Consider the following 48,744-nt stretch of genomic DNA (forward strand, 5'->3'; position numbering starts at 1 on the left):
GAGCATCGATTGATGAAGAATGTGGGTTACCATTGTAGTCACTAGATACTAGTGGCTCTTCGCTGTAGTTAAGGATTCCTTTTAATGGACCTTCAGCAGCTTCACGAAGTGCATTGTTTACATCTTCAGCTGTAACGTCTTGGTTTAACTCAGCTACTAAGTCAACTAAAGAAACGTTAGGAGTTGGTACACGCATTGCTCCACCGTTTAATTTACCTTTAAGCTCAGGAAGTACAAGAGCAACCGCTTTTGCAGCACCTGTAGATGTTGGGATAATGTTTTCAGCAGCTGCACGCGCACGACGGTAATCCTTATGTGGAAGATCAAGGATTTGTTGGTCATTTGTGTACGAGTGAACAGTTGTCATCATACCGCGCTTGATTCCGAATTTGTCGTTAAGAACTTTTGCAAATGGTGCAAGACAGTTTGTTGTACAAGATGCGTTTGAGATAACGTGGTGGCTGCCAGCATCGTACTTGTCTTCGTTAACACCCATTACGATTGTGATATCTTCATCAGATGCAGGAGCAGAGATGATTACTTTCTTCGCACCAGCTTCGATGTGTTTTGCAGCATCTTCACGCTTTGTGAAGAAACCTGTAGATTCTACTACAACTTCTACTCCACGGTTAGCCCACTCAAGTTTAGCTGGGTCACGCTCAGCAGAAATGTTAATTTCTTTACCGTTAACCACTAAAGAGTTGCCATTTACTGTGATCTCTTCTTTAAGGTTCCCGTGTACAGTGTCATATTTAAGTAAGTGTGCTAGCATGTTCGCATCTGTTAAGTCGTTGATTGCTACTACCTCAACGTTAGGGTTGTTTAATGCTGCACGAAATACGTTACGTCCAATACGTCCAAAACCGTTAATACCAATCTTTGTTGCCATGTTCAATCTCCTCCTAGTAACTTATAAAGAATTTATCAAAAAGAGCAATGCCCTTTTATCTACGTAATTGTAATAATGCTTCAGCGGCAGCTTCATCTGTAATCAACACATCACTTGGCTGATACTTCATATAGGCAGCAATCGCTTCTCCCTTTGAAGCTCCCCCAGCAACGGAAATCACATACTTATGCTCCCCAAGGTCATCAAGCTGTAAACCAATCGTTCGCTGCTTATGGATTGGTTCGCCGCGACGGTTGAAATAGTATCCAAACGCCTCTGCTACAGCCTCTTCCCGATTAAGCTTGTCAATAAACGAATTTACTGAATCACGTCTGAGAGCCATCGTGCTTGCATCTCCAATCCCATGAATGACAGTACAAGCTGATTTAATCAGCCTTAGGATGTCCTTAACAGAAGGTTCTAATACAAGAGATGAGTAAGCTTCTTCACTAATTTGGTCTGGGACGTGCAACAAACGATATTGTGCCCCTGCTCGACTTGCAAGCTCTGCACTAATCGTATTTGCTTGGTTCTCAACCTGCTCCCCAAGTCCGCCACGTGCGGGAACAAACACAACTTCCCTTGTTTTAGCATCAGGCTTCATCATTTCCGCAACAGCTGCAAGGGTTGTACCCCCCATCACTGCAACAACGTCTTTTGGTTTAATGATTGCCTTGAGCTCACTAATACAAGCTCTCCCCATTTCTCTTTTAACCCATTCATCCTTATCACTATTTCCAGCAACAACTATGACTTGCCCTACACCGAGTTCCTTTTCTAACTTTGCTTCTAATTCCCGCAGTCCAAGGAGCTCCTTCATCATCTCTTCCAACTTTTCAAACAACTTCTCGCCTTCTTCGGTAATGCTCATACCTGATGTAGCAAAATGAACAAGACCTTGGTCCTTTAAAAAAGTAACCTCGCCTCGTAACACACGTTCGGAAAGCTGTAAATTTGCCGACAAGCTTCTTCGACCAATCGGTTGCATTAACTTAATGTAGTGAAGGATTCGGTAACGCTTGACCATGACGTCAAGTAAATCGGGTAATAATTTTTTTTGTATGTCTAATAATGAATTCATAGAGCCAAACTCCTTTAAGTCAGGACTGGACTCATTATGTCCCGCATAGACATTTTTAGTCCCGTTATTCGCAAAAAAAAGACCAAAATCCTCATCCACAACTACATATTACCAAGGATAGGGTCCTTTCACAAGTTATATTTGCCTATTTATTTCAAGTAAACGCTTTCTTACCTTTTCTTTCGATATTTGACCAAAATCAACCTCTTCCCCATTGACTAGAATGACCGGAATCATAATTTGATATTTTTCAAGCAACGCATCATCTTTGTAAATATCAGTAATTGTCATGGTAAAAGGAACTTCTTCAGCTAATGGTCTAATAAGGTCGATTGCTTTGTCACAAAGTGGGCAATCCATTTTTGACATAATGGTTACTTCTAACATTTCTATTATCACTCTCTTTTATTCGTAGTATGTAGGATTTAGCTTTACCATTGATGGGCAAGGGCTTCTCTCGCTGCGCGCCTTAAGGAGAAAATCGTTCCTTAAGGCTTTAGAACATGGCAGCGGCTCCGCTCCTTGCTTCGATACTGAACCAAAAGGGAAGACCGCCCTTTTGGTTTGATATATGTTTTTAGCTTATTCGACGATGGGCAAGGGCTTCTCTCGCTGCGCGCCTTAAGGAGAAAATCGTTCCTTAAGGCTTTAGAACATGGCAGCGGCTCCGCTCCTTGCTTCGATACTGAACCAAAAGGGAAGACCGCCCTTTTGGTTCAGTATCTTTTCCTTTTTGAGGAGGAGGGGATTCCTAGTTCATCTCGGTATTTTGCGATCGCTCTTCTTGAGACGGTTGTTCCTTTTTCGGTTTGGAGCCAGCTGACAATTTTTGCATCTGAAAGCGGCTTTTGCTTATTCTCTGTTGCAATTAGCTCTTTCATCCACTCTTTAATCGAACGACTTGAAGTGGATTCTCCTAGTCCATTTTGAACAGCTGATGAGAATAAAGATTTTAGTTCAATGATGCCTCTAGGTGTATCCGCAAATTTATTCGTTGTTGCACGGCTGACGGTCGATTCATGAACCTCAATCTCCTCAGCAATCTCTTTTAACGTAAGAGGCTTAAGCACACCATCTTTTTTTAAGAAATAATCCTTTTGGTGTCTAGCAATCGCTTCTCCCACTTTAACAATCGTTTGTTTTCTTTGCTGAATACTTCTCATCAACCATTGGACTTGCTGTATTTTTTGTTTCGCGTATTGACTTGCTTCCGCATCATCTGCGTGACGCAGTAATTCTTCATAATGATGATTAAGTCCCACACTTGGAATTAAATCATCTTCTAGGTGAACAAGCAAATCCCCTTCATATGGAACAATTCGAATTTCAGGACTGACGAATTGAACCGGCTCTGACATATACTGAGTGCCTGGGCGTGGGTCTAACTTTTTGATCAGATCATTTACTTCCTGAACTTCGGCTAGTGGAATATTTAATTGCTGAGAAATCTCCTTCCACTTTCTTGTAGTGAATTCTTCCATATGAAACATTATGATTTGCTCTGCAATATAATGAGGGTCATCCATTTGTTGCAATTGCAGCAATAGGCACTCTTGTAAGTTCCTAGCACCTACTCCTGCTGGGTCAAAGTGCTGCAATATGCCTAGTAAATGTTCTCCTTCTGTTTGAGAAATTTGTAGGTCTTCGCATATTTCCTCAAACGGCCTAGAGACATACCCATCCTCTCTCAAGCTATAAATCAAATATGTTAAGTTTTTCCTCTCTTTTTTTGTGAGGCGAAGTTCCTGTAATTGTTTGAGTAGAAAATCACTTAAACTCGTTCGCTCAATATGGGCATAATCTATTGGAGAGGGTTGATCTGAAACATTGCGATAGGATGAATAAGCTTGCTCTTCAAGCTTTCGAGTTTCCTTCACTTCTATTAATGGGTTCTCAAGTGCTTGCTCATGAATAAAAGATGACAGCTCTGTTGCTGAATACTGTAAGAGATGAATCGCCTGACGCAATTCTTGAGTCATAACCAAACTCTGTGTCTGCTGTTGAAACAATCCAAACTGCACGGTACTACCCCTCCCTTCACTTAGCTAAAACCAGTTTCTTGCTCCTAATCATTGTAAGCGCTTTCTGATACTTATGCCTTTTATAGTTCATTTCATTCCTATCTTTAATTATATAGGAATTATGTTATCAAAACTATGTTAATGGTAGGTAATCTCGTTTAGATTATAAAAAAACGGATATTATGAAAAGAGGGTTTAATTAGCTTGATATTGAATAGTATGTAGTAAGAGGAAAGGAATGTTGTCCAAATTGATTGACTTGAAGCAGCGTTCCCGTTTTAATGATGAAGTGTGTTGCGAGATCCACACTAGCTTTTTGCCCCTTTTGTTTTAGAAGTGTTTTTATTTGACCTTCTTTGACCATTTGGGTATGATGTACATAACCTAGTAATACAACAAAAGGTTTACTAATACCAAGAAGGAGGAATTTTTCGATGAATTTAATCCCTACAGTTATTGAGCAAACAAACCGAGGCGAGCGAGCATACGACATTTATTCTCGTCTATTGAAAGATCGTATTATTATGTTAGGAAGTGCGATTGACGATAATGTTGCCAACTCCATTGTGGCACAGCTTTTATTCTTACAAGCAGAAGACCCTGAAAAAGATATTTCGATTTACATTAATAGCCCTGGTGGGTCCATCACTGCAGGTATGGCCATCTATGATACGATGAATTACATAAAGCCAAAAGTATCAACGATTTGTATCGGTATGGCTGCTTCTATGGGTGCTTTCCTACTAGCTGCTGGTGAAAAAGGCAAGCGTTTTGCCCTTCCAAACAGTGAAGTCATGATTCACCAACCACTTGGTGGAACTCAAGGTCAAGCTTCTGACATTCAAATTCACGCTAAGCGAATTATTGAAATGCGTGAGAGCTTAAACAAAATTTTAGCTGAACGTACTGGTCAACCTTTAGAAGTGATTGAGCGCGATACGGATCGTGATAACTTCATGATTGCTGCAAAAGCACAAGAGTATGGCTTAATCGACAAGGTTATTCCGGCAACAAAAGCATAAGTCTAAAAATGGTCCCACCTTTGATCTATATAGATTAGCTTTCTCGCGCTGGGATCAGATTGAATCAACTTATTCAAAAATAGAAAGACACCGTTTGCTTGTGGCTAGCGGTGTCTTTTCTTTTATTCAGATTCAATGAACTGGCTTAATGTTTCAAGCGCTTCTGCTTCGTCATTTCCATCTGTAATGAGTGTAAACGTTGTGCCATGCCCCATGGCTAAGCTCATTAGACCCATGATGCTTTTAGCGTTGACCTTTTTTTCCCCTTTTTCAATAAAAACCTCAGCTGAAAAGCGACTTGCTTCTTGAACGAATAATGCTGCAGGTCTTGCTTGTAATCCTGTTTTCCTTTGAACTGTTACTTCTTTTTTTAACATGATTTGTTCCTCCTCAGTCATTATATTTTTTCTGTTTGAACTTCTTGACCATTTCGTAATTTATCTGCGATTTGATCAATTTTTCGTAAGCGATGGTTCACACCAGATTTACTAACGGTCCCTCCATCTACCATCTCGCCAAGTTCTTTGAGCGTGACGTCTTGGTGCAACACACGTAATTCGGCAATTTCGCGCAGCTTCGCTGGGAGTTGATCTAAGCCAATCATTCGATCGACAAGGCGAATGTTTTCTACTTGTCGTAAGGCAGCTCCCACGGTTTTATTTAAATTAGCTGTTTCACAATTGACAAGACGATTAACCGAGTTACGCATATCTTTCATGATTCGAACATCTTCAAAATACAACAGTGCCTGATGTGCGCCAATGATATTTAGAAATTCAGTAATTTTTTCGCTCTCTTTCATATACGTGATGAAACCCTTTTTACGTTCCAATGTTTTTGCATTTAATTCATATTCGTTCATTAATTCACATAACGAATCATTATGTTCCTCGTAAATCGAGAAAATTTCTAAATGATAAGATGATGTCTCAGGGTGATTAATGGATCCTCCCGCTAAGAACGCACCTCGTAAATAAGCACGCTTGCAGCAGTTTGATTTTGTTAATTGTTTTGAGATGGTTCTAAGAAAAACAAATCCCTCACCTAAAATACCAAGTTGCTCTAACAATTCTTTTGCCTCGTGCTGCATACGAACGAGATAGACATTGTTCTTTTTCAGTCTCATCTTTTTTCGAACAAGCAGTTCCACAAACATGGAAGGATAGACTCGCTTAATCAGCGTATAAATTCGTCTTGCAATCGCCGCATTCTCTGTCGTAACATCTAAACCAAGTTTCATTTGACTGAACGAAAGGGATCCGTTCATCCGGATAAGTGCAGCAAGTTCTGCTGTTGCACAGCAGTCTTCTTGTTCAAATTGAGTTAATTCTTTTTTGGTTTTGGCTGCAAAGGACAATGTCCTCACACTCCTTTCAGCCGTGTAGCTCTTTAATGCCCTTTCCCTACACGAACAGTAGTCATTCTTACATGCGTAAAATAGCCTTTGATACTTTTAAGGCATCATGACGCAACATATTTTCACGTTCAATTACATAATGATCGAGTACAACAGATACCCCCATCGAATTGATACGATTGACATCAACAACAACTGGTACGGCTCCTTCACTTGCATAACGCTCTCGCACTTTGGCAGAGACCGGTGCTCCATGAACGACAATCTCATCAACCAATGTACTTCCACAGTGATCAGAAATCGCTTGTATATGATCTCCTGCCGTGTAACCATCCGTCTCTCCACTCTGTGTCATCACGTTGCAAATATATACTTTTCTTGCCTCTGATTGTTCAATCGCCAAAGCGACTCCAGGAACAAGAAGATTTGGGATGACACTAGTGTAAAGGCTTCCGGGTCCTAATACAATGATATCGGCTTCTTCAATTGCTCGAATAGCCGATTGCAATGGAGAAATATCTTCTGGCGTTAAAAAAACACGCTTAATTTTTTTTTGCTCAAGAGGGATCAAGGATTCTCCTGTTACAATAGTTCCATCTTCCATTTCAGCATGCAGTACAATGCTTGAATTCGCTGCAGGATAAACGTTTCCACGGACATTTAACACTTTGCTTAATTCCGTAATGCCTCTTGAAAAGTCCCCTGTAATGGATGTCATGCCCGCAAGCAGAAGATTTCCTAATGAGTGGCCTGATAAGCCATTTCCATTTGAAAACCTGTGCTGGAAAAGCTCCTCTACTAAAGGTTCAACCTCTGATAATGCAATTAACACGTTCCTCACGTCACCTGGAGGAGGGATATCTAGCTCTTTCCGAAGTCGTCCCGAGCTTCCACCGTCATCAGCCACGGTTACAATAGCCGAAATATCAACTGGGAACGTTTTTAAACCTCGAAGTAAAACGGATAAGCCGGTTCCCCCTCCAATCACTACAACCTTTTTCTTTTTCACTTATTTAGTACCTGTTCCTTTATCTTTTTCAATGTCTCGATGACTCACATGCAAAACATACTCATCAGCAAACGCTTCACCAAAGTGTTCAGCAAGTGTCACAGAACGATGCTTTCCACCCGTGCACCCAATTCCTATGACAACTTGACTCTTTCCTTCACGTTTGTATTGCGGTAGCATGAACTTCAACAAATCAGTTAATTTCTCAATGAATTGCTGTGTTTCTGTCCATTTCAATACATAGGAGGAAACCTCGTCATCTAGGCCTGTTTTGGGTCTCATGTGGTCAATATAGTGTGGATTCGGAAGAAAACGAACGTCAAAAACGAGATCGGCGTCAATTGGCATTCCATATTTAAATCCAAACGACATCATGTTGACAGTAAACGGATGCTTTTCGTTGCCTGTAAACCTTTGAATAATCTTCTCACGCAGCTGAATTGGCTTCATGTCCGTCGTATCTATGATTTGCTGCGCTCTCCCCTTCATATCCTCAAGCATTTCGCGTTCCAATTGAATTCCTTCAAGTGGTAAGCCGTTTGGCGCAAGCGGATGCGAGCGTCTCGTTTCTTTATAGCGCTGCACAAGCTTCGCATCCTTTGCATCTAAGAAAATAATCTGTAACTTAAATTGCAAATGAGGAGCATGACTAATCGTATCAATCGCTTCAAATAAGTGATCAAAAAATTTGCGGCCACGTAAATCGATAACGAGCGCTACTTTATTCATTTTTCCATTTGAACCTTCAATCAGTTCTATGAATTTCGGAATGAGAGCTGGGGGTAAATTATCGACGCAAAAATAGCCAAGGTCCTCAAAACTTTGGACCGCCACTGTTTTCCCCGCTCCAGACATTCCTGTAATTATCACAATTTGTATTTCTTCGTGCTCGATACTCACCCTCATCACCCCTTTATATCTATTCTGAAGTTAATCTGTATGACACTAAATCAAACTCTTTTGTGTAATAAAACGTCCCGTGCAGAACCCCTTGATCGTGTAATACATGTTCAAACATATACTTATCGCCGGCCGCCATTGGCAGACCCTGAACATCCTTTATGCTTTTCCATTCAAGCTTGCCTTCTGGAGATTGTTCAAACATTTCACCTTTAAAACTTGTTGCATGAAACGTGAACATCATCCACTCATTGACCGGCTGATCATTCTCAAGTATTACGATGGTAAAAACAGCACGTAGCTTCGCATCTTCTACATGAAGTCCTGTTTCTTCACGAAATTCACGCTCAGCTGATTCTTTTATCGTTTCACCAAGTTCCATTTTGCCACCAGGAGCAACCCACCAGCCTCGACTTGGTTTTTGCAGTAGCAATGCATGCTCACCATTCGTTAATACACAGTTAGTAATCCGTTGCAACAGCTTCACCTCACGTTCTATTACTTTATTATACAATTAATTGAAAGGTCTAACAATTGCTAGAATAAGGGAACTTTTTGAACGGAGAACTTTTGTAGATAAAAAAAAGGGCACGGACCTAATCGTCCGTGCAAATGTATATAAAAAAGGGGGTCAATTACTTATTTATATCTTACCCAATTAATGTTTCATCCGTGTTACAACAGGATTAACGTTTTATATCAAAAAGGGTGAATTTTCCTTTTATTATGAAACAGTTTGAAAAAGTTGTGGGAAGCGTTGAAAAACTAGAGAAGGTGAGTCTGTTCGGGTGCCAGCGAGGCCTTTGGCTACCGTTCTTCCCACTTCCTTCTTTTTTCAGGAGTCATCTCATCCCTTTGACTCCCGTTCTTCCCACGTTCTCCGTTTTTCGGTAGCCAACATATCCCCTTGACTCCCGTTCTTCCCCGCTCACCCGCTGTTCGGGTGCCAGCGAGGCCCTTTGGCTACCGTTCTTTCCACTTCCCTCTTTTTTCGGGAGTCAGCAAACCTCTTTGACTTCCGTTCTTTCCACGTTCTCCGTTTTTCGGTAGCCAACACATCCCTTTGACTTCCGTTCTTTCCACGTTCTCCGTTTTTCGGTAGCCAACACATCCCTTTGACTTCCGTTCTTCCCATGTTCTCTGTTTTTCGGTAGCCAGCGAACCTCTTTGACTTCCGTTCTTCTCACGTTCTCTGTTTTTCGGTAGCCAACACATCCCTTTGACTTCCGTTCTTCCCACGTTCTCCGTTTTTCGGTAGCCAACACATCCCTTTGACTTCCGTTCTTTCCCGCTCACTCGCTTTTCGAGAGTCAGTGAACCTCTTTGACTACCGTTCTTCCCTAATCCCACGGGAGTCATCATTATGCTTAGGCTAAAAACGAGGATCTCACCTACCCCTACCTCTTCCACACAGAAAAAAATCAAGTGCAAACCTGTTCTAGGTTTCACACTTGATCTCGTCTCAATATGTTCTTACGCTTTTGATTTCTCTGCAAGCGTTTCGATATAATGCTGGACATTTTGAGCTGCCAAGCTTCCATCGCCTGTTGCTGTCACGATTTGACGAAGGGATTTCTCACGGATATCGCCCGCAGCAAAGATTCCCGGAACCTTTGTCTCCATTTCTTCGTTCGTTTCAACATAGCCCTCGGCATTTGTGATGCCTAAGTTTTTCACACTTTCATTTAATGGCAACATACCAATGTAAATAAACACACCATCTGTTTTAAATTCTTTTTCCTCGCCATTTTCGGTACTTACGAGTGTGACGCTACCGACTTTGCCGTTTTCATCATTGATTTGTTTTACCGTATGATTCCAGATGAAATCAATTTTATCATTGTCAAACGCACGTTTTTGTAAGATCTTTTGAGCGCGTAATTCATCACGACGGTGAACGACCGTTACTTTTGTTGCAAAGCGCGTTAAATACACCGCTTCTTCAACAGCAGAGTCTCCGCCACCGACAACAACAAGCTCTTTCCCTTTGAAAAAGGCACCATCACATACTGCGCAATAAGAAACACCGCGTCCACTTAACTCTTTTTCACCAGGAACACCAATCTTTTTGTATTCTGCACCCGTTGCCACAATGACCGCACGAGCCTTAAATTCCTTGCTCCCAGCTTTGATAATTTTAAAATCACCTTCGTCGATGATTTCTTTCACATCGCCATATCCATATTCAGCACCAAACTTTTTGGCATGCTCGAACATTTTAGTTGATAACTCTGGCCCAAGGATATGGTCAAATCCGGGGTAGTTTTCCACGTCTTCTGTATTAGCCATCTGTCCACCTGGAATCCCGCGTTCAACCATGATTGTTGAAAGACCTGCACGAGATGTGTAAACAGCCGCTGTCATACCTGCAGGACCTGCTCCAGCTATAACAACATCATAAATTTTTTCCTCACTCATTCTGGTCCACTCCTTTTCAAACTTATCTTTTATCACTTAGCTTCCTCTACGTCTTTACACTCATATCGTAGCGAAATGGCCTCTGAATGTCTATTTTTCTGCTCAGCTATTCAACCCAAATATCATACTCGATTTCAGCGAGGTTTTCTTGACCACTTTTCACCATTTCAAGTACAAATTGGGCTTGTTTTGAACCAAGCTCGCCTGCCCGCTTGATTACCTTCATGGCCTTATGGTGATCACCTGTATGATACATCGCAACCGCAAAACCATACAGCAACTCTGAGCGTTGTTCCAATTCCCACCTACTTAATTCCTTTAGCCTTTCATAAGCTGCTTGGAATTCTCCAACCGTACATAAGGTTTCCGCCACCTTAACATAATGATCGCCATCAATCGGATAAACACGACGCAATGAACGAATATAGGGTTCAGCACGTTTAGCATCCCCATTTTTTGTGTAAAACAAAGCTAAGTTACACAATGTAAAAAGATTTCCTGGATCTTTTTCAAGGATGTTTTGACAGATGTCAAAAGCAGACTCATCCCCTATTCGGAATAGTGCTTCTGCTAATTGGTTATGTGCTGTCCAATACGTCGGATGCTCATCTATTATGGTTTGCAAAACAGGTAGAGCCGCAGGGATATTGTCTTGTCTAATTAAATAGCGCGCCCGTTCAAACTGAGCAATCAATTCATCTTCGTCTTCTTCAAGATCCTCCCATTCCTCGTCTTCTTCTCGTTCAAAACGCAGCAATTCTAGGAGATCTTTTGCATCCTCGGTAAAACGTTCGTCTGGACATAGCTCTAAGTAGCGCAATGTCATTCTTTCTGCGCGCTCAAAATGACCAAGATACGCATAATTATTCGCCATAAAAAAATAGCATTCGGCTACATCTTCTTTTTCTGCCAACACACTTTCTAATATTTCATTAGACCGTTCATATTCCCCAATTTCAGATAGCACTGCTGCCAATTGAACGTGAAAAACAGGCTCGGTGTTCGTTAGCTTAACCGCTCGCTCTAACAATTTGATCGCACGTTGTAAGTGGTTCTTTCGATATGCTTCAATTCCCCTGTGAAAGAAATAGTCTCCACTTTGAAACAAAGGAACAACTTTGCCCTTTTCCAGTTCGTCTTTTGGTTTTAATCCCATGAAGTTTAGTTACCTCCAGCTTCTCAATCATAACAAATAGTATACATGATTTTAGACTGTGTGGGAACGAAAAAAGGGTACAGAAAAAAGGCATGTCCATTGCCAATTTCTGTACCCCTATGGGTAAGGGTCAGCCCCCAACTTTTTCAACTACTTTTTATGTCTTTCTTCTAATACTGATAACACGTCATCTAACGGTAATTTTTGTTCACGGAGGAGCACTAAAAGATGGTACAACAAATCAGACACTTCCCACTTTAACTCTTCTGGGTCACGATTTTTCGCTGCAATGATGACTTCTCCCGCTTCTTCTCCGACTTTTTTCAAGATTTTATCGACGCCTTTTTCGAACAAGTATGTCGTGTAAGCTCCTTCTGGCATCTCTGCTTCACGCTCAGCTATAACCCTCTCTAATTCATCAATGATTGCAAAGCGAGTTGGGTTCGTGCGAACAGCTTGATCTTCAAATAATGAATCTGAAAAACAAGTATAGTCCCCTTTATGACATGCTGGCCCCGCAGGAACAACAAGTACCACAATCGCATCGCTGTCACAGTCAAAACGCATATCAACAATTTGCTGCGTGTTGCCTGATGTTGCTCCTTTATGCCAAAGCTCTTGACGAGAACGAGAATAAAACCACGTTTCTCTCGTCTCAAGTGACTTCGCTAACGACTCTTTATTCATATAGGCTAATGTCAAAACTTCCTTGCTTCCTGCATCTTGCACAATCGTTGGCACAAGTCCATTTTGATCAAACTTAATCTGTTCAATGCTCATCGTACGGTCACACCCTCTTCTTTTAAATACGATTTCACTTCTGCAACCGACGTTTCCTTATAATGAAAAATCGATGCCGCTAACGCAGCATCTGCTTTAGCATCCCGAAACACATCAGCAAAGTCTTCTTTCTTTCCTGCACCACCTGAGGCGATGACCGGGACCGTAACAGCAGCATTTACCGCTTTTGTCAAAGCCAAATCAAATCCCGTCTTCGCCCCGTCCTGATCCATACTTGTTAATAAAATCTCACCGGCACCAAGACGAACGGCTTCCTTCGCCCAATCGGTTACTTCCCAATCGGTTGATTCACGTCCACCATGTGTATAAATCCGCCATGAACCAAGCTCTTCATCATATTTGGCGTCAATCGCCACAACGATGCACTGCGAGCCAAAAAAATCCGCACCTTCTTTAATCAGCTCTGGACGCTTTACCGCTGCCGTATTGAGCGATACCTTGTCCGCACCAGCACGTAGCACACGCTTCATATCTTCAAGCGAGTTAATTCCGCCCCCTACGGTAAAAGGAATGGCAAGTGTACCGGCAACTTGCTCCACGACTTCGACCATCGTTTCACGACCTTCATGTGAAGCAGAGATATCCAAGAATACGAGTTCATCCGCACCTTGCTCATCATAAAAAGCAGCAAGCTCTACCGGGTCTCCTGCATCACGTAAATCGACGAACTGAACGCCTTTGACAACACGGCCATCTTTCACATCTAGACAAGGAACGATCCGTTTTGTTAACAACCTATTCGCCCCCTTTTAATGCTTCTTCTAATGTGAATTGGTTCGTGTAAAGTGCTTTTCCGACAATTGCACCACTTACTCCACGATTTTTACGCTCACGAAGCTCAGTTAAATCCGCTAACGAGCTCACACCACCTGAGGCAATCACTTGCTTGCCTGTTGCTTCTGCTAGATTTGTGATCGCTTCTGTATTTGGTCCTGAAAGCATTCCGTCACGAGAAATATCAGTAAATATAAACACTTCTGCCCCGTGACGAGCAAGCTCCTGCGCTAGGGTTTCAGCTTTTACTGATGACGTTTCAAGCCAGCCCTCTGTTGCCACATAACCATCACGCGCATCTAGCCCAATCGCAATTCGCTCTCCGCCATATGTAGCAAGCATCTCTTTTGTAAACTCAGGATTATTGACTGCAACACTACCTAGAATAACACGGTCCACCCCTCGCTCTAGATAAAAGGCGACATCTTCAGCCGTACGAATCCCCCCACCAATTTGCACCTTCGCATCAAGCTCCTTAGCCACACGAAGCACATGTTCATGATTGACACGTTTTTTCGCTTTCGCCCCGTCTAAATCAACCATATGTATCCACTTGGCCCCGCTATCAGCGAACAATTTCGCCATGTCAAACGGCGAGTCCCCATAAACGGTTTCTTGATCATAATCCCCTTGAACAAGACGTACACATTTGCCGTCTCTCATATCAATCGCTGGATAAATAACAAAGTTACTCACGACTTTCTCCTCCTTGCGTGACGAGCTCTCCGAAATTACGAAGGATCGACATGCCTACGTGGCTGCTTTTTTCTGGGTGGAATTGCGTCCCCATTACATTATCCCTACCAACTACAGCTGGGACCGTTACATCATACTCACTTGAAGCAATTAATACGTCCTCGTCCTTGTGCTTAACGACATACGAGTGAACAAAATACACATGCCCCTCTTCAACGTCTTGCAAAAGCTTGTGTTCAGGCTTGTGGAACGTCAGCTTATTCCAGCCCATGTGAGGGACTTTGTATGTTTCACCGCTTGCCGTATGACCAACAAAGCGCTCCACCCGACCTGGTAACAATTTTAACCCTTCTGTCTCTCCATGCTCCGCACTTTCTTCAAATAAAAGTTGCATGCCAAGACAAATCCCTAAAAGCGGCTTTCCTGACTCCGCCCACTCACGTAAAAATTCAGTTAAACCCATCTCATTTAATGTCTTCATCGCATCTGGGAAAGCCCCAACACCGGGCAAGAGAAGCCCATTCGCTTTTTTTAGTTGTTCAATATCATCTGTTACGACATAGTCTAGCTCTAGACGCTCTAGAGCCTTACTAACACTGTGCAAATTCCCCATCCCGTAATCAACAATGCCGATCATCTTACAACATCCCCTTCGTCGACGGGACGCCTTTGACCCGTTCATCGATGCTTGTAGCTTCATCCAAGGCACGTGCTAATGCTTTAAATACCGCCTCAATCATGTGGTGTGTGTTGTGACCATAGTGGACGATAATGTGTAAGTTCATTCTGGCTTCAAGGGCTAACTTCCACATAAACTCATGAACGAGCTCGACATCAAACGTTCCTACTTTTTGACTTGGGAACTCAGCACGAAACTCAAGGTGTGGACGGTTGCTTAAATCGACAACAACTTGAGCCAACGTCTCATCCATAGGTACAAAAGCATTTCCGTAGCGGCGGATTCCTTTTTTATCGCCAAGTGCTTCTTTTAACACATGCCCTAAACAAATTCCAATATCTTCTGTCGTATGGTGATCATCAACTTCTATATCTCCATTGGCATCAACAGTTAAGTTGAAGTGGCCGTGCTTTGTAAAGAGATCGAGCATATGCGTTAAAAATGGAACTCCTGTTTCTAATTCTGATTTTCCTTCTCCATCCACCGTAAAGTCCAACTTAATTTGTGTTTCCCCTGTATTACGTTCGATTTGTGCGCGGCGTTCTGTCATCTACTTTTCCTCCAACCTAATATCAATTGCTCGTGCGTGAGCTTCCAAGCCTTCTAAACGGGCAAGGGCTGAAATTTTTCGACCATTTTCTTCCATAGCTTGTTTGCTATAGGAGATTATGCTTGATTTTTTCGTGAAATCATCGACATTGAGCGGGCTCGAGAAACGGGCGGTTCCATTTGTCGGCAAAACATGGTTTGGTCCTGCAAAATAATCCCCCACTGGCTCTGAGCTGTAAGGCCCAACAAAAATCGCTCCAGCATGACGAATTCTTCCAATTACATTCATAGGCTCTTCTGTTAAAATTTCCAAATGCTCAGGTGCAAGTTGATTCACGACATCGACCGCCTCAACAAAATCACGAGCGACGTAAATCACACCATAATCACGAATCGACGATCCAGCAATCTCTCGTTTTGGCAATGTCGTCAGCTGCTCTTGAACCTCTTTAGCAACCTGTTCAGCAAGCTCCTGAGAGGTTGTCACTAAAACCGCTGACGCTTGCTCATCATGCTCCGCTTGAGAAAGGAGATCTGCAGCTATGTAGCGCGAGTTGGCTGTCTTATCTGCTAGAACAACAATCTCACTCGGCCCTGCGATCATATCAATATCAACAGTGCCAAAAACAGCCCGCTTCGCTAATGCAACATAGATATTGCCCGGTCCGGTAATTTTATCAACGGATTGAATCGAATCTGTTCCAAATGCAAGAGCAGCAACAGCTTGAGCTCCGCCAACTTTGTAAATTTCCTTCACTCCTAGCTCCTTCGCTGTGACAAGGACACTAGCCGGAAGCATTCCATCTGCTCCAGCTGGCGACACCATGACAATACGCTCAACACCAGCGACTTGAGCTGGAATGACATTCATCATAATCGATGATGGGTAAGCGGCTTTGCCACCTGGCACGTATACTCCAACAGAATTGAGCGGAGTTACCTTTTGACCAAGAATCGTGCCATCTTCCTTTGTCGTCATCCACGATTGACGCTTCTGACGCTCGTGAAAATCTTTAATATTTACCATTGCCTCGCGCAACGCTGAAATCAATTCCTCATCAATCTTTGCGTACGCTCCTTCGAGTTCTTCCTCCGTTACTCGAAGACTTGTAAGCTCGGCTCCGTCAAATTTTTTCGTTAATTCAAAGAGAGCTTGATCACCTTGTTCTTTTACTTGAGCAATGATCGCTTCGACCGCTTCTCTTTGCTGCTCTGTGCCTGTATCAATGTCACGTTTGATGCTTACCTCTGCCCCAACTTTGACGATTTTCATGCTTCTTCCCCCTCGATCACTCGAGAAAGACGTTCGACCATTTCATCAATTCGTTCGTCTTTCATGCGGTAGCTAACTGGATTGACAATCAAACGTGAGGTGATCGGCACAATCGTTTCAAGCTCCACTAAGCCATTTTCCTTTAATGTTCTCCCTGTTGAAACGATATCAACGATGCGATCGGCGAGGCCAATTAATGGGGCCAATTCAATCGAGCCATTTAATTTAATAATCTCGACTTGCTCGCCTTGTTCTTTAAAGTATTGTGTCGCTAGGTTCGGATATTTTGAAGCGACTTTTGGATTGATGTCTTTCTTTTCATAATTCGGAAGACCTGCAACGGCCAAGTAACACTCACTAATTTGCAGGTCGAGCACTTCATAGACAACACGCTCTTCTTCAATCATAGTATCTTTTCCAGCGACTCCAACATCAGCAACACCGTGTTCAACATATGTAGGGACATCCATTGGTTTTGCAAGGATAAAACGCATGTTTTCCTCTGGCACATCAATAATTAACTTCCTGGAATCATCAAACTCTGCCGGTAAGTTATACCCTGCTTTTCGCAGCAATTCTAATGCTTCTTCAAAAATTCTCCCCTTCGGCATTGCGACCGTTAACCATTCTGCCATCTTACGCGTCTCCTTTCTTTGCACCAATGAAGTAGTACACCTCAGTAAATTGTTCTGACATTCCGTCCACATCCCCAACTCCGGCAATGTCTTGAACAACAACGGATTCGCCTTTTGCCCGCATACTTGCCGCTTCTTGGAATGCTTCTGCCCGTCTTTCTTTGCTAAAGACAATGCATGTTTTTTTCTGCTTCGTGTTCATTTCGCCTAGTGCTTCAACAAGTAAATCAAGACGCACACCAAATCCTGTCGCTTGGCCAGGACGCTCAAACTTGCCAAGCAGTTCATCATAACGCCCGCCACTGCATAGCGGTACACCTAAATTGCTTCCATAGCCTTCAAATACCGCGCCTGTGTAATAACTCATATGAAGGACTAAATTTAAATCGACTTTCACATATTGCTCAATGCCGTAGTTCTCTAGCACCTGCCAGAGCTCTGTCAGTTCGGCGATCGCCTTTGATCCTTCTTCATTTGAAATAAGTTTCGCTGCTTCTTCCATTGTTCCTTTGCCACCGCGTAATTTTAAGAGACCAAGAAGTCTGCCTTTATCAATTGAGGAGATCGGCAAGCTTTTCACATGCTCACGGAACCCAACATAATTTTTTTCATATAAGAAACGACGCAGCTCATCGGCACGCTCTCCAACAATATCTTCTAACAGCGCGTTCACATAACCAACATGCCCAATCGCAATTTTAAAGTGAGACAAGCCTGCACGTTTTAACGCTGATGCCATAAGGGCAATCACTTCCCCATCGGCGCTAACGGTTCCATCACCAATCAACTCCACACCAAGCTGCTCAAATTCCGCCGGCTTTCCAGCCTCATGTTGCTGTGCTCTGTATACAGTTGACTGATAAGAAAGTCTAAGCGGGTAAGCTTCCCCTTTCATGCTTGAAGCAACCAATCTCGCAATCGGTGCTGTCATATCGGGACGAAGCACCAATGTATTTCCTTGCTGATCTAATAATTTAAACAACTGTTGATCTAAAATGGCTGAGGCTAGACCAACCGTTTCGTAATATTCTAACGTTGGGGTTTCAATCATTTGGTAGCCCCAACCAGACATTTCTGTTTCTAATTGCTTTCGAACCTGCTTTTTCATTGCATACATTTCCGGCAATGTATCGCGCATGCCAAGTGGCTTCTCAAACATAAGTGGCTTAGACATTGATTTCACTCCTCGTTCTTCTCCATTGTCTGCTTATACTGCAGCTCTCCGACATCTTTTTTCTATCTTTCCTATCATTCGCGATTTTTGTCAAAATACCTGTTTTTGTTTCAAGAAAATGTCCATTTCGCTTTAGCTCGCTAATGTGCTAATAAGATAAAGTATATAGTTAGTTTACATGGAGGTACGAACAACGTCAACCATTTTGAAAGAATTATCTCACAACTTTCGAGAAAGAGAAGAGTTCAGCAGAAAAAACGAACTGTTTTTCTTACATTTTTTATGCTATTCAATAATTCTGCGCAGTATCTAGTCAAAAGAGCCCCCATGTGGTGCGCTCAAAACATTTATTTGCGGAAATCGATATATATCGGCGAATAAATAAATATAACGGCGAAAATCTCATTTTATCAGCGAATAAGCAAATATAATTGCGAAAACCCCATTTTATCAGCGAAAATTAGTTTTCATCGTAAAAAAGCTGCTAAGCCCTATGCTTAACAGCTTCCCCCTTCTTACACGCCTCCACCCGGTATGACCGGTAGCATCACATGCGATGGATATCGTTTATCATGATAAATGGTTTGTACCGCTTTATTTGTCTCGGTTGAATCCATTAATGTTTTGCCAGTATTAGGGTTCACATCATATCGCGGAAAATTGCTTGAAGATACTTCAATTCGAATCGAGTGCCCTGCTAAAAAGGCATTGCTCGTAGCCCAAAGGTCTATTTCATATTTGATGACTTCACCAGATAAGGGAGCCTCCTGTTCATATCCGTTACGATACTTAGCACGGATTATTCCGTCTGTTAAAATATAGGCTTTCCCGTCTGGAAACACATCGACTAATTTCACGGTAAAATCAGTATCAGGTGCATCGCTTTTGGCATAAAGAATCATCTTAATCCGCCCCGTTATTTCAAGCTGTTCCTCCAGAGGCTTAGACGTATAAACGAGAACATCCTCTCTTTTTTCTATGTCACTTTGTTCAAGCGGTCCACTATTCAATCCTTGATAAAAAAGTGGACTTCCTCCTTTGGTCGGGACCGGATTTTCAGGATCAAACACAAATTGATCCGTTGGCTCCATCCTTGGTGGATGCACCTCTAAGTGACCGGAATGCATATGGGCACCTCCCTCACTATGTAAATAATAAGGTGTATACACGGTTCGTGCTAAAGGCCATTCCTTTTCCGTCCGCCACTTATTGATCCCCATAACAAAAATTTGTACAGGATCCTCTGCTATTTTATGCCTCTGTTCATTTTTAAGCCATGTATCAAACCAATTCAAATGGAGTGACGTTAAGTCCTCTTTTCCATCGATCGAGTGCCCCGAGCTATGCACACCAAAAAAACGCTCCCCAAAACTAGACTCAAACACCCCATGTCCCCAAGGTCCAATAATGAGCTTTTGATTGACCTCATGTTTGCTCATTTGTTCATAGTTTGTTAACGTCGGCCCTAAAAAGCAATCATACCAGCCTGCTAAGTGATAAGCAGGCAGTTTCAAATGTTGCAATGTTTCTTTAAAACTAGCTTTTTCAAACACATCGCCCAATAAATGTTCACCTGTATACGTTGAAAATAGCTCCCCTAATTTCTCATGTTTCATGACAGGCGGCCAGCTTTTGATTGGGACATGCTTGTACCAATCATCGATTTGATTGAGATCCTCACTGATTTCATCAATCAGATCGGTTCCTTTCTGTTTACGTTGTACATAATCAGGAGCCACTGAGTCTAGCATCCACGTTTCAAATAACCCTAACTCAAAGGCCCCGCCACGATAGAGTAGGCCATCTCGTAAATCATTCCCTGTCATAGCAGGGAAAATCGCTTTTAACGAAGGTGGTTGTTCCACCGCTGCGTACAGCTGCGTGAAGCCGTAATACGATAGACCAAACATACCGACCATACCATTGGCATAAGGCAAATCCGCTGCCCATTCAACCGTATCATAGCCATCCTTTGCTTCTTGGATAAATGGCTTAAACTCCCCTTCCGAAGCAAATCGCCCTCTTACATCTTGAATGATCACAACATACCCAGCTAAAGCTGCTCGAATTGGATCCAGGTAACGATGGGAGAAGGCTGGGAGATTTTTGTTATAAGGCAGTCTAGAGAGGAGAACAGGATATGTTCCGTTATTATTTGGACGGTATACATTTGCGAATAACGTCACTCCATCTCTTAGTGTACACGGTACATCCCTCTCGATAAGAACGTCAGAACAATGATTCATTATCTCACCTCATTTATATTTTTGAGAAAAATTGTTGCTGTAAAGATTGCTGCTGTGAAAGAACGGTTTTTCTCTTAGTGAAATGGAGCGGAAGTCACTCGACTCCTGCGGGATGTAGAGGTAGGGGCGAGACCCCACAGCCGAGGAGGCTCGGCACCTCCTTGCGGGTGCGAGTGACTGGAGCGCAATGGAACGAACATGAGAAGAACACGTCCCCCATAAAATTAACAAAGTATACGAAGACAGCATTTAGAAAAGACCCAAGTCTTATCGACTCAGGCCTCCTCTTACTAGTTACCTAGCATTTCATTCACTTTATCTTGATTGTTGTCAATCCATTCTCTTGCTGCTTCTTCAGGATCTTGATCTTCCTCTTCAATTTGAACGATCATTTCTTCCACATCATCAATCGAAATGTTCCAGTTGCTTAAGAATTCAAATGCATCTGGTGCTTTTTCTTGTAGTTCATGGTTTGTTATGACATGAACAGAAGATGTTTCAAAGAAACCAGCATCATTACCGATGACTTTGATGTCATATTTGTTAAACATCGTATGTGGTCTCCAGCCAAAGAAAATGACAGGCTCTTCTTGCTGCATGAGACGTTGAGCCTGTGCTAGCATTCCACCTTCAGATGAATTGACTTGTGTAATATCAAGCCCTAACGCTTCAATCATTTCGTTTGTTTCTTCTTGAGAACTTGTTCCTTCTTCAATTCCATACATTTCATTATTAAATAAATCCTCATTGCCAACGATGTCCTCAACAGAGTTAATGTCTTCCATATAGTTTGGCACTACCCAGCCTGTCTCCGCCTCTGGATAACTAACAGCCGTATCGACAACGGTGTCACTAAAGCGCTCCATATGGACTTGGTGCATTGGGAACCACGCATCCATAAAGACATCAAGGTCACCACGAGATAAGCCCATAAATACATTGCCGACATCGGCACTAGTTTCTACCACTTCATAGCCCATATCTTGCAAAATCAGACTGGCGATTTTTGTCGGTGGTACAGTACTTGTCCAAGGTGTAACACCAAACGTAATCGTTTCGCCATTTCCCGTTTCTTCAGGCGTTTCCCCACTTGTATCTTCAGTTGAACAGCCGACACCAGTAGCTACTAACATCGCCATCATTGAACCTAGTAATAATTTTTTCATCACATTTCTCTCCTTTTTTCTTACGCTTTTTTTGCTAATCCTTGTGTAATACGGTCTAAAATAATCGCTAATACGACGATTCCTAACCCACCTGTTAAGCCAAGACCAACGTTTACCGTTGAAATCCCAGATAATACCGTTGAACCAAGCCCTGGAGCTCCGATCATTGAAGCAATCACAGCCATCGATAGAGCAAGCATCATCGTTTGATTGACCCCAGCCATAATGGTTGGTAATGCTAATGGCAGCTGTACTTTAAATAACAGCTGGCGAGATGTGGTCCCAAAAGCTTTTGAAGCCTCTACTACATCGCTTGGAACTTGTCTTATCCCTAGATTCGTCATACGAACAGCTGGTGGCGTCGCAAAAACAAATGTAGCAATAACAGCTGGCACTCCGCCCAAACCAAACAAGAGGATGGCAGGTATCAAATAAACAAAACTAGGCAAGGTTTGCATAAAGTCTAAAATCGGTCTTGTGATTGTCTCCATCATCTTGTTGGTTGCACTTAAAATTCCAAGCGGAACACCTACTAACACGGATAGTGTTGTTGATACGAGGACAATCGAAACAGTTTGCATAGCAGCAGGCCACAAATTAACAGAGCCTAGATACAAACAACCGATCAATGTAAATAATGCAATTCCTTTTCCAGCGATTTTCCAAGCGATAATAATTAACAAGATCATAATGATTTCTGGTGGGATCGTAATTAATAGGTTTGTTACTGTATCGATAAAAGCTCTAAGAACTGTACTTATGCTATTAAAGAATCCGCTCATAACAGGAAGCAGCCAACCATCAACAAATTGATTGGTCCACTCCTCTAACGGGAAGTAGAAGTAATTCATGCTGTTACCACCTCATCTTTTTCTTTCCCAAGAACTAAGCCTGAGAGAATCGATACACGAGAAATAATTCCAAGTAGCTTCCCGTCTTCAATTACAACGATTGGATATTTCGTTTCGGCCGCAATTCCAATCAAGTCGTTTAATGGAGTCGTAGGACTAGCTGAGTGTACCGTATCAATCAAAACGTCTTCCATCGGAATCGTTTCTTTGTATGCTCGAATGGCATCATCAATCGTTAATAAGCCTTGGAAGTTCTTCTCTTTATCTACTACGAAAATACTAGAGGCACCGGCTTCTTCCATTTTCCGAACAGCGACCCTTGGACCGTCCTTATACGTCGTTAAGACCTCTGGTTTTTTCATCACATGGGAAGCTTCCAATACTTTCGAACGATCGACATCTTTGACGAAATTGGACACATATTCATTTGCCGGATTTTCTAAAATCTCTTCCGCCGTCCCGACTTGAACGATCTGGCCGTCTTTCATAATTGCAATCCGATCTCCAAGCTTCAGTGCTTCATCGAGATCATGAGTAATAAAGAGGATGGTTTTCCCTAACCTATTTTGGAGATGAAGCAGCTCATCTTGCATTTCTTTACGTATTAGCGGGTCAAGCGCACTAAACGCTTCATCCATTAGCAAAATATCAGAGTCATTTGCTAATGCGCGGGCTAACCCGACACGCTGCTGCATTCCTCCACTTAATTGATTTGGATAACTAGCTTCATAGCCTTTTAATCCAACATCCTCAATCGACTTTAAAGCCTTTTCTTCTCGTTCGGCTTTGTCTACCCCTTGAATTTCTAACCCATAGGCAACATTCGTCAATACTGTCCGATGGGGTAACAATCCAAATTGCTGAAAGACCATAGCTAATTTTTTGCGTCGCGTTTCAATTAGCTTATTTTTATCCATCTTCGTGATGTCTTCCCCATCGATAAGAATTTCCCCATCGGTAGGTTCAATGAGACGATTCACTAACCGAATTAAGGTTGACTTTCCGCTTCCTGAAAGACCCATAATGACGAATATTTCTCCCGCTTCCACGGAGAAGGAAGCTTGGTTAACCCCAACTGTCATCCCGGTTTTCTTCAAAATGTCAGCCTTCTGCTCTCCATTTTTCAAGCTTTTTAAGCCTTGCTTCGGATGGGCGCCAAAGATTTTGGTCAAATGGTTCACTTCAATCTTATTCATAAACACTCTCCTCTTAACAGATTTATCGCTTCTTGATTCCGATCTGTCTCCCTACTTGTGTTGGGCGCGGCATAAGTTCATGTTCGTTGCGTATCTTTTCAATGATGTCTGAAATAACAGGAGGGAAAGGGGCTGGTCTCCCCTTTGCAGTATCCATCCCCATTAACATTTGCTCACTCGTAGCAATCTCTATCCCCTCACGATTTTTCATTGTAAAAAATACGTGTAGGCGCTTGGCATCATCGTCTAATAGCTGAACATCAACCGTTAGCTCTTCCCCTTCATGTGCTTCTTTTGCGTAGCAAAGATGGGTTTCTAAAGTGAAAATTGTGTAGTCGAGCGACTGACGAGCAGCTTCATCTAAGCCGATATAATCCATAAAAGAATCAACGGATAAACTAAAAACTTTTGCATACTCGGCATCATTCATGTGGCCATTATAGTCAACCCACTCTTTGCGAACATGGTCTTTATACGTAAATGGTTCAAGTACCATCCTGATCCCTCCCTGCCTCTTATTTAGTTATGAGATTGTTAGATTCCGGCCAATATTTCTCGGCAAGATCTAGCAATTCTACTAAAAATTCATTACGCTTCTGTTCTAGTTCCGAGATCGATACATCCCCAGCATGGCTCTCACAGCCTTGAATCACTTTCTCTTTCAACTCATCTGTTAATTCAGGCGCTTCTAATTTTGTCCATGGTAGTTTAAGCGCAGGACCAAATTGCTCGAGCATATGGCGCATCCCTTTTTCTCCTCCAGCTAAGTGGAACGTTAAGAACGGTCCCATCTGCGCCCAGCGAAGTCCCGCACCATAAATAATCGCTGCATCGACTTCTTCAGTAGTCGCAACACCATCATTCACAAGATGCAAGGCTTCACGCCAAAGGGCTTCCATGAGCCTGTCAGCTAAGTGACCTTCAATTTCTTTATTAATGACGAGTGGCTTCATTTGGACCGATTCATAAAACGCTGCCGCTTGCGTTAAAACAGCTGGTGTTGTGGCTTCACCACCGACTAATTCAACAAGAGGCAAAATGTAGACAGGATTAAAAGGGTGAGCAACAATCAAACGCTCCGGGTTCGTGAGCCCTTCCTGCAATACAGAAGGCATAATCCCTGACGTACTCGACCCGATAATCGCCTCAGGCTTCGCGAATTGATCAATGCTCGCTAAGACGTTTTTCTTTAGTTCTTCACGTTCCGGAACATTTTCTTGGATTAAATCAGCATCCCTTACTGCTTCTTCTAACGTTGCAACGAAGGTTAAACGATCCTTGGAAGCACCAGGAGCTAGACCTAACTTTTCTAACGATGGCCAAGCGTGATCGATCGTGTTGCGTGTTCTTTCTTCAGCGCCACTTGCAGGATCAAAGGCAACGACATCATATCCTTGGGCAAGAAAGCGAGCAATCCATCCATTCCCGATGACACCGGTTCCGATGACAGCTAGTTTTTTGAATTCCTGTTGATGGTTGGTCATTTGTTATCGCCTCCGTATGGGTTTCTCAATCCGAATTGTTCACGTGCTTCTTGTGGTGTCATGATCCCAATTCCATTGCTCGTAATCAGGTTCACGGCTTTTTCTACCAATTGATCATTTCTAGCAAACACACCTTTATCAAGGTACAAGTTATCTTCTAGACCGACACGTACATTTCCACCTAACATCGCTGTTTGAAGCATGATCGGCATTTGCATACGTCCAATGCCAAATGCTGACCAATGGGCATTTTCCGGAAGACGGCTCTTCATATACATCATCGTCTCGACATCAGCATCAGCACCCCAAGGAATTCCTAGACAAAATTGAAACATGGGATCTCCGTCAACTAACCCTTCATCAATCAGCTGTTTCGCAAAACGAATATGCCCAGTGTCAAAGCATTCCAACTCTGGCTTCACACCACTCTCTTGAACGAGCTTGGCTTGTTGACGTAGCCAATCGGTTGGGCTCAAATAAATCATGTCGCCAAAGTTCACGCTCCCGCAGTCAAGTGTGCACATTTCCGGCAGCAACTCCCCAACAGGCTTGTGACGTTCTTCTGGAGTTTGCATGTCCGTTCCATCTCCCCCAGCAGCTGGTGTCGCTAAGCTTGGGATGAAGTCGCCTCCTCCGCCTGAGGTTATGTTAATAATGACATCTGTTTCCGACTCACGAATGCGATCAACAATCTCTCGGTAATGATCGACGTTGTGACTAATTCCTCCCGTCTCAGGATCTCTCGCATGAACATGAGCAACAGTTGCTCCTGCTTTTGCTGATGCAATGGCAGCTTCAGCGATTTCCTTTGGTGTCACAGGGACATGTGAACTTTTTTTCGTTGTATCCCCCGCGCCTGTTACGGCTGCTGTTAATAAAATCTTTTTTGGCATCATGTCTCCCCCTCTTTGTATACATAACGTACTTTGTTTTGTACTTTTATTACTTAACCATCCGGACGGTTTATTTATTCACAATCAAAACTATACCATCCAGACGGTAATGTACGCAAGGGTACTTACAAAAAGAAAGGGATTTCAATGTCGAAATCCACATTCTTTTGTCGACTCCACCTATTGCCACACTAGGATTTTCAAGTTCATTCGATTTTTTCTAAATAAAAGAGAACAAATAAAATCAGTCGAGGTTAATGGAGGGAATGGATAATTGTACAACCTATTAATTTAAATAGAAAAAAACGCTCAGATTTCTCCGAGCGCATTTTGACGTTAGGATTTGGATGTGAATTCATGACAAGACAAAGTGAAATCAACAATCGAAAGCTCAGCCGTTGTTTCAAAACCTAAACTTTCATAAACATGTACAGCAGGTTGATTTTCTTTCATAACACCGAGGTAGACGTCCGCGGAAAGTTGTTTTCCCATCCAAGTAAGTTGACTTGTTAAGAGCTTACCAAGTCCTCTTCCTCTATATTCTGGTTTGGTGATAATGTTTCCAATCTCGACAAGTTGACGATCATAAAAATGAAAACCACCCACAGCAACGAAGTCTCTACCATCTTTAATACCAAGGAAAGGACACCCTTTGATTTCACTTCGAGTGAAAAATCTCATTCCACCCTTTCGTATAAAATCAATGGCCTCAGAATACTCTTCCTCTTTTATTCGTTCAGCTCTGTTGTCTTCTAGTAATTTAGCCTGATCACCATGCTTCATGGTTAAAAAGCGTTGCGGATTTCCTGTAATCAGACCATAAGATTGAAATAGCTGAAGGTCACGATCACAAAGGATCGTACCACAAATAACATGTTCATCGAGTTGAAGTGTCGTTCTAGTAAATGTGATTAATTCGTGGAAATAGACTTGTTGATTGTTCGCACAATAAAAAGAAAAAGCAGGAAAGGACAGCTCACTTGTATAAGCTAAAACAGCCGTTAATTGATGATTGACAAATTGACCAATGAATTGAGCGCTATCCCTTCGTTGAGTTAAATAGCTATAAAAAAGCAAATGCTGTTCTCGATCAATCTGATCGATTAATTGAATCACTGTTTCTTGCGTAAGCAAACGATGGAAAATCATTTTTAATAGCCTCACATTAATCTTTCTATGTATTTTTATGAAAAGTTACACTTTTAGCGAGCCACGGAACCCCCTAGCAGCATAATAAGAATCGGCTCCATTGTGGTACATAAAGACCGTGTCGTAGCGGCGATCACAAAAGATAGCCCCGCCGAGTTTTCTAATATGATCCGGCGTTTGCACCCAGCTTGATGTTTTCCGATCGAAATGGCCAAGTTGCTGCAACTCTCGGTATTGTTCTTCCGTTAATAGTTCAACGCCCATGTCAACAGCCATATCCATCGCGCTATTTTCCGGTTTATGTTTTTTCCTCGACTCTAGTGCTTCACGGTCGTAACAAACACTTCTGCGACCTTTAGGGCTTTCTGCGGAACAATCATAAAAAAGGTATTCGCCCGTCTTCTTATCATGGCCAACAACATCTGGCTCACCACCAGTCAACTCCATCTCATTAAGTGACCATAGTTTTTCAGTGTTAGCTTCTAGCTTTGCTTCAACTTCAGTCCACTCTAGACCTTCATGACGGTTCATGTTTTTTTCAAAGCGGTCTTTCAACGTTCTGATTAATTCTTCACGTTGTTCTAGTGACAATTCCTTTTGGCTCTTTGGCATATTTGTTTCCTCCTTGTTTTTATTCATAATAGTATAAATCCTCAGACTGGTTAAATAACTATTACGACTATTTTAACATGTCCTTGTTTTATAAGTATCGAATGTCTATTATGCAACACATTACGCATTGCTTACTATGAAAAAACGAACACTCAAAGATCACTTTAAGCGTTCGTTATATGTCTCTTATTTATTCTTCTTTTAGCTTACGAATCTCCTCCATAATTTCGTTTCGTTCAGTTCCCGAAAATACCATAAACTTTGGAGGAGCTGGAAGGGCAAACTCAACATGAGAATGAGATAATTCAAAAAGCAGCGTACCGATCTGTTCTTCATGCTGATCTTTAAGAACAATCCAGAAAATCCTTGTTTCGTGTGCAGGTGTCCCCCATTTCGCTTTTTCTAAAGAGTTATTAAAATTAAAGCATCCTGCAATAATAAAATCATTTTCTTTTGTTTCATCTGCAGATTGATACCCATTTTGTTGCAGTTCTTGCCAAATAGGTGGGATAAGTTTGTCTAAGTACATCCCATATGTTGCATCTTCATATTCAGGAAAAAGTTTTTCTAGTTCCGGAGCGTGTTCCTTTAGCACCGCCTTCCAATGGTCGTTCAAATAATGTGTTCCTGCTTGTCCAACTTCTTCAATCGTCATGTTAGGATGAATGTTTACTCGTTTCATTTAATCCCCTCCGTTTTTTTTCACTTACAAATACACCGTACAACATTAAAGCGAATTGTAATGTTTGATCTAAAAATCATTAACATATCAATAGTTTTTTTGATAAACTTTATAAATAAGTTCAGGTAAGGGGGAGAACATTGTCCAAGATGAGACCTATTGATATAGCGAGAAAACTACAAATTAGCACAAGCACGTTAAGAAGTTACGAAGCACGCGGAATCGTTCCGAGCCCTCAAAGATCGTCATCAGGTTATCGTTTATACACAGATGAACATTTAGCCTATTTTGAATGTATCCTAGCCATGTCACCAGGCTTTGGTATGGACATAACCTCAGCCGTCTTAAAAAAGATACAACTAGGCGAACTTGATTCTGCTCTGTGGATTATAAATAAAGCGCAAGTGGGAAATTACGAGGATAAAGCTACCATTCAACAGACCATCGTATTTCTGGATCACCTTCCCTCTAAACGAATGATGACCATTGGTGAAGTGGCTACAGAAACAAATGTGCCTCCCTCCACCATTCGCTACTGGGAAAAGGAAGGCTATCTTACTTCCATACGAGAAGGAGAGAACAACTATCGACTATATGACATGTTTCAACTATTGAAGGTATTGCTGATGAAGTCAATGCAAAATGAAGTGTACTCTGAAGAATCGGTACGGATAAAGAATACGATGAAAAAGTTAGATCTCCATGACATACAGCGAATGAAGCAACTCATCTCTATCATTCAAGAGAAAGTGAATAAACGGAATCATATGCAGTTACAAGGTTTAGCATTTCTCGATCAATTATGTAAAAAGCTGAAATTATATTCATAACTTTAACGTGTTCATTAGAAGGGATTTTCCCCTCTTATAAAAGGGATAACTATGATATAAATAGCCACACAACATAAAACCCAATATAGCTTCAATTCGAGAAACTTCCGGTAAAATCCAACATGTTTAAATAAAAAAAGCCCCATGATCACGGTGTAGATGACAAATAAAAAGAATGAAATCCCAAACCAATTTACCCAGATATTTCCGGTAAATTCAATGCCGAAGCTACCATAGAAAGCCTCAGCCACACTCACCGTCAAGTAAAAACCTAAAGCTAAAAAGAAAAGTAGCTCAATCGACCTTCCTACGTCTTTTATAAATACGAGCAAACGATTCACTCCTCTCTGTTTTGATGTACAAAAAGCAATAGGGGTTGTGCCAAAAGTCTGTTTATGAACTTTTGAGACAACCCCCTCCCTTTTACTTTTCACTTATCCATTCTCTCAACGTCTTATAAACGTTCTCTTTCTTTTCATCACCAATATGATAGATATCAAATAGCTCAGCTAACCAGATTCCATCTGTTGCAAGGCGAATGATCGTTGCCTTAACTGGATCAATGCCATCATGCTCAATGGAATCTTGCCATTCGGTATAGAGCTGCCGAATGGGGTCGAGCAGCTCGGAATTGACTGCTTTTGCTGCTAATAGCCCTGAATGCATATCTTTATTGGCATAAGCTTGATTAAACGTCACATCAACATAGGCACGGATCCATTTTCCTTTCTCAATAGGGTCCATGTCGGCGTTATCTGCGATTTTTTCTCGATAATTGTTCGCTAAATGCTCAACCATCCCTTTAACAAGCTCTTCTTTTGAGGGGAAATGATAGAGCAGACCACCTTTGCTAATCCCTGCTTCTAACGCTACAGCCTCTAACGTTAAGTTAAATATTCCCTTTTCACTGACAATTTTAGATGCAGCGTGAAGAATCTCTACTTTCCTAGAAGTTCTGCTCATCTGACTCTCCTTTTAAAAAAAATTCAGCCCTAACTATACCATCCGGACGGTTCATTATCAACACTATATATAAAATTTACATAATATGTTGGTCAGTTTTGACTCAGATCCATTTTTTTATAACAGAAAGACAAAAGTCCAGAACAGTATGGGATTAGCGATGCTCCCTACTCAGGGATTTCGTATTGTTTCGGGGGTGTCCCAAATGTGACACCCCTCCTACGATCCTAATCCTCAACTAGCTTCTCTCGAATAACCTGCATTGGATTGCCTCCAACAAAAGCACCCGCTGGAACATCTCGATACACAAGCGTTCCAGCAGAGACAACAGCGCCATCACCAATCGTCACCCCTGGTAATATCGTCGTATTGGCACCAATCATAACTTCATCCCCAATCACGACATTGCCGAGTCGGTATTCTTTGATTAAATACTCATGCGCTAATATCGTTGTATTGTAGCCGATAATCGAATTCTTCCCAATTGTAATTCGTTCCGGAAACATGATATCCATCATCACCATTAAAGCGACAGCGGTCTCATCGCCTACCTTCATTCGAAGAAACGTCCGATATAGCCAATTTTTCACACCAATCCATGGGGTATAGCGAGCAATCTGAATCACAATGAAATTTTTCATCACCTTCCAAAAAGGAACGGTTTTGTAAATCTGCCAGAGCGAATTGGCCTCTTTTACTTCGTATCGCTCTGTCTTTCTGCTCATTTACTGTCCACTCCGACAATCGCTAACAAATCGCGCATGTTCGAGAGCGTATAGTCCGCTTCAAACGTCTTTATTTTTTCTGGCCCTTTAATCGACCAACCCACAACAGCGGTTGGGACACCTAAGTTCTTACCCGCTTCTACGTCAAATAGACTGTCGCCAATCATCATGGCTGATTCCTTAGTAGAACCTAGTGCTGCAAGTGCCTTTTCAAGTGGCTCTGGATCCGGCTTTGCCTTTGTCACATCGTCGAGTCCAATCACGACATCAAAAAATTGATCCAATCCAGTCAGCTTTAAGCCCATTAGAGCTGTTTCTCTAATTTTTGTCGTCACAATGGCAAGTTTGTAGCCTTCTTTATGAAGGCGCTCAATCGTTTCATATACCCCTTCATACTCGGTTACAAGTTCATCATGTTTTTCATGGTTAAACGTGCGATATGTTTGAATCATCTCATCCACCCGAGTGGCATCAACCGATTCAAAGCTGTCTCGAAGTGGCGGCCCAATAAATTCAATCGCGTGCTCGCGCGTGTATTCGCCAGGCTTATAATGCTCTAAAGTATGAAGAAATGATGCAATAATTAGTTCATTTGTGTTGATCAACGTACCATCTAAGTCAAATAATAATGTATCAATGTTCATAAGTCGCTTCCTTTCGCTCTAGCTCTTGTTTTTTGTCCATACGGTTCCAAATGTAGGCAATCGCTATCGTTAATAAAATGGCGGTGACAAGGCGTATAATTAATAACGGCCAAACCGGGATCCCGAGTGGAATAAAGATGAGTGTATCCTCGATGACAGCATGACAGGCTACGAGGAAAATAAAAACTAAATATAAATCCTTTTTCTCTACTCCGTCTTCCTTTACTGCCTGAATCATCACCCCAGCTCCAAAGGCAAGGCCAAATAACAGACCCGATGCTAGAGTGGTGGACGTATTTTCCTTGATTCCTAGCATTTTTGTAAAGGGAGCCATCGCTTTTGATACTAATTTTAACCAGTTTCGTTCTTTCATAATCTGGACAACGATCATTAACGGAATGACGACCATGGCAAGCTGAAGAATGCCAAGTGTCGCACTCGTCACTCCTTGCCAAGCAATGTCAAGCCACCCATTTACCTCTGGCTGTCCACTACTAGAAACAAAGCCGTACTGCGCGGTTTCTTGTCCGCCCTTCCAAAAAAGATTAATCATAAAAGCAGCGAAAAGCGCAAGCCCAATCCGAACAGCTAGCACAACCGACATCCGTATGCCCACTTTTGTCGCAACTGCTGATTCAACAAATAGATTATGGGAGAAAGAGAGCATCACTGCTAGAATAAATACTTCTTTCACCGTCAGTTCCAATGTCAATATCGCACCGATCGCAGCATACAAATTTAACACATTCCCAAGCACAAGCGGAATCGCCGCCTCACCCGGCAATCCAATCCATCCCATAACTGGAGCTAATAAACCCGCCAGCCAGCCAAGAATAGGTGTATAGCCTAATATCGTCACAATTAATGTGATTGGAAAAATGATCTTCCCAAGCGTCCAAGTCGTCTGTAACCCGACAAGAAGACCGCGCTTTAGCATCCCCATTGGTCTCTCCCTCCACTTACTTCCCGTTCTATTTTTATGTGGGTAAGTTGTTTATTTTTTATGAAACTTTTACTTCTCTCGCCATATTTTCTCGTTTCCCGAAATAATAAAAAAAGGAAGATCGCAGAAGGCATTAAAAAAGGCGGTTTTCCTTTTTTAGTGCCTTCGATGCAATGAGCGGAACCGTTGCCCTTCTTTTAAGCTTGCTAAGAGTGGGTTTCATAGGTGCAAACTTGCTTTGCACCGGCAGCCGACTTTAGGAGGCTCATGTTTCTCTTAGCAAGCGCGCAACGTGTGCAGCCATTGCGGCTTCCTTGAGTCACTTCCAACGCCTTTTCCCTTAATACGTGCGTACATGGTTTGCGGTGGCTCCTCTCGCCGTGCGCTGTTTGAGAAGATCGCTCAAACAGTTTAAAACATTACGGCGGTTCCGCTCACCGCTTCGAAATAATAAAAAAAGGAAGATCGCCTTTTCATTAATAAATGCGTACATGGTTTGCGGTGGCTCCTCTCGCCATGCGCTTTTTGAGAAGTTCGCTCAAAAAGCTTAAAACATTATGGCGGTTCCGCTCACCGCTTCGAAATAATACAAAAAGGAAGATCGCCTTTTTGTATTATTTCTTCTTCTTTTTCTTTTGGTTTTTGGTTGTTTGTTTCGTTTGTGCGGTTGGTGCTAGGTCATGATAGTTTGGTGTATTTGGTTGTTTTCGGCGATAGATCGTGAAGATAACCGCTCCAACGATTAAAATTATAGACATTACTTGGGCGGTTTTTAGGATGCCCCCAATTAATAAGTAATCTAAGCGAACGATCTCAAGGAAGAAGCGGCCAAATGAATAGTACACTAAGTACGTCATGAAAATTTCACCTTGCTTCAAGTTGAACCGTCGTAAATAAATCAGCAAGAAAAAGCCGAGTAGATTCCAAATTGATTCATATAAAAACGTCGGATGATAATATGTACCATTAATGTACATTTGATTAATAATAAAGTCTGGTAGCATTAACCCTTCTAAAAACTCTCTCGTTACTGGACCACCATATACCTCTTGGTTCATAAAATTACCCCAACGTCCAATCGCTTGAGCAAGCAACAAGCTTGGTGCCGTTATATCGGCAATTTGCCAGAAAGAGTACCCTCTCTTTTTCGCAAACACATAGGCTGTCAGCATTCCTCCGATGACTCCACCGTGAATCGCGAGCCCGCCTTCCCAAATATAAAAAACACGAATCGGATTATCCGCAAATTGCTCCCAACGGAAAATAACATAGTACAGTCTAGCGGACAATATCGCTATCGGCAAAGCAAATAACAATATATCTGCATACATTTCTTTTGGGTAGCCCCGCTTCACAGCTTCTCTCGTTGCGATTAAGTAGCCGATAAACACTCCTAACCCGATTAACGCTCCATACCAATAGATCGTTAGAGGCCCGATCTCTAGAAAAACTCTGCTATATGGTTGTATCGTCTCTTCCACGTTTCCACTCTCCCTATCTATAATCAAAACAAGGCGCGTTCATATTCGAACACGCCGCCATTATACCACATTCTTAACGAAATTCGTCGTGATCGCCCTCTTCAATAACATCGGTTAATCGTTCTGAAAACTCTTGAGCCGCGTCAAAGCCAAGACGCTTGAGTCGGAAATTCATCGCTGCCACTTCAATAATAACAGCCAAATTTCGTCCTGGTCTTACAGGTACGGTTAATTTAGTAATTTCTGAATCAATAATTTTCATTTTCTCTTCTTCTAAGCCAAGGCGGTCATAGGCCTTCTTTTGATCCCATAGCTCTAAATTTATGCATAAGACGATTCGTTTATGAGGTCTAACTGCCCCCGCACCAAATAACGTCATTACGTTAATAATTCCTAACCCACGGATTTCAAGTAAATGCTGAATCAAGTCTGGCGAACGCCCGACAAGTGTCCCTTCATTCTCTTGACGAATTTCAACTGAATCATCCGCTACAAGTCGATGTCCACGTCGCACTAAATCAAGTGCGGTTTCACTTTTCCCGACTCCACTATTTCCGGTAATCAACACACCAATTCCATAGATATCGACAAGCACCCCATGAACAGCTGTCATCGGTGCAAGTTCACTATCTAAAAACGTTGTTATGCTACTACTTAAACGCGTAGTTGGCACGCTAGATCTCATTAAAGGAACGCCGACTTTTTCCGCCGCGTCAATTAATTCAGAAGGTACTTCCAACCCACGTGAAATAATAATTCCAGGCGTATCATATGTACATAGCTTCAACATTCTTTCTTCTCTTTCATGTTGCTTCAAATGCTCAAAGAATGAAAGCTCCGTTCGACCTAAAAGCTGCAAACGTTTTGCTGGGTAATACGTAAAATATCCAGCCATCTCAATTCCAGGTCTAGAAAGATCACTCGTTGTAATCGGACGATAAATTCCTTCTTCTCCTGCGATCAATTCTAAGTTAAAACGCTCTAATAAAGTATTTGCTGTAACCTTTGCCACTTTGCTAATCCCACCTTCACATCTCTATGCTAACAAACGGAGTGAATACCTTTTCCATTTTAGCATGTTTTACCCGAGAGCATTTCATACTGAAACAAATTTTTTTCGTGAGAAGGACAGGAATTTTAAAAAACGTCCTTCATCAAAAGCGAGAAGGATGTTTCTAAGGTCGTGTTGTTGAGTTTGGGGTCTTATCTGTGGGAGGAAGAAAAGGTTATTGAAAAAAGGTGCGACTTTCCACTAGCTTGCAGAAAACAGGAATATTCTTGCACAAGTCAACGCAGGGGAATGACACTCCGCTTTCCGCGGGTGCCCGGTGAGCCTCCTCGGTATACATGCCAGCGGGTTCTCACACGTGGGTCACTGGTCCCGCAGGAGTCTCCGTGTCATTTCCCTGCTAGGGTTACTTTTTTATCTTTAAATGTATTTATTTTACAAATGTATATTGTGTAGAGATAAAAAAAGGAACACCGCTCAAGAGTGACGTATCCCATACAAAAATTCGAGACTTCTGAAAAAGTCCATTTTAGTAATTTCGAGGAAGCAGCAATGGCTCCACACGTCGCGCGCCAGCTACGAGAAACATGAGCCTCCTAAAGTCGGCTGCTGGTGCAAAGCAAATTTGCACCTATGAAACCCACTCATAGCAGGCTAAAAACAAAGCAACGGTTCCGCTCATTGCTTAAAGGCCACTGATAAAGGTAAAAATCGTACCTTTTCAGCGGCCCTCAAAAATTCTATCTTTTTCGCATTGGTTTAACCACAAAGGTCTGAATGATTGCGATCAAAATGGCGGCTAAAATAGCCATTCCAAATCCATCAATGACAAAAGCACTTCCCATTATAGCAGCTGTTAGCATAAGTGTAATCGCACTTATGACAAATAAGAAAAAGCCTAGTGTCAAAATAGTAATTGGTAAGGTTAGCACAACAAGGATCGGTCGGACAATCGCGTTAACGATTGATAAGAGTAAACTCGCAATAAATGCCGCCATAAATCCCGATATATGAAAACCATCAAAGAGATATGCTATCCCCATTAAAATCAATGCATTAATGACTAATCCAATGATCCATCTCATGTCTCTCTCACATCCTCCTCATTTGGAATGACGAAAATAGCAATGATGTAACCGACAATAAATGGGAAAAAGCCTGTAACAAAGAACAAAATTACCGCTAACAAACGAATAATGGTTGGATCAATCGAAAAATACTGTGCTAGTCCACCACATATGCCTGCTAATTTGCGATCATATTGCGTCCTAAACAAACGTTTCATTAAATCTCACCTCTTTCTTTTATAGTGGGAGGAAGACAAATAAAAACATTTGTCTCCCTTATTTCATTGTTATTTTTGATCTTTTACAAGGACGGACCCTGTATTGGTCAAGGCATTGACCTTCACACGCGGTGACGAGTGTTGATTTCCAATAAAATTCAATGACTTTTGAGCGAATTCTTTCTTCTCTTCTAACGTTTCGTAATCATCCATATCAATCGTAAAGCCACCTACATTCGTCTTCAACTTTCCTTCAATCCGGTTTTCCTTTGGAATGAATAGATGAATGCTGCCTGTCGTCGCCTTTAAATCAGCATAGCCTGATTCCACTAACTGATCAAGCTCATACGTGATGGAGCCATTCACGGTTTCTGCATCAAAGTCTTGAACTTTTCCTGCTAAGGTAATTCCGCCATGAATCGTTTTCGCATCAAATACATCGATTTCTACTTGATTGTAATCAATCGCTCCATTGACCGTTTCAGCCATGACTTTTTTAGATTTGATGGTCGAGAATTTTAATGGACCATTAATAGCGTTAACGTCTAATGTATCAGTTTCAAATGACGCTCCTTCAATCTTACCATTAAAGGTGTATAGCTTAATATGGTCAAACGTATCCTTTGGCACATATACCGTTGTTTGGACTTTGATTGATTTTGTTTTCGTATGGAAAAGCAACTTTCGCTCATCTACACGAAACGATGACTCTTGTAAAAAGACGCGGCGGGCCTCATCACTATCCTTTACCCGATATACCTTCGCTTTACACTCGACTCTTACATCTGATTCATCCCACGGTTTAAAAGTAATGGATCCATTTTCAAGCGCAACATCTACTGATTTCGGTGCGATATCACGATGTTGAAAAATGTGATCCACTTCAACCGATGATCCAAAATTAAAATCAAGATCTACATCCTTAATTTTTTGAATCGTACTTTCAATAAAAGAGGTAAACATACTTGCCGTTGAATTGGCTGCATGCCTTGCACGCTGACGATATTGATCGCCCTCATCCCAATTAACCTTTGTCGAAACCTCTCTTGGTGATGCCTCTTGTTTAGTACTCGTACCTGAGTCACCCTTATCCATAGCCTCTAGCAACTTAACTCCCTCTTCAGCAGTAATCTTCCCATCTTCAATCATCTTCAATACCATCTTACGTTCTTCCAACTACCTCACTCCTCATTTATCAATATGAGCAAAAAAACCAACAATATGATCCCTACACTATTGTATTACGAACCAAAAGGAAAAGATGTTTCAAAACAAAAGAAAAAAGTGGGGTTCTTTTTTCTTTTGTTTTGAGCAATGTGCGGAGCCGGAGTTTTGGCTTTAGCCTTTTGAGTGCTCTTCTCAAAAGGCGTACGACGGGCGCAGCCATTGCCAGCCTTCCTCGAATGAAAAAAGTGGGGTTCTTTTTTCTTTTGTTTTGAGCAATGCGCGGAGCCGGTGAGTGGATTAATCACGACATGCACCGTGTTATTTTGTATAAAAAACTAAATAGATCTCTTCTTTCTTTTTTATCTCAGGTCTTAAGAGACTTTGAATCTTAACTTGGTCACTTTCTTCTGCTTTTGGGCTCCTGACTCCTCTTCTACTACCCCACTTTTCCCATTCCCTCTACATTCGGGCTCCTGATCCCTCTTCTACTTCCCTACTTTCCCCATTCCCTCTACATTCGGGCTCCTGATCCCTCTTCTGTTTCCCCACTTTTCCCATTCCTACCACATTCGGGCTTCAGATCCCTTTTCTGCTTCCCTACTTTTCCCATTCCTACCACATTCGGGCTTCAGATCCCTTTTCTGCTTCCCTACTTTTCCCATTCCCTCTACATTCGGGCTCCAGATCCCTCTTCTGTTTCCCCACTTTTCCCATTCCCTCCGTATTTCGTACTCAAACTCCCACTCTAACACCCTACTTTCCCCATTCCCTCCCTTTTATGTACTCAGCTCACCAACTCTTCAACTCCACTCCGCTCACCAACACATATCCTGTAACTTCTTCTCATCTACCATTAGCTTTCACCACAACGTACAAAAATACCACCACAAAAAAGACGTGAGTTCACCGCTTCTCACGTCTTCTGATCCTATTACGTCGTTAATTCTTTCTCTCTTACTAACTGATTCATCCGTTCTTTATCTCGCTCCAAAATTGGCTTTAAATACTTCCCTGTATAGGACCCTTCGACTTCTGCTACTTCTTCTGGCGTTCCTTGTGCGACGAGTTTTCCGCCTTTGTCGCCGCCTTCAGGTCCTAGATCAATAATGTGATCGACCGTTTTGATCACATCTAAATTATGCTCAATAACAAGGACGGTGTCGCCATTATCGACGAGGCGCTGCAATACTTTTAGTAAGCGGTCAATGTCGTCAACATGAAGCCCCGTTGTCGGCTCATCTAAAATATAGATCGTGCGGCCTGTTGCGCGTTTATGAAGTTGAGATGCTAATTTCACTCGTTGCGCTTCCCCGCCTGAGAGCGTTGTAGCTGGTTGGCCAAGACGGATATAGCCGAGCCCTACGTCAACAAGCGTTTGGATCTTCCGGTTGATCTTTGGAATATTAGCGAAAAACTCTAATCCTTCTTCGACCGTCATCGCCAAAACATCAGCAATCGTTTTGCCTTTGTACGTAATTTCGAGTGTTTCACGATTGTAGCGCTTGCCCTCACATACTTCGCACGGTACATACACATCAGGCAAAAAGTGCATTTCAATTTTAATGATTCCATCTCCGCGGCATGCCTCGCAGCGGCCACCTTTGACATTGAAGCTAAAGCGGCCTTTTTTGTAGCCTCTTACTTTTGCTTCATTTGTAAGAGCAAAGACGTCGCGAATATCATCAAATAATCCCGTGTATGTAGCTGGATTGGATCGTGGCGTTCGTCCAATTGGAGATTGATCGATTTCAATCACTTTATCGATTTGGTCAAGTCCAACAATCTCTTTATGCTGACCCGGCTTATCTTTTGCCCGGTGAAGCTTTTGTGCTAATGATTTGTAGACTATTTCATTAATGAGTGTACTTTTTCCTGAGCCAGACACCCCAGTGACCGCCATGAACACCCCAAGAGGGAACGTGACAGATACATTCTTTAAATTGTTTTCACTTGCTTTTTTTACGGTGAATGCACGTCCATCTGACTTCCTTCGCTCATTTGGAATTGGAATGAATTTTTTCCCGGATAAATATTGACCTGTTAATGAATGGTCATCATTCATAATTTCCTCAGGAGTTCCTTGTGCGGTAATTTGACCGCCATGAACACCTGCCCCAGGACCGATATCGATAATATAATCAGCAGCTATCATTGTATCTTCATCATGCTCTACGACAATGAGCGTGTTCCCTAAGTTACGCATATGTTCGAGTGTTTCGATTAAACGGTCATTGTCGCGTTGGTGCAATCCAATTGATGGTTCATCTAAAATGTAGAGAACACCCATTAATGAAGATCCAATTTGTGTAGCTAGTCGGATCCGCTGTGCTTCCCCACCGGATAAGGTCCCGGCTGAACGGCTTAGTGACAGATAATCCAAGCCGACATTGATTAAAAATCCTAATCGGTCCTCAATTTCTTTTAATATTAAACGAGCAATCGCCATATCTTTATCGGATAGCTCCAGCTGTTCAAAATAGATTTTGGCATCTTTTACAGAGAGCGACGCGATTTGTCCAAGGTGCTTGCCGCCAATAAAGACAGCTAGTGCTTCTTTTTTCAGACGATAACCTTTACAAGTCGGACAGTGCTTATGTGTCATGTATGTTTCCATTTGTTCACGAACAAAATCTGAGCTCGTCTCTTTATAGCGTCGTGCAATATTGTTTACGACTCCTTCAAATAAGATGAGGTTTTCGCGGATTTGGCCGAACTCATTTTCATAGCGGAAATAGATACGCTCTTTTCCGCTTCCGTATAACACTTTATCAAGTAACGCTTCTGGGAGCTGTTCAACCGGGAGATCCATATCAATTTGATAATGATCGCACACCGCTTCTAAAAGCTGTGGATAATACTGCGAACTCGTCGACTCCCATGCGGCTATAGCCTGCTCGTTAAGTGATTTCGTCCGATCTGGGATAACGAGTTCTAGATCGACTTCTAGTTTTGAGCCTAAGCCATCACATGAAGGACAAGCACCGTATGGACTGTTAAATGAAAACATACGCGGCTCAAGCTCTGGAATTGAAAAGCCACACTCTGGACAAGCATGATGCTGGCTAAAAAGAAGCTCCTCTTCACCAATCACATCAACAAGAACCCGCCCGTCGGCTAATGCAAGTGCTGACTCGAGGGAATCAGCCAAACGCGTCTCAATTCCTTCCTTAATCACAATTCGGTCGATGACAACTTCGATGCTATGCTTTTTGTTCTTATCAAGTTCAATTTCCTCTGCGACTTCACGCATCTCCCCATCAACTCGAACGCGAACATAGCCTTGCTTTTTCATATCTTCCAATACTTTTACATGCGTTCCTTTACGGCCTGAAACAAGCGGAGCTAAGATTTGCATTTTGGTACGCTCCGGGTATTCTGTCAGACGGTCAACCATTTGTTGAATCGTCTGAGATGAGATTTCAATTCCATGCTTCGGACAAACAGGTTTGCCTATTCTGGCATACAACAAACGCAAGTAATCAAAAATCTCCGTCACGGTCCCTACCGTTGAACGAGGGTTGCGGCTTGTCGTTTTTTGGTCAATCGATATGGCTGGCGATAAGCCTTCAATGGCGTCTACATCCGGTTTATCCATTTGGCCAAGAAACTGACGGGCATAGGCAGAAAGAGACTCGACATAGCGTCTCTGACCTTCCGCATAAATCGTATCAAATGCAAGTGACGATTTACCTGAACCAGATAAGCCCGTTAAGACAACAAGCTTGTCGCGTGGAATCGTTACGTCAATGTTTTTTAAATTATGAGAGCGTGCTCCTTTTACAACTATATTCTCTAATGCCACCGTTTCCTCACCCTTCCGCTTTTAATTCGAGAACGAGGTCACGAAGTTCAGCTGCTCGCTCGAAGTTTAATTCGCGCGCGGCCTCCTTCATTTCCTTTTCCATTCGTTCGATCATGGCTTGTCTTTCTTTTTTGTTTAACTTTTGTGTTGGTGCCGTTGTGTAAGAATCTTTCTCCCCGTCTTCAGCGACCAATGTAGCTTGAATGACATCTGGGATTTTCTTTTGAATGGTCTGCGGTGTAATGCCGTGCTTTTCATTATGCTCTTCTTGAAGCGATCGACGACGTTTCGTTTCATCAATAGCTATGTTCATCGATTTAGTCATTTTATCGGCATACATAATGACATGCCCGTTTGCATTTCGTGCAGCACGTCCAATCGTTTGAATAAGAGATCGTTCAGACCGCAAGAAGCCTTCTTTATCAGCATCTAAAATGGCGACAAGTGAGACTTCTGGAATGTCGAGCCCTTCCCGGAGCAAGTTGATCCCAACGAGGACATCAAACGTTCCCATTCGAAGCTGACGAATAATTTCAATCCGCTCTAAGGTTTTTACTTCCGAATGCAAATAACGCACACGAATGCCAATTTCTTTCAAATAATCGGTTAAGTCCTCAGACATTTTTTTCGTCAATGTCGTGACAAGAACTCGTTCATTGCGCTCGACACGTGCGTGGATTTCTCCAATTAAATCATCGATTTGCCCTTCAATTGGACGAACATCTATCGTTGGATCAAGCAAGCCCGTCGGTCGAATGATTTGCTGAACCATCTCTGGTGTATGCTCAAGCTCATACGGTCCAGGCGTTGCTGAGACGTATACAGCTTGATGGACCTTCTTCTCAAATTCTTCAAATTGCAGCGGTCGATTATCAAGAGCCGATGGCAAACGGAAGCCGTGATTCACAAGGACCTCTTTCCGCGCTCGGTCCCCGTTGTACATTCCTCTTACTTGAGGAACGGTCACATGTGACTCATCCATAATTAGCAGGAAATCCTCTGGGAAGAAGTCTATAAGTGTATATGGGGTTGCTCCTGCTTCACGAAGGGTGAGATGGCGTGAATAGTTCTCAATCCCTGAGCAAAAACCCATCTCAGCCATCATCTCCAGATCGTAGCGCGTTCGCTGTTCCAAACGCTGAGCCTCAAGTAATTTCCCTTCTTCATGCAGTTCTTTCAACCGTGCTTCAAGCTCAACTTCTATGTTTGCTATCGCTTTTTTCATCTTTTCTTCTCGCGTAACGAAGTGGGAAGCCGGGAAGATGGCGACATGGCTGCGCTCGCCTTTGATTTCACCAGTTAGTGCGTCAACCTCGGTCATTCGATCAATTTCATCGCCAAAAAACTCAACACGAATACATTGCTCATCACGGGAAGCTGGGAAGATCTCAACGACATCTCCACGAACCCTAAACGTACCTCGTGTAAAATTGACATCATTGCGGTCGTATTGAATGTCAACCAATTGGCGGAGAAGCTCATTTCGATCCATCTCCATCCCGACTCTGAGTGAAACAACGAGTTCACGGTATTCTTCCGGTGACCCTAAACCGTAAATACAAGAGACACTGGCAATGATGATCACATCATTGCGCTCAAATAACGCACTCGTTGCTGAGTGCCGAAGCTTATCAATTTCATCATTGATGCTAGCATCCTTTTCAATAAATGTATCCGAACTAGGCACATACGCTTCTGGCTGGTAGTAGTCATAGTAGCTGACAAAGTATTCGACGGCATTGTTCGGGAAAAATTCCTTGAACTCACTATAGAGCTGACCAGCAAGAGTTTTGTTATGAGCCATAATTAACGTAGGCTTGTTCACTTCTTTGATTACGTTCGACATGGTGAACGTTTTCCCCGTCCCTGTTGCTCCTAGCAATGTTTGATGCTTTTCTCCTTTTTTCAAGCCTTCCACAATTTTTTTAATTGCTTCAGGCTGGTCCCCTTCCGGTTGATAGGCTGATACCAACTCAAACGTTTCACTCAAACCAATTACCTCCCAACGAACTGTTCTTAAGTAAGAAGTATTATACCATAGACTACCAGTCTCAAAGCAAATAATACGAACATTTGTTTTTATAAAATTCATTTAATAAAAATTCATAATATTCCGTTTTCCCTCAAAGCGGAATGGCATTACGTCCATTATCGAGGCAGTCTTTCGTTTTTAACTCATTAACTCAACTTTCGCACCAATAAATCCCTAATTAATGTAAGGTATATAAGAGCTTGTGACATTAAAGTTTGCTCCTTGACAATACGTTACCTATGAAAAACATCTCACCCTGACGTTTCATTGAGTGACGAGAACCACGCAAAAAAAGCTCGAATCCGGAGCTCGACCGATCGCTGCAGAAATGCTCGCTCCGCGTCCTGCGGGGAGGCGCCGAGCTAACTGGCTACGCCAGTGGATCTCGGCTCTGCCTCTAGTTCCCGCGGGAGTCTACGCGGCATTTCTTCCGCTGAAGATAGCGGTGCCACCAGTTTGTCCATTTTAAACACACACTTGAGGATCTCCTAAAACACACCACTAAACGAATACAAAGAGTGATCAAAAGTCAATTGCAGAAATGGGTTGTGGGTCTGACTAGCTAGATCAAGGGTTGCCTGCCTATTTCAGCTTGCGAAAGTTGAGTCATTAAGTATAAATGAAAAATCCACTAGTTCATTCATTTGACGAAGTATACGATCTTTAGGGTCAATCAGTTCATAAATTCCCGAATATAGACTGAGTTGATATCATGAAATTCACCTACATCTTTGTAATACCTAAATATAAAATAAAATGACAGTTAAATGTTTGATGAAAATTAAACTTTAGACTGTAGATAAAAAGCCTTTAAGTTTAATTTCTCAAAGGTCTTTTTAAGCTATTTCTCCTATTTTCTTTTGATCGTTGAAGAGTAGGGAATTTCTATCTTTCCTCTCAACAAAGCGGACAGGATGGGAGGGCCGACTCCTGCAGGAGGGAAGGGCAGGTTGAAATCCACCGGCGCAGCCGGTTAGTTCAACGCCCGCCTGCAGGTGCGTGCCCCCCATCCCGGGAGCGATGTCGAAGCTACTTTTCAAATCGGAAACAAACGAGCACTTTTTCAGTGGTCTCATGTAGAGGTAGAGGCTCGCCACCTCCTTGCAGGTGCGAGTGGCTGGATCTCAGGTGGAACGAACAGGTTGTATTCACCCAACCCCAAAAAGAAGAACCTCTAAAATTCCAATGAATTTTGAGGTTCCTCTTTCTATTAGTTCGTCTCTTCTAAAATTTCATGAGTTCTTTTATAGTTCTTATGGTTCACGGCTGTTCTTGAATAAGGAAAATCAGCTTCTCTTCCTTTTACCGGAAACTCCAAAAATTCTGCTGCCACACTATTGTTATACACAGCAATAACTTTCATTTCTAGCCCATCATAAATAATTTTTTCATTTAGAACGGCTGCATTTTCATTTATTTTCTCTTCCTTATCAAAAGCCATAAAAAACTCCTCTTTTCCACAATCTTTTTTACGTATCCTTTTTAGTTTAAAATGATCGTTCTATTAAGATCAAGTCATTTTTGTAGATTTTTTGATTCAATTTTTACCAGCATATGGAGAGCGAATGACAAAAGAACCCGGAACAAGAAAGGGGTGCCCCCAAAGGTCATAGACAGACCTTTGGGAACACCCCTTCTTTATTACATTCCTTGTTTGAGCTTTAATCTTTTTCTAGCAATGATTAAGCCAACGATAAATGAGATTATGGCCAGCACCCCAACAAACCATGATTGCTGATGAACTTGTAAAACAAATAAAACAATCATCCATGTCACGATACACGCACCTAGTAGACTAAACGTAACTCTTGTGACAACAATCATTAAAAGAAACGGGATGACGAGGGCAAGGACTAGGTCCAACATTCGTCTGTTCAAGCTCCTTTTGCTCTTGCTATTTTTTCTTTCTTTGAATCGACCTATACGATCGAATCTTGCAAATCTGTATCATCCTTCACTAATAATACACCAAGCTGATGATGTTCCCCATCATAAAGAGCTCCTTTAGCAAAGCGCACTTCCCCTTCATGATTTAAGACATCTACTTTAGCAAAGGCCGAATTGATTTGCAGCGCTTCATAAAAGCTTGTCTGATCAACAACTTCTTGACCGTTAATTCTAACAATCGTTTCACCAACGACGATATTCATTTTTTCAGCGGGACTACCTGGCAAGACGCCAAGAACAATACAACCCTTTGATTGACTAGAGAAAAAAGCAGGAAGTTTATCATCATGCTTTTTCGTAAGATAGGAAAGCAACTCACGGCTCAAAATAGCTAGTCCACCTAAAATGACCGCTAAAGCAGGCACAAAATAACTACCCACAGCTAGGATTGCAAATAGAATGCCTAACCCTATCACTCGAAATCCAGTCGTTCGAATAGGAACGTGTGGAAGCGCTCCTCTGACTCGCTGTTGAAACCCGATTAAAAATGGAACGAGTACAGGTTGTAATCCTACATCGGCGACCGTTAAAACAGGCCAGAATGAAAAAGCCGGAATGATTCCTTCAGGGATAAAGAGTACAATTGGGACCATCCAAAGCCTTTTGGCGATATGTATACCAACCCACTTGCCACGTTTGCTTCTCTCAAGGAGCGGCGACGTGTATTTTGCCCCATTCATTCGCACCAAAAATCCCTCTGCTAGAGCCATAATCGCTAATAATATAGCTGGAACGAAGATAGGTATTTGCGACAAAATATCATATAAAGGCGTAAGCGGCTCAACCGTACGTAATAACGGCTCAAAACCGTATAAGAGCAACACGACTCCAAGTACAAACGTCGGTGAGATCCAGCGTAGCTGTGTTGTCAGCGCACAAATAATATAAATAATTGCTAGCACCGCAACAAACGGCAACGTAATCGTAAGGCCTAACGCAACCGTAACCATTGAGACTATGACACCTAATACGACTGCAGATATAAACGGAATCGTAATATCCGCCATCCGACCATACACTCTCGTATGAAATGAGAGTCGTTCTTTTTTCACGCGATTGCCAGAAAATAAATACACAGCAAACAGACCTATATACAATAGGGGGTTAATTAAAAAATAGACTAAAAGGATTCCAATACTTTGTAAAATGTCATTTAGCATAGTTGTATCTCCTTCAACTATTCTTCCTTTTAACGTATCACATTTATGCAAAAAGGTACATCCTTCATTACGCGAAGGATGTACCTTTTTCTTTCGACATTTATCGCAAAATACCTCTTTTACTCATTCGTTTGTTCTACTAACAACTCAATTGCTCGTTGCAACTGTTGATCATTTTCTTTTTCACGAACGATATCTACTGTTTGTTGCTGAATCATCGCCGCTGTCTCTTCATCAATCTTTCCAGTTGGCTCTAGGTTATTGGAGCGCTGAAAGGCAATTACCGCCACTTCCGTCTGCTCACTAAAGTAGCCATCTGTTCTTCCAGGTTCATGTCCTAGACCTTTTAACATGATTTGAGCATTTTTAATTTGCTCACTCATCATATCTAGACGCAATTCCCCTTCTTCTCCAATGGAAATCGGAGCTGTATAGAAGTAATCGGGTTGTTTCACCTCAACCGTCGGCTCCACACCTACTCCATTAATATCATTACCAGCGGATGTTAACCATCTGAATAACGACAGTTTTAACTCACTTCCATCACCAAGCTGTATCGTTTGTTGAACGGTTCCTTTTCCAAACGTTTGCTCTCCAACGACATCATACCCTCCACCTTCGATTAACGCAGCTGATAAAATTTCTGATGCTGATGCTGATGCTCGATCCGTTAAACCGATGATTGGGTAAGGCTTACGCTCATCCAAATTAGACATGTAACGGATTTTTTCTCCATCACGGTTTTCAATTTGAACAATTGGTGTATTGCTAGGAATAATCAGTTTCCCGATATCTTCTACCGCATTTAAGTAACCACCAGGGTTTCCGCGGACATCAATGAGCAATCCATCAATCCCTTCGTCCTCAAGAGCTTCAAGCTTTTCTTTAAAACGATCGGCCGTATCTTCAGAGAATGATGTAATTTCAAGTAAGCCGAGTGTTTTGCCGTCACGCTCGATCACATCGGAACGAACCGTTTCAATTGGAATCAATCCACGCTCAACCGGAACTTCAAACAGGTCACTTTGGCCAGCCCGTTCAATCGTTAAGTTGACAATCGTCCCTTTTTCCCCACGAATTTGTAAGACCGCTTCATAGAGAGACAGACCTTCGATCGATTCCCCATCAATTTCAATGATTTTATCATTTGGTTGAAGTCCTGCTTTTTCAGCTGGCGACTCACGAAATGGAGCAACAATGGTTACTTTCCCGTCCGTCATGCTTACCTCTGCTCCAATTCCTTCAAAATGAGATCCAAGTGACTCCACAAATTGCGTGGCCGTTTCTTGGTCCATATAAACAGAATAAGGGTCTTCTAACGTCCGGAGCATCCCCTCAATCGCGCCTTCATATAACTCTTGCTCGCTCACTTCATCGACATATTGTTCATGGATAATTCCTAAAGCCTTTTGGAACTTTCCTAAAAGCTCCTCATCCGTCAGTTCTGATTGTGCTTGTCCTCCACTTTCTAATGGATCTGATACAGCTGTATCAGTCTCCATACTAGGTTGGCTCGTTTGGAAGTAAAAACCAAATGCCCCTAACACGAACACGGCAGCTATGATCATAAGAACTTGCTTTTTGTTCATATCGCTATCAACTCCTACTATATCTACAACTTCATTTATGACAGCCTATCCAATCTGTTATGCGATCATAGAAAGGAGAAGGCAAAAACCCTATTTTCTTCTTTCCCATCAAATAATGGAGTATCACTCTAACCTATGCTTTTTCAATCGATATTATGTTTTGGTATTCCCTTCATTTTAGTCAATGATCGGAAATAAGTCAAAGCTCGCTAACGATGAAAACCATCGCCATAAAGGGTTTTTGGTAATATGTAAAAATGAGGAGTTTTGTGGTAAATAGTTGAAACCAAACAAACGTAAAAGCCTTATGAAAATTTTTCTATTGTCGGTTAATGGATACACGCAATCTCTAAAAGCTAGATTATCATGTACGCTCTCAGCTTATGCAAAAACTTCAATACTATTATTATTTCTTCCTCGTTTTATTAGCAAAAGAGGATGACTAAGTCATCCT

Annotated in this window: 48 protein-coding genes (1 of these 48 cut by a window edge); 2 read left to right on the forward strand and 46 right to left on the reverse strand. The window is 42.1% G+C overall.

From position 1 onward, the window contains the following. The 4 genes from gap to rpoN all read right to left on the reverse strand — a co-directional run. A protein-coding gene (gene gap / locus LQ50_RS05170; RefSeq protein WP_034626772.1) for a type I glyceraldehyde-3-phosphate dehydrogenase crosses the window boundary here: on the reverse strand, window positions 1-889 show its 5' portion. The gene continues 119 nt to the left of window position 1, outside the view; the window shows 889 of its 1,008 coding nt (coding positions 1-889); its start codon is at window positions 887-889; its stop codon lies beyond the left edge, outside the window. Between the two features lie 55 nt (window positions 890-944). Then, window positions 945-1,970 (reverse strand): sugar-binding transcriptional regulator, encoded by a 1,026-nt coding sequence (locus tag LQ50_RS05175; protein ID WP_034626774.1) that lies wholly within the window; start codon window positions 1,968-1,970, stop codon window positions 945-947. A 135-nt stretch (window positions 1,971-2,105) separates the two neighbouring features. Beyond that, on the reverse strand, window positions 2,106-2,339 hold the full coding sequence (locus LQ50_RS05180; protein WP_237563651.1) for a glutaredoxin family protein: 234 nt from the start codon (window positions 2,337-2,339) through the stop codon (window positions 2,106-2,108). Between the two features lie 347 nt (window positions 2,340-2,686). Then, the gene (gene rpoN, locus LQ50_RS05185) at window positions 2,687-3,991 is read right to left on the reverse strand and encodes an RNA polymerase factor sigma-54 (protein WP_034626777.1); all 1,305 of its coding nucleotides are present in this window, start codon (window positions 3,989-3,991) and stop codon (window positions 2,687-2,689) included. Between the two features lie 434 nt (window positions 3,992-4,425). Here rpoN and clpP point away from each other — a divergent pair, with 434 nt between their 5' ends. Then, complete coding sequence (clpP, locus tag LQ50_RS05190) at window positions 4,426-5,013, forward strand: ATP-dependent Clp endopeptidase proteolytic subunit ClpP (protein ID WP_034626778.1); 588 nt, start codon at window positions 4,426-4,428, stop codon at window positions 5,011-5,013. A 122-nt stretch (window positions 5,014-5,135) separates the two neighbouring features. Here clpP and LQ50_RS05195 read toward each other — a convergent pair whose 3' ends face one another. The 26 genes from LQ50_RS05195 to LQ50_RS05320 form a co-directional block, all read right to left on the reverse strand. After that, entirely contained in the window at window positions 5,136-5,390 is a 255-nt protein-coding gene (locus tag LQ50_RS05195; protein ID WP_034626780.1) for an HPr family phosphocarrier protein, read from the reverse strand. Between the two features lie 20 nt (window positions 5,391-5,410). Continuing rightward, complete coding sequence (gene whiA, locus LQ50_RS05200; RefSeq protein WP_034626781.1) at window positions 5,411-6,370, reverse strand: DNA-binding protein WhiA; 960 nt, start codon at window positions 6,368-6,370, stop codon at window positions 5,411-5,413. 67 nt (window positions 6,371-6,437) lie between these two features. After that, complete coding sequence (gene mgfK / locus LQ50_RS05205) at window positions 6,438-7,379, reverse strand: gluconeogenesis morphogenetic factor MgfK (RefSeq protein WP_034626782.1); 942 nt, start codon at window positions 7,377-7,379, stop codon at window positions 6,438-6,440. After that, complete coding sequence (rapZ, locus tag LQ50_RS05210; RefSeq protein ID WP_373279170.1) at window positions 7,380-8,273, reverse strand: RNase adapter RapZ; 894 nt, start codon at window positions 8,271-8,273, stop codon at window positions 7,380-7,382. Between the two features lie 25 nt (window positions 8,274-8,298). Beyond that, a complete protein-coding gene (locus tag LQ50_RS05215; RefSeq protein WP_237563652.1) occupies window positions 8,299-8,766 on the reverse strand; it encodes an NUDIX hydrolase in 468 nt (155 codons plus the stop codon). 476 nt (window positions 8,767-9,242) lie between these two features. Then, the gene (locus LQ50_RS05220; RefSeq protein ID WP_034626786.1) at window positions 9,243-9,728 is read right to left on the reverse strand and encodes a hypothetical protein; all 486 of its coding nucleotides are present in this window, start codon (window positions 9,726-9,728) and stop codon (window positions 9,243-9,245) included. Window positions 9,729-9,752: 24 nt separating this feature from the next. Further along, window positions 9,753-10,697 carry a thioredoxin-disulfide reductase gene (trxB, locus tag LQ50_RS05225; RefSeq protein ID WP_034626788.1) on the reverse strand — a complete coding sequence of 315 codons (945 nt, stop codon included), beginning with the start codon at window positions 10,695-10,697 and terminating at the stop codon, window positions 9,753-9,755. 106 nt (window positions 10,698-10,803) lie between these two features. Next, window positions 10,804-11,853, reverse strand: a complete 1,050-nt coding sequence (locus LQ50_RS05230) for a tetratricopeptide repeat protein (protein WP_034626789.1) — start codon at window positions 11,851-11,853, stop codon at window positions 10,804-10,806. Between the two features lie 150 nt (window positions 11,854-12,003). Further along, on the reverse strand, window positions 12,004-12,633 hold the full coding sequence (hisIE, locus tag LQ50_RS05235) for a bifunctional phosphoribosyl-AMP cyclohydrolase/phosphoribosyl-ATP diphosphatase HisIE (RefSeq protein ID WP_034626791.1): 630 nt from the start codon (window positions 12,631-12,633) through the stop codon (window positions 12,004-12,006). After that, window positions 12,630-13,388 carry an imidazole glycerol phosphate synthase subunit HisF gene (gene hisF / locus LQ50_RS05240; protein ID WP_034626792.1) on the reverse strand — a complete coding sequence of 253 codons (759 nt, stop codon included), beginning with the start codon at window positions 13,386-13,388 and terminating at the stop codon, window positions 12,630-12,632. The genes hisIE and hisF overlap by 4 nt, the downstream gene beginning before the upstream one ends. 1 nt (window position 13,389) lies before the next feature. Continuing rightward, window positions 13,390-14,124 carry a 1-(5-phosphoribosyl)-5-[(5-phosphoribosylamino)methylideneamino]imidazole-4-carboxamide isomerase gene (gene hisA, locus LQ50_RS05245; protein WP_034626793.1) on the reverse strand — a complete coding sequence of 245 codons (735 nt, stop codon included), beginning with the start codon at window positions 14,122-14,124 and terminating at the stop codon, window positions 13,390-13,392. Continuing rightward, window positions 14,117-14,761, reverse strand: coding sequence for an imidazole glycerol phosphate synthase subunit HisH (gene hisH / locus LQ50_RS05250; protein WP_034626795.1), 645 nt, complete (start codon window positions 14,759-14,761; stop codon window positions 14,117-14,119). The genes hisA and hisH overlap by 8 nt, the downstream gene beginning before the upstream one ends. Window position 14,762: 1 nt before the next feature. Next, on the reverse strand, window positions 14,763-15,353 hold the full coding sequence (gene hisB, locus LQ50_RS05255; protein WP_034626796.1) for an imidazoleglycerol-phosphate dehydratase HisB: 591 nt from the start codon (window positions 15,351-15,353) through the stop codon (window positions 14,763-14,765). Then, the gene (hisD, locus tag LQ50_RS05260) at window positions 15,354-16,625 is read right to left on the reverse strand and encodes a histidinol dehydrogenase (RefSeq protein WP_034626798.1); all 1,272 of its coding nucleotides are present in this window, start codon (window positions 16,623-16,625) and stop codon (window positions 15,354-15,356) included. Continuing rightward, on the reverse strand, window positions 16,622-17,260 hold the full coding sequence (hisG, locus tag LQ50_RS05265) for an ATP phosphoribosyltransferase (RefSeq protein ID WP_034626799.1): 639 nt from the start codon (window positions 17,258-17,260) through the stop codon (window positions 16,622-16,624). Before hisG ends, hisD begins: the two co-directional genes overlap by 4 nt. 1 nt (window position 17,261) lies before the next feature. Further along, entirely contained in the window at window positions 17,262-18,434 is a 1,173-nt protein-coding gene (locus tag LQ50_RS05270; RefSeq protein WP_202595354.1) for an ATP phosphoribosyltransferase regulatory subunit, read from the reverse strand. Between the two features lie 515 nt (window positions 18,435-18,949). Next, window positions 18,950-20,680, reverse strand: a complete 1,731-nt coding sequence (locus LQ50_RS05275; protein ID WP_034626800.1) for a CocE/NonD family hydrolase — start codon at window positions 20,678-20,680, stop codon at window positions 18,950-18,952. Between the two features lie 290 nt (window positions 20,681-20,970). Next, a complete protein-coding gene (locus tag LQ50_RS05280) occupies window positions 20,971-21,846 on the reverse strand; it encodes a glycine betaine ABC transporter substrate-binding protein (RefSeq protein WP_034626802.1) in 876 nt (291 codons plus the stop codon). Between the two features lie 20 nt (window positions 21,847-21,866). Further along, window positions 21,867-22,697: an ABC transporter permease gene (locus LQ50_RS05285; RefSeq protein ID WP_034626803.1), complete on the reverse strand. Its 831-nt coding sequence runs from the start codon at window positions 22,695-22,697 to the stop codon at window positions 21,867-21,869. Continuing rightward, entirely contained in the window at window positions 22,694-23,893 is a 1,200-nt protein-coding gene (locus LQ50_RS05290; RefSeq protein WP_034626805.1) for a quaternary amine ABC transporter ATP-binding protein, read from the reverse strand. The genes LQ50_RS05285 and LQ50_RS05290 overlap by 4 nt, the downstream gene beginning before the upstream one ends. Window positions 23,894-23,915: 22 nt before the next feature. Further along, window positions 23,916-24,389: a thioesterase family protein gene (locus LQ50_RS05295; protein WP_034626807.1), complete on the reverse strand. Its 474-nt coding sequence runs from the start codon at window positions 24,387-24,389 to the stop codon at window positions 23,916-23,918. Window positions 24,390-24,408: 19 nt separating this feature from the next. After that, window positions 24,409-25,377 carry an L-carnitine dehydrogenase gene (locus LQ50_RS05300; protein WP_034626808.1) on the reverse strand — a complete coding sequence of 323 codons (969 nt, stop codon included), beginning with the start codon at window positions 25,375-25,377 and terminating at the stop codon, window positions 24,409-24,411. After that, complete coding sequence (locus LQ50_RS05305; protein WP_034626810.1) at window positions 25,374-26,270, reverse strand: beta-keto acid cleavage family enzyme; 897 nt, start codon at window positions 26,268-26,270, stop codon at window positions 25,374-25,376. Before LQ50_RS05305 ends, LQ50_RS05300 begins: the two co-directional genes overlap by 4 nt. Before the next feature lie 336 nt (window positions 26,271-26,606). Then, window positions 26,607-27,419, reverse strand: coding sequence for a GNAT family N-acetyltransferase (locus LQ50_RS05310; protein WP_034626812.1), 813 nt, complete (start codon window positions 27,417-27,419; stop codon window positions 26,607-26,609). A 45-nt stretch (window positions 27,420-27,464) separates the two neighbouring features. Next, window positions 27,465-28,031 (reverse strand): DUF4256 domain-containing protein, encoded by a 567-nt coding sequence (locus LQ50_RS05315; RefSeq protein ID WP_034626814.1) that lies wholly within the window; start codon window positions 28,029-28,031, stop codon window positions 27,465-27,467. A gap of 190 nt (window positions 28,032-28,221) precedes the next feature. Next, window positions 28,222-28,713, reverse strand: a complete 492-nt coding sequence (locus LQ50_RS05320; protein WP_034626815.1) for a DUF6022 family protein — start codon at window positions 28,711-28,713, stop codon at window positions 28,222-28,224. 149 nt (window positions 28,714-28,862) lie between these two features. Between LQ50_RS05320 and LQ50_RS05325 the strand changes: the two genes are divergently transcribed. Continuing rightward, window positions 28,863-29,543 (forward strand): MerR family DNA-binding transcriptional regulator, encoded by a 681-nt coding sequence (locus LQ50_RS05325; RefSeq protein ID WP_034626879.1) that lies wholly within the window; start codon window positions 28,863-28,865, stop codon window positions 29,541-29,543. A gap of 14 nt (window positions 29,544-29,557) precedes the next feature. On the opposite strand, the gene LQ50_RS05330 is transcribed toward LQ50_RS05325, so the two are convergent. From LQ50_RS05330 to LQ50_RS05415, 16 genes are all read right to left on the reverse strand, one after another. After that, entirely contained in the window at window positions 29,558-29,875 is a 318-nt protein-coding gene (locus LQ50_RS05330) for a hypothetical protein (RefSeq protein WP_034626881.1), read from the reverse strand. Window positions 29,876-29,966: 91 nt separating this feature from the next. After that, window positions 29,967-30,506, reverse strand: a complete 540-nt coding sequence (locus LQ50_RS05335; RefSeq protein ID WP_034626816.1) for a TetR/AcrR family transcriptional regulator — start codon at window positions 30,504-30,506, stop codon at window positions 29,967-29,969. Window positions 30,507-30,733: 227 nt separating this feature from the next. After that, window positions 30,734-31,231, reverse strand: a complete 498-nt coding sequence (locus tag LQ50_RS05340; protein WP_034626817.1) for an acyltransferase — start codon at window positions 31,229-31,231, stop codon at window positions 30,734-30,736. Further along, a complete protein-coding gene (gene ppaX, locus LQ50_RS05345; protein ID WP_034626818.1) occupies window positions 31,228-31,875 on the reverse strand; it encodes a pyrophosphatase PpaX in 648 nt (215 codons plus the stop codon). Before ppaX ends, LQ50_RS05340 begins: the two co-directional genes overlap by 4 nt. Next, a complete protein-coding gene (locus LQ50_RS05350) occupies window positions 31,865-32,818 on the reverse strand; it encodes a nucleoside recognition domain-containing protein (protein ID WP_202595355.1) in 954 nt (317 codons plus the stop codon). Before LQ50_RS05350 ends, ppaX begins: the two co-directional genes overlap by 11 nt. Before the next feature lie 614 nt (window positions 32,819-33,432). Beyond that, complete coding sequence (lgt, locus tag LQ50_RS05355; protein WP_034626819.1) at window positions 33,433-34,299, reverse strand: prolipoprotein diacylglyceryl transferase; 867 nt, start codon at window positions 34,297-34,299, stop codon at window positions 33,433-33,435. A 73-nt stretch (window positions 34,300-34,372) separates the two neighbouring features. Next, entirely contained in the window at window positions 34,373-35,311 is a 939-nt protein-coding gene (gene hprK / locus LQ50_RS05360; RefSeq protein ID WP_034626820.1) for an HPr(Ser) kinase/phosphatase, read from the reverse strand. 737 nt (window positions 35,312-36,048) lie between these two features. Next, window positions 36,049-36,393, reverse strand: coding sequence for a phage holin family protein (locus LQ50_RS05365; protein WP_034626823.1), 345 nt, complete (start codon window positions 36,391-36,393; stop codon window positions 36,049-36,051). Then, on the reverse strand, window positions 36,390-36,593 hold the full coding sequence (locus LQ50_RS05370) for a PspC domain-containing protein (RefSeq protein WP_034626825.1): 204 nt from the start codon (window positions 36,591-36,593) through the stop codon (window positions 36,390-36,392). Before LQ50_RS05370 ends, LQ50_RS05365 begins: the two co-directional genes overlap by 4 nt. Window positions 36,594-36,662: 69 nt before the next feature. Next, on the reverse strand, window positions 36,663-37,769 hold the full coding sequence (locus LQ50_RS05375) for a DUF4097 family beta strand repeat-containing protein (protein WP_034626826.1): 1,107 nt from the start codon (window positions 37,767-37,769) through the stop codon (window positions 36,663-36,665). A gap of 922 nt (window positions 37,770-38,691) precedes the next feature. Beyond that, on the reverse strand, window positions 38,692-41,562 hold the full coding sequence (uvrA, locus tag LQ50_RS05385) for an excinuclease ABC subunit UvrA (RefSeq protein ID WP_034626828.1): 2,871 nt from the start codon (window positions 41,560-41,562) through the stop codon (window positions 38,692-38,694). A gap of 7 nt (window positions 41,563-41,569) precedes the next feature. Next, window positions 41,570-43,552: an excinuclease ABC subunit UvrB gene (uvrB, locus tag LQ50_RS05390; protein WP_034626829.1), complete on the reverse strand. Its 1,983-nt coding sequence runs from the start codon at window positions 43,550-43,552 to the stop codon at window positions 41,570-41,572. A 1,252-nt stretch (window positions 43,553-44,804) separates the two neighbouring features. Continuing rightward, a complete protein-coding gene (locus LQ50_RS05400) occupies window positions 44,805-45,035 on the reverse strand; it encodes a DUF2187 family protein (RefSeq protein ID WP_034626832.1) in 231 nt (76 codons plus the stop codon). 200 nt (window positions 45,036-45,235) lie between these two features. Then, complete coding sequence (locus LQ50_RS05405) at window positions 45,236-45,460, reverse strand: DUF2198 family protein (protein WP_034626833.1); 225 nt, start codon at window positions 45,458-45,460, stop codon at window positions 45,236-45,238. 53 nt (window positions 45,461-45,513) lie between these two features. Further along, the gene (locus LQ50_RS05410; protein WP_034626884.1) at window positions 45,514-46,701 is read right to left on the reverse strand and encodes a PDZ domain-containing protein; all 1,188 of its coding nucleotides are present in this window, start codon (window positions 46,699-46,701) and stop codon (window positions 45,514-45,516) included. 119 nt (window positions 46,702-46,820) lie between these two features. Then, the gene (locus LQ50_RS05415; protein WP_034626834.1) at window positions 46,821-48,290 is read right to left on the reverse strand and encodes a S41 family peptidase; all 1,470 of its coding nucleotides are present in this window, start codon (window positions 48,288-48,290) and stop codon (window positions 46,821-46,823) included. Between the last annotated feature and the right edge of the window lie 454 nt (window positions 48,291-48,744).

Origin of the sequence: Halalkalibacter okhensis, from assembly GCF_000787375.1 — a bacterium.
Classification (GTDB): domain Bacteria; phylum Bacillota; class Bacilli; order Bacillales; family Bacillaceae_D; genus Halalkalibacter; species Halalkalibacter okhensis.

Excerpts from the sequence above, each read along its gene's own strand:
- LQ50_RS05175 (WP_034626774.1), bottom strand. The coding sequence starts at position 1,970 with ATGAATTCATTATTAGACATACAAAAAAAATTATTACCCGATTTACTT.
- LQ50_RS05180 (WP_237563651.1), bottom strand. The coding sequence starts at position 2,339 with ATGTCAAAAATGGATTGCCCACTTTGTGACAAAGCAATCGACCTTATT.
- clpP (WP_034626778.1), top strand. The coding sequence starts at position 4,426 with ATGAATTTAATCCCTACAGTTATTGAGCAAACAAACCGAGGCGAGCGA.
- LQ50_RS05195 (WP_034626780.1), bottom strand. The coding sequence starts at position 5,390 with ATGTTAAAAAAAGAAGTAACAGTTCAAAGGAAAACAGGATTACAAGCA.
- trxB (WP_034626788.1), bottom strand. The coding sequence starts at position 10,697 with ATGAGTGAGGAAAAAATTTATGATGTTGTTATAGCTGGAGCAGGTCCT.
- LQ50_RS05230 (WP_034626789.1), bottom strand. The coding sequence starts at position 11,853 with ATGGGATTAAAACCAAAAGACGAACTGGAAAAGGGCAAAGTTGTTCCT.
- hisIE (WP_034626791.1), bottom strand. The coding sequence starts at position 12,633 with ATGAGCATTGAACAGATTAAGTTTGATCAAAATGGACTTGTGCCAACG.
- hisH (WP_034626795.1), bottom strand. The coding sequence starts at position 14,761 with ATGATCGGCATTGTTGATTACGGGATGGGGAATTTGCACAGTGTTAGT.
- hisB (WP_034626796.1), bottom strand. The coding sequence starts at position 15,353 with ATGACAGAACGCCGCGCACAAATCGAACGTAATACAGGGGAAACACAA.
- hisD (WP_034626798.1), bottom strand. The coding sequence starts at position 16,625 with ATGAAAATCGTCAAAGTTGGGGCAGAGGTAAGCATCAAACGTGACATT.
- hisG (WP_034626799.1), bottom strand. The coding sequence starts at position 17,260 with ATGGCAGAATGGTTAACGGTCGCAATGCCGAAGGGGAGAATTTTTGAA.
- LQ50_RS05270 (WP_202595354.1), bottom strand. The coding sequence starts at position 18,434 with ATGTCTAAGCCACTTATGTTTGAGAAGCCACTTGGCATGCGCGATACA.
- LQ50_RS05275 (WP_034626800.1), bottom strand. The coding sequence starts at position 20,680 with ATGAATCATTGTTCTGACGTTCTTATCGAGAGGGATGTACCGTGTACA.
- LQ50_RS05280 (WP_034626802.1), bottom strand. The coding sequence starts at position 21,846 with ATGAAAAAATTATTACTAGGTTCAATGATGGCGATGTTAGTAGCTACT.
- LQ50_RS05285 (WP_034626803.1), bottom strand. The coding sequence starts at position 22,697 with ATGAATTACTTCTACTTCCCGTTAGAGGAGTGGACCAATCAATTTGTT.
- LQ50_RS05290 (WP_034626805.1), bottom strand. The coding sequence starts at position 23,893 with ATGAATAAGATTGAAGTGAACCATTTGACCAAAATCTTTGGCGCCCAT.
- LQ50_RS05295 (WP_034626807.1), bottom strand. The coding sequence starts at position 24,389 with ATGGTACTTGAACCATTTACGTATAAAGACCATGTTCGCAAAGAGTGG.
- LQ50_RS05300 (WP_034626808.1), bottom strand. The coding sequence starts at position 25,377 with ATGACCAACCATCAACAGGAATTCAAAAAACTAGCTGTCATCGGAACC.
- LQ50_RS05305 (WP_034626810.1), bottom strand. The coding sequence starts at position 26,270 with ATGCCAAAAAAGATTTTATTAACAGCAGCCGTAACAGGCGCGGGGGAT.
- LQ50_RS05310 (WP_034626812.1), bottom strand. The coding sequence starts at position 27,419 with ATGATTTTCCATCGTTTGCTTACGCAAGAAACAGTGATTCAATTAATC.
- LQ50_RS05315 (WP_034626814.1), bottom strand. The coding sequence starts at position 28,031 with ATGCCAAAGAGCCAAAAGGAATTGTCACTAGAACAACGTGAAGAATTA.
- LQ50_RS05320 (WP_034626815.1), bottom strand. The coding sequence starts at position 28,713 with ATGAAACGAGTAAACATTCATCCTAACATGACGATTGAAGAAGTTGGA.
- LQ50_RS05325 (WP_034626879.1), top strand. The coding sequence starts at position 28,863 with ATGAGACCTATTGATATAGCGAGAAAACTACAAATTAGCACAAGCACG.
- LQ50_RS05335 (WP_034626816.1), bottom strand. The coding sequence starts at position 30,506 with ATGAGCAGAACTTCTAGGAAAGTAGAGATTCTTCACGCTGCATCTAAA.
- LQ50_RS05340 (WP_034626817.1), bottom strand. The coding sequence starts at position 31,231 with ATGAGCAGAAAGACAGAGCGATACGAAGTAAAAGAGGCCAATTCGCTC.
- ppaX (WP_034626818.1), bottom strand. The coding sequence starts at position 31,875 with ATGAACATTGATACATTATTATTTGACTTAGATGGTACGTTGATCAAC.
- LQ50_RS05350 (WP_202595355.1), bottom strand. The coding sequence starts at position 32,818 with ATGGGGATGCTAAAGCGCGGTCTTCTTGTCGGGTTACAGACGACTTGG.
- LQ50_RS05365 (WP_034626823.1), bottom strand. The coding sequence starts at position 36,393 with ATGAGATGGATCATTGGATTAGTCATTAATGCATTGATTTTAATGGGG.
- LQ50_RS05370 (WP_034626825.1), bottom strand. The coding sequence starts at position 36,593 with ATGAAACGTTTGTTTAGGACGCAATATGATCGCAAATTAGCAGGCATA.
- LQ50_RS05400 (WP_034626832.1), bottom strand. The coding sequence starts at position 45,035 with ATGGCTTTTGATAAGGAAGAGAAAATAAATGAAAATGCAGCCGTTCTA.
- LQ50_RS05405 (WP_034626833.1), bottom strand. The coding sequence starts at position 45,460 with ATGTTGGACCTAGTCCTTGCCCTCGTCATCCCGTTTCTTTTAATGATT.
- LQ50_RS05410 (WP_034626884.1), bottom strand. The coding sequence starts at position 46,701 with ATGCTAAATGACATTTTACAAAGTATTGGAATCCTTTTAGTCTATTTT.
- LQ50_RS05415 (WP_034626834.1), bottom strand. The coding sequence starts at position 48,290 with ATGAACAAAAAGCAAGTTCTTATGATCATAGCTGCCGTGTTCGTGTTA.